Raw genomic sequence first — 57,671 nt, 5'->3', positions numbered from 1 at the left:
CGGGAGCGCGTCGAACGCCGACGGCTCGCCCCACATGACCACGTTGGTATCGCGCACGGCTTCACTCAGGAAGCCCTGAAACGTCTCGGACGCCACGGCAAGTGCGGCATCGGATGCCTGCAGCATGCCGCGCAGCTTCAGCACGAAAGCGTCGTGGCCGCCCAGGTTGACCGCGGACGGCACGGCCACGGGCACCAGGCCCATGTACTGGCAGGCGAAGAAGAAGCGGAGGAAGTCAGCGTTGGTTTCCGCAACGATGGCGACGCGAGCGCCACGCGGCAGCTCCAGCGAAGCCAGGCGCTGCGCAAGGCTGATCGCCTGCGTTCGCAAGGTGGCGTAGGGCAGGGCGGTAACCAGCTTGCCGCCCGTATAAAAGTTCGCACCGGTAGTACCGGTCGCGGCATAGTCCAGCACCTCCGCCAAAGTGGCGAAGTCACCACGGCGCAAAGGCACCGAGTTGATGGTGGGCGTTGCCGCCGATGTGCGAGTAGGAAGGTTTCCGTCAGCGCTCATTTTCTTACCGCTATTTGACGCAGGCTTCGCGTCAGTTGGGGACAGCACCGGATGGTTGCAAGGTCATTACTGAACCTAATGGTACCCTAATTCGCGGCTATGTTAAGAATTTACTCAGATTTTCGTAAGTCCCTATACGCCCATCTTGTAAGTTTTGTGTGAGTTCTTAACCGTTTTGAGGTTATTTTCGGGTGTGGTCCCGGTTCCACTTCGCCATGTTCGCCATCGGCTGTTTCACATAGGGGCTTATGCTAATAAGCCAGAAAATCAACCGGTTAAAGGCAGTTCCCAGCCGATCCGAAGGGCGGTCGATATCGATGAAAAGCACCGCCCGGAGCTCGTCGGTGTCATTGTGAACTTCGTGTTCAAAACTGTCGTCGAAAAGTACGACCTTTCCTTCACGCCAGTGAAGGATCTCGTTGTCGACCCGGATCCAGACATTCTCCCAGTCGGCTGGGACTCGCAGGCCCAGGTGGGCCCGGATCACCGCCTTGGTCGGGCCCTTGTGAGCCTCGATGCGGTAGCGCGGCTTCAGGATCGAGAACATCGCGCTGCGCATGCCCGGGAGCGCATCCAGCGCGGCGGCGGTGCGCGGGCAGATCGCGCAGTTTTCGTCCACGCGTTTGCCGTAAACGTAGAAACCAAAGGTTTTCCAGTTATCGCCCTTGGAAATACGCTTCTGGTCGGGCGAGATCTGGTGGAACGCCGGGATGTCTTCCGGGTGCTCGAGCAAGTGGTCGAGTTCCTGGCGGATATCAGGCCATGCGGCTTCCAGGCGCGGCACCCAGTCGAACGTGTCGTTCGGCAGGACCGGCGTGGTGGCGACCAGTGAGTGCCTGGCCTGGAAACGGCCGCTCCAGCGCAGGAAACGCTTACCGCCACGGATGAGCACGCGACGCCACAGGGGCGCCTGCGCAGCGTTCGAAAGGGTCGTATTCACTTCGCCTCGGCTAGCAGGGCTGGTTCAAAGGGTGGATGGCAGGGAGGGCACGACGGCGGTGACCGCGCGTAACGCCTGTGCCAGTACATCGGGGTAAGGCGCGCGAGTATCCAGACCGAAGGTGGGTGAGCCGTTGTACTGAAGGCGCGCCATGACCGCGATCTTGTCACTCAGCTCGGAGCGGCTATGGTCTGGCTTGCGCGCATAGGCGGTCGCCAGGTCGATATCGAGCTTGATCACCAGTATCGGCCGGTAACGGGCCATGTGCTTGTACAAACGCTGCTCGCGCTGGGCCAGTTTGCGCACCACCCAGCTGTTGCTGCGCTCAAGCCCAAGGCCGGGGCCGTCATAGCGGAAGCCACTGACCTCGGCCTGCGGAAAGCGGTCGGTGATGACGAGCGTGCCACTTTCAGCAAGCCGGCACACCTTGCGCAGGTGCGCTTCACGCCAGATCGAGAGCCCGTACATGATCAACGCGCCCCACATGCCGGGGGCCTTGTTCTTCATGTCCTGCGCATGCGCCGCCTTGGCCGCCAGGCGCTTCTCCAGGCGCGGTCCGATCAGCGGCAAGTCCTTGATCTTGGCCCCGCTCTCGCCGGAAATCAGGCCGAGGTAGCGGCGTACCGTGGGCACGTGTTGGCCGAGGATTCGTGCGAGGTCGTGGGTGAGCGTGGACTTGCCGGTGCCATCGCAACCGACCACGGCGATCAAGCCGGGAATCGGCGGCAGAGGGGTGTCGTCAAAGGCATCGTGGCTCATCGCCGTGTCGACTCCAGGGCGGTTTGCGTGGCGCGCAACGAGGCTTCGAGCACGAAGCCGGGGGCGTCACGGCCATCGAGATCGAGGATGTGCGCCCCGTTGAAGGTCAGCAATGGGATGTTGGCGATCTTGGCGCGCAGCGACGAGAGCTTGTGGTCAGGCTTGCGCGCATGTGCCGTCACCTCATCCACGTTGAGCCGGATCAAGAGGGCGGGAACGCCAGACGCCATCCATGCATAGAGGTCCTGTTCGCGTTTGCGCAGCCAGCGCACCCACCATGAGCCGCCTTCGGTCTTGGCCAGTTCGGGGCCGTCGAACAGAAAGCCGGGGATCTCCGCTTGCGGATAGCGGTCAGTGACGACCAGCGTGCCCGCGCGACAAAGACGCAGCATGCGCCGGTATTTATGGGCTCGCCAGCGCGAAAGCAGGTAGATCGCCAGGGCGGTGACGCCACCCGGGGCCTGCTTGGGACGATCATGTACCCGATCGGATTTCCGGGTCAGGTAGCGGCCAAGCGGCGCCCCGACCACGGGCAGGTCGCGCACCCATTCGCCGATGCGTCCGGAGGACTGGCCAAGGTATAGCGGCTCGACCGGACCCAGCTCACGCAGGCGCGCCACGAGGGATTCGGTGAGTGTGGATTTACCTGATCCATCGCAGCCCGTAAGGGCGATGACCGGCAGGATATGGGGTGGATAATGGCGTTCGGACACGTGTGAGCCCACCAGGAACTCAGCTGCAGACAATACTATTTATGGTATGCCCCGTGGTCACGCCCGTCTACGCAACCTCCATGACAGGCTGGGGAACCGGTGCGCCTGTTATGCTTTTTAGTGCTCCCCTCCTTTGATACGGAAACTGCATGTCCGCCCAGCCTGACGTCATGGCTCCCCTGATCGCCATCATCGGTACCGATGGTTCGGGTAAATCGACCGTGAGCGATCACGTTGCCGAATGGGTGACCCGTTATGGCCCCGCTGGCCGCGCGCACCTGGGTAAGCAGTCGGGCAACATCGCGCGCGCCATGGCGCGTTGGCCGCTCATCGGGCCGCTGCTCGATCGAGCGATCAAGCGCAAGGTCGATGGCGTGAACGATCGGATCAAGGTCGACATGCAGCCGACGCTGCTCCCGGCCCTGGTGATCAGCGCCTTCACCCTGCGCCGCAAGCGTCGCTTCAAGCGCATGCTCGCGCTTCGCCGCGAAGGGCTAATCGTCGTCACCGATCGCTTTCCGCAGATCGAAATTCCCGGCGCGTACGATGGCCCGGGTTTTCCCGAGACGTCGAAGGGTTCGTGGATGGTGGTACGCCTCGCGCGTTACGAACACTCGGCATTCGAATGGATGGCGAGTCACCGTCCGGATCTCGTGCTGCGACTCAACGTGGATCTGGACGTGGCCTGCGCGCGCAAGCCCGATCACAGTCGTGACGCACTCGCTCGCAAGATCGCGGTGACGCCGCTGCTTCGTTACAGCGGCGCGCCTATTGCGGAGATCGATGCCAACCAGCCGCTTGACGCAGTCATTGCCGATGTCGATGCGGCGATCGCGAAGATGATGGCGGAACGCGGGTACGCGCCCACTGCATCGGCGCGCTGAAAGGCGTTGGCCGCAGCGCGGTCAGCCCTTGAAGGGATTCACCACGGTGACACTGTGTTCGACGACCAGGCCATCGTGCATATCCTCTGACCACACCACCGCCGCGCCGCTATCGATAGCGGCAGCGACGATGCTCGCATCATAAAACGAGAGCTGGTTTCTCGCGGCAATGCGGCGCGCAGTGTCGTGGATGCCTTCCGTCATGCTGACGACGGGGCAGAAATGCCGTATGTCCACCAGGAACAGGGCGATCTCCTGCCAGGACATGCCTGCCTTCTTACGGCATACGTTGGTCACTTCGTTCAATACCTGCACGCTGATCGACGGCCGGCGGGCCAACAGCTCTACGGCCTTGCGTTTCTTCGTGGCATCGGGCGAAAGCAGGTAAAGGACGATGTTGCTATCGAGGAACGTCAGCCCTTCCATCAGCGCTAGTTGGCATCGTCACGGTCAAAACGGAAATCGGCGGGCAGCCGGCTGGCCATGGCTTGCAGCCGTTGCAGTACTTCTTCATCGCGTGCGCCGCGTTCGACGGCGAACTCGCGAGCTCCCATGGCGTAAAGCACCACGTCATCTCCTTCTTTCAAGTCCAGTGCTGCCACGACAGCGGCCGGGAGGCGAATACCCAGGCTGTTGCCCCATTTCGATACACGCATCGTACACTCCATGGATATACAGTCAATATAAGTATATCCTCAGGCGCCGCACTCCCCGCAAGCCTCAGGCCGCCCGGCAGTACTCCATGAGCAACGAGGAAGGCAGCCGGCACGCCGGGTGCATGCGGCAGAGCTGCACGATGGAACCGGATACGCCACTCATCAAGCCCGGGGTGAACGCGTCGCGCGCCAGGCCGCCAACGATGCCGTGTTCTTCGATGCTGGAAAGAATCAGCGGAATGCCTGCCGGCGTGCTTGCGGGAACGATGCCTGGGGCGATGCGTGCAGCACGCGCCATGAGTTCCCATGTGCTGAGATCGCCGTGGCACAGGGTATGGCTGTGACCCCAGCCGCCACTGGCAGCGGCGCGCACGGCGCGCCGTAGCGTGTCCAGGTGGCGTGGGTGGTGGGTGCGTTCGTAGAGATCAGCGGCAGCGAAGCCGATGCCGACGCTGCCATGGCACCAGGTATCCGCGAAATCGCGGCTCTCAGGTTTTCGCACATCGGTCCAGTTGCCCGCGTCGCTGAGGAATAGCGATTCCTCGAAATCAAACGCGCGCTCGGCGAGATCCAACCAGCGATGGCGATCCGTGGCATCGCCCGCGTCGCTAAGGCCAAGGCGGGTCAGTGCCCAGCCCGTACCGGTAGCGCCATGCGCGAAGCCGCCGATGGGTTCGTCGAAAATCGATGCCGGCCAGCGTGCGCCTCGGTGGTCGACAATGGCGGTGGTTTCGAGCCGAAGGCCTGCGCGTCGAGCAAGCGTCAACCAGCGGCGTTCGCCGGTGGCTGCCGCCAGGTTAAGCAAAGGGACGATCGCGCCGCCCACGCCTTCGAGGATATCGAGTACGCGTTCGTTCTCGATATCCCACGTTTCCATACGTGCGGCCTGGCGGATCGCATCTTCCAGAAATCCCTCGTCAGGGCGAAGGTGGTCAAGCGTGAGCCACATCTGTACCTGCGAGGCGAGGCCGATAAAGCCACCGATGGCCTCCGGCTCTTCCGTGTCTTCGGCGGTTCGCATGACGCGCAACACGCCTTGCAACGCATTCACGACATCGTCGACCTCATCCACCCGCCCGTGACGCATTTCTTCCGCATAAGCGGCAAGCGCCAGTGCGATGCCACCAAGGCCGACGTAGAGGTTAGGTTGCAGCGTACGCATGGCCCAGCCGCCGCGGCCGAGTATCGGGCTGATCCAGGTCATCGTGCCGTCGTCACCGCGCACCGAGAGCTTTAGCAGTTGCTCTACGGTCTCGCGTGCCATCAAGCGACGGCGTCGATCGACATCGCCGTGGTGCGGGTACTTCGCGGTCAGATCGTAAGGTGATCGCTTATCGTCATTAAGCCGCACGTTCAGGTGGGCGGTGACCAGGGCGCCGCGGATGGTCAACTCTTCGAGATCCATGCGCATGTCGATCCATGCCTGGAATACTTCATCCATCTGGGCCTGGCCAAGCACGTTGACGAACACCGGGATATCACCAAAGCGCATGTCATCGATTTCCGCAGCGATGCTGCGCGAATCCGACGGCGCGATAGGTTGCGCGGCGGCGTTCTTCTCCAGAAGGTCACGAGCGCGGTCGATGGCCGCCGCCTCATCGTGCAGGGACGCCGGGTGCCACAGCATGCGCATGACCTCCACGTAGGCCTGCGTCGGGCGGCGGATGCGGCGGATGCGCGTACCCAGGAAAGGCTGCATCAGCGGGAGCAGGGTGCCCTGGCTAAGGCGGGAGGCCAGCGTGTCGGTCATGCCGCGGAAACCTGCGACGATGTCTTCCCAGAAGCGGGAGATATCGGGATTGGCACAGGGATGATTCTTGCCGATATCGATATCGACGCTGACCAGGCCGACGCGGGCGCGTGTCGTACCGCCGTCGATGATCTCGGGTACGCGGATCTTGGGCTGTTCCCCCTGCAGCGCACCGATCGCGGAGATGTCCACACCATCCAGGCCGAGGACCGGCGCACGGAATGGCACGAGGCCCGTGCGCAGTACGGAAGCCCGAATGAGCGATTGCGCGAGGTCCACCGCCTGGCCCTTGCCGGTGGGTGGCACCGGGACCTCCGTCACGAAGAGGCTCTCGACATCGACCACATAAGGCACGGCGGACGAAGCGATGAGATTCTCGTAGTGGATGTCCGTGCCGCCGAGCAGGCGCATCACAGCCAGCCAGCGGCCGATGTTCTGGTAGAACACACCGAGTTCGATATCGTCGACACAATGGATATGCGCGACATAGCGCGCCCAGCCGTACTCACCGCGGTCAAGAACCGCGGGCACGCGGATGCGGCATGAATCACCCGGCATCAGGGCTTCGAGAAAGTCATCGAGCGCCGCATCGACACGCAGGGAGCGTGGCTTGTACATCAGCGTCGCCCCGGCGAACGTCAGGCGCGCGACAGATTGCCCTCCTTCGTGGACGTCGCCTTCGCCAAGGTCGATCGCGCGCAGGGTGCCGAGATCAACACCGGCGAACGTGCAGAGCGCATCGCGGTCGTGGACAAGACGGGCGAGCAGGGTGGTGATCGCGGTGCATTGCTGGTCGAGCGCCTTGTTGAGCCGCGGTTTGAGCGCAGGGTAACGTTGCGTGATCGCAGCGACGAACGCGGGTGTCGTCGCATGCGCGACGAAGGCCCGGAAGCCCGCTTCTTCATCAGCGGGAAGGTCGCCGGAAAGTCGTGCAGCGTGTAGTTCAAGCAGCAATACCCGGTTGAGTTTGCGCGCGGCGTTCTCGCACAGCGCGTGGTCAGCGGTCGCCGCGATGCGTAAGCGTTCATCCGGGAGCAGGCGCGACTGGTTGGCGATAGCAGTGGCCAGCGCGTCGCGCGCGTCGGCGATCAGGTAGGCAATAACAGGGGCGAAAGCATTCTGCGACGCCGAAGCATCCATGGGCCGATCCTGGAAAGTCCGAGGTGATCCTGAAAGGGAGAGATAGCCGTGGTGGTTAGCCACGGCTATCGCCGCTACTGCGTATTAGCAGCAGAGGCCCGGCCGGGAAGCCGTACACGAGCTGCAGTTGGAGGCGAGCGCCATCTCGGCGTTCGTCATGGCCACCATGGTCTGCGCCTGGCCCTCGGTATAGAGGGAGCCAGCCGGATTGTCATACCCACCTACGCTATCCGCACCACTCAGCCACCCGGCCAGGATCTTGTCGGTCTGCATGGAACACTCCTTGGTGTAACGGGTATGCGCCCGGAGGATGGAGCACGTGTCGCAGCGGGCGCGTCCACGACAACGCTGGCCGATTCTGCGCCGGGCGGCAAGGGATAGCATGCGCGCTGCCGTTTTTGCGCCGCGAACGCATGCGATGCTCATGCGTTGCTCTGGCACGATGCACGGAAGCGGCATCAATGAAACAAGGGGAGTGTGTGTTGATGATCGTGCGGCGCTTTGTCCTTCGCCACCGCGGTCTCGTTCTTGCCGCCATCGCACTTTCTTGCCTTAGTGCCGTGTGCACCATGGCGCTTCTCGCGCACATTAATGGCATGGCCACGGCAGGCCCGGATCATGGCCCTTCTGGTTGGCTGTCGGGTGTGGCGTGGCTTATCGCCGTGTTGCTCGCCGGCGTCGCCTCCCAGGCCATTCTCGCGAGGTTGGGCGGTGATCTTGTCGCCCAGCTGCGCGCGGATCTTTCGCGACGCTTCGTTCGGCTGGAATACGAAGCCCTGGCGAACGATAAACACGCCATCTTCGGTTCCCTGATCGAGGACGTCGCCGCGATCGCCCCGCTCGTGCTGGTTGCGCCCATGCTTGCGTACAACGTGTTGCTGGTGGTTCTGTACACGGCTTACCTGGCCAGCGTTTCCACCGCACTGCTCGGCATCCTGGTCGGCTTCCTTGGTGCAACGGCGATCGCATCGTTCCTTCTGGAGCGCTTTCTTCGCGGTCGGTTTGATGCCTTGCGCGAGGCGAACGAAAAGGTCTTCGAATACTTCCGCTACCTTAGCGAAGGGAAAAAGGAAATGGCACTCAACGCGGCGCGTGCACGCCATGTGGCAGATGCCTTGCTCGGTCCTGCCATCGGCCGTGCGCGCCGCTTGATGACCCAGGTACATACGGGGCTCGGCTTTAATGAGGCCTGGTCGTCAGCGGTGGTTTATGCGTCTGTCTTCGTGATTGTCTACGTCGGCTACACCGCCTTGTCGCTTCCGGCGAGCACGGTGACCCGCTTCGTGATCGGCGCACTTTTCCTCGGCGGGCCCGTCGCTTTCATCACCAGCGCCGCTCGCCAGGTGGGTGTGGGTACGGCAAGCCTTCGCCACCTGCAGAAGGTGGGGCTCGATCTTTCGGGTGATATCGACGATGCGGCGTCCTCTAAAACGCCCTCGACGAGCAGGCCGTGGCAGCGCATGAGCCTGAGCGGCGTGAGTTATGCGTACCCTGCCGACAGTGCGGATCGCGTGGCCCTGGGGCCCGTCGATCTCGATATCCAGCGTGGCGAACTATTATTCATCGTCGGCGGAAACGGCAGTGGCAAATCCACCTTGCTGCTCGTCCTGGCATCGCTGCTGGCCCCTACCGCCGGCGAGGTGCGGGTGGATGGCGCGCCTGTGGCACAGGATCGGGAACGGCATCGTCAGCGCTTCACCGGGGTGTTTGGCGATTTCTTCCTCTTTCCCCATGTATTGGATGATGAAGGGCACGTGCTTGACGACGACCGCATCCGCGCACTTCTGCATGCGTTGGGGCTGGGTGCGCATGTCGATGTTTCGCGTGGTGAACTGTCGAAGCTCACGCTCTCGACCGGCCAGCGCAAGCGTCTGGCGCTGCTGCAGTGCTATGCGGAAGACCGCGAAATCTTTTTCTTCGATGAGTGGGCGGCGGACCAGGACATCCACTTTCGCGACTACTTCTACCGCACGCTTCTTCCCGAGCTGAAGGCGCGTGGGAAAACGGTTGTCGCGATCAGTCACGATGACCGTTACTTCCATCTTGCGGATCGCGTGGTGAAGCTGGATGCGGGGCGCATCGTCTCCGATATGCGTCAGACAAGCATCGTCACCGCATAAGCCATTCACCTGAATTGCGGCAATCTAATACGTGCGGTGTGCCGAATACGCTCATTCCGCAAGGGGTACGTTGCGCACTTTCTGACCAGAACGGGCGTTACGCTAGGGTCTCCAACCACCACAGCAGGAGATTCACCATGCGTATTTTTGCCCGCTCCGCCGTCGCCGCGCTTGTCCTTGCCCTGTCGTTTGCCGCTGGCAGCGCGATGGCCGTGACCACCCACTCCGTGTCCACTGGCTATCGCGCACAGCTTCCGACGCAGCCTGTCAATTGCAAGAACCCGGCGGAGTGCAGCGTCAAATTCAACTGATCGGCAAGGCGATCAGCTTGATGTAGAGGATGTTGTAACGATGATTGCCGTGCTTGCTTGCCTTGCATCACCGGTTCGTGCGAACGGCCGGTGATGCGAGGCGCTTGCGCCGCGCCAGTGCTGGGGCCACCAGCAACGTGCCTGAAATGCCGAGTGAGAGCACCGCCTGGCAGCGGACCATGTCCGGCTCGAGCAGGGTGATGCCGGTCAGCGCCAACGCGATGCTGGCGAGCATGCCGCCCAGTGCCGTGCCGTGCCAGCCGTGGCGCAGCGACACCGCGAACATGGGCAAGAGCAGGGCAAGCCGCGCGGCCTGGCGCAACAGGTCCTGGTCGGTTGCGAGCGCGACCCAGGCGAGGCCTGCGCACATGGGGATCACCCAGCCGACGAGGTCACGCGCCAGGGCGCTCCGCCAGAGCATGGTGAGGCGCGAGCTCGTCACGCCGGCCGCCCGCTCGTGGATCGCGAGGATCGTCGGTGTCAGGGTCAGTGCGCCCAGGTAGGCACCCAGGAGGTAGGCCCAGAAATACATGGACGCGGAAATATCCGGCCAGGCGCCGGGGTTCGACATCAGGGCGGCTTCGAGTTCCATCGTGGTGGCGACGGCCGTGACCGCCGCGCATCCCAGGGTTGCCGTGAGCAATACGCCAACCCGGAGCGTCCCATCGGGAGCGCGTAACGGCCAGCGTTCGCGGAGTGGCCTGACGACGGGGATCCACAGCAACACCATGGGCACGGCGGCCGCCAGCGACCATGCCGCGCCAAACTGCGGCTCATTAAGCAGGGCGGTTTCGAACGAAGGCAGGGCTTCGCCAAGGATCAGGGCGGGCCAGTAACGGACTGGCAGCAGGAAAAGGCAGGCGAGGCGCAGGCCCGCGGTGAGCATCCAGTGCGAAACGGTGAAGTATCGGGCGAGTTCATAGCATGCCGCGTACGCGGCCGCGATCGCGAATTGCTGGGTCCAGGTGGTCTTGTGAGCCGTGCTTCCGTTCACGCCTACTCCCCGTTGAGTGTCGGTGTTCGCTAAGCGTGCCATGAACGAGGCGCAAAATCCTGCTGGTTCGGGAGCCACTTTGCACTTCTGTGAAGGTGTGCCGATTCTGCGCCTAATATGCCGAAACGGTGTGAAACGGCCGCCCGGCCCTCAAGCCGGGCGGCCTTGGCACCTGGGTGGACTACTTCCGTTTCAGATCGTACCGATCCAGTTCCATCACCTTTGCCCATGCGGCGACAAAGTCACTGACGAACTTCTTGCCGGAGTCGTCCTGGGCGTAGACCTCGGCCAGGGCGCGGAGCACGGAGTTAGAGCCGAACACCAGGTCGACCCGGCTGGCGGTCCAGCGCGCGGTGCCGCCACCGCGTTCACTGCCCTCAAAGGTATGCCGGGCCGGCGAAGACGGCTTCCACTCGTACTTCATGTCGAGCAGGTTGCGGAAGAAGTCGGTCGTCAGCTGGCCGGGGCGATCCGTGAGGACGCCCGTTTTGCTGCCGTCGACGTTGGCACCGAGTACGCGCAGGCCGCCGACCAGGGCGGTCATCTCCGGCGCGGTCAGGGTGAGCAGCTGTGCCTTGTCGATCAACAGGGCTTCGGCCGGCACGCTGTAGTGGCCCTTCACATAGTTGCGGAATCCATCGGCGATCGGCTCCATCGACTCGAACGAGGCCACATCGGTCTGCTCCTGCGTGGCGTCGGTGCGACCCGGCGAGAACGGCACGGTCACCTCGTGGCCTGCGTCCTTCGCCGCCTTTTCGACGGCTGCGCCGCCCGCGAGCACGATCAGGTCGGCCAGCGAGATGTTTACCCCGGCTTCCTTGCGAAGGCCCTCGAGCTTGTCGAGCACCTTTGCAAGTTGCGCCGGGTTGTTCGCACGCCATTCCTTCTGTGGGAACAGGCGGACGCGCGCGCCATTGGCGCCGCCCCGCTTATCGCCGCCGCGGAAGCTGGATGCCGATGCCCAGGCCGTCGAGACCAGCTCGGCCACGGATAGACCCGAAGCCAACACCTTCGCCTTGAGCGCCTTTACGTCAGCATCGCCGACCGCCGCGTGGTCGGCCTTAGGCACTGGATCCTGCCAGATCAGCTCTTCCTTGGGTACTTCCGGGCCGAGGTAGCGCGAGAGCGGGCCCATGTCGCGGTGGGTCAGCTTGAACCAGGCGCGGGCGAAGGCGTCGGCGAACTGATCCGGGTTCTCAAGGAAACGGCGCGAGATCTTTTCATAGGCCGGGTCCATGCGCAGCGACAGATCGGTCGTCAGCATGGTGGGCAGCTGCTTCTTGGTCTTGTCGAAGGCCAGCGGGATGGATGCCTCGGCGTTCTTGGCGACCCACTGGTTCGCACCGGCGGGGCTCTTGGTCAGCTCCCACTCGAAACCGAACAGGTTTTCGAAGAACAGGTTGCTCCACTGGGTGGGCGTCTGCGTCCAGGTGACTTCGAGGCCGCTGGTGATCGCATCCGCGCCTACGCCACTGCGCAGGTCGTTGTGCCAGCCAAGGCCTTGCTGTTCGAGGTAGCCCGCTTCGGGCTCGGCCTGGACGTTCTTCGCGTCTCCCGCGCCATGGGTCTTGCCGAACGAGTGACCGCCAGCGATGAGCGCGACCGTCTCTTCATCGTTCATGGCCATGCGCGCGAACGTTTCACGGATGTCGTGCGCGGCTGCGACCGGGTCCGGGTTCCCTTCCGGGCCTTCCGGATTCACGTAGATCAGGCCCATCTGAACCGCGCCCAGGGGGTTCTCGAGGTTGCGGCCGCCTTCGGTGCGGTCCTCCTCCTTGCCGTGCAGGTGCGGGTCGGCCACGAGCACGCCATCGTCCTTCGGGGTGACCTTGCCATAGCGGTTATCGCCACCGAGCCATTCGGTTTCGGTCCCCCAGTACACGTCGTGATCGGGTTCCCAGGTGTCCTCGCGGCCACCGGCGAAGCCGAAGGTCTTGAAGCCCATGCTCTCCAGCGCGACGTTGCCCGCGAGAATGAGCAGGTCGGCCCAGGAGATCTTGTTGCCGTACTTTTGCTTGATCGGCCAGAGCAGGCGGCGCGCCTTGTCGAGGCTGACGTTATCGGGCCAGCTGTTCAGCGGTGCGAAGCGCTGCTGGCCACGGCCACCGCCACCACGGCCATCGCCGATGCGGTAGGTGCCAGCGCTGTGCCAGGCCATGCGGACGAACAGGCCGCCGTAGTGGCCGAAGTCGGCTGGCCACCAAGGCTGGGAATCGGTCATCAGGGCTTCGAGGTCTTTCTTGAGCGCCTGGTAGTCCAGCGACTTGAACGCCTCGGCGTAGTTGAAGCCTTCGCCCAGGGGATTGGATCGTGACGAATGCTGGTTGAGCAGATCGACCCTTAGTCGGTTGGGCCACCAGTCCTGGTTGGTCTGGCCGCCGCCCGCGGCATGGTTAATCGGGCATTTCGATTCATTCGACATCGCGTTTCTCCTCTGGGGTTGGCTTCGGAGACGCACGACGTGCCCGCGTCCCGTGACTAATGCAACAGCTCGATCATAGGCTGCTCGATGAACATTGCAGAAATTGATTGATCTTATGAAGCCAAGAGGCTGCGCCTATCGAATCCGCAAAAAAAACGCCACCGCAAGGGCGGTGGCGAGGGAGATTTGCGTTGCCCTTTCCCTGGGCGAATCGTTACGAACCAGGTCCGGCGCCCCGGGAGAGGGCGCCGGACTAGCGGGGCAGGATCAGAAGTCGTATGTCGCGGTCAGGCGGGCATAACGCGGGTTCTGGAAGAACTGGCCCAGGTCGTAGTTGTTGAGCACGGTCTGCGGCAGGGCTTCATACGTCGCGTAGCTGTTGAGCGGCTTGCGCTCGTTGGTGACGTTGAACACGCTCAGGCCGAAAGCGAGCTTGTTCTCGAAGTACGACGGACGGTACGTGACCGCGAGATCGAGCTGGCGGTACCACGGGTTGCGCTTGTCGCCCGGGTGCGAGGGCTGGCCGTTGCAGTTGTGGTACGACGAGCCGTAACCGATCGGATCGGGATCGGCCTCGCCATCCAGGAAGCCCAGGCACGACTTCGGCGAACCCGAAGCAAGACGCAGGTTGCCGGAGACCAGCCACTGGTCGGTGAGCTGGTAAGCGCCGTAGGCCTTGATCTGGTGCGTGCGATCGTTGGCGAGCAGGCCGTTGGCGTTATCCATCAGCAGAGCCGAATCCCAATCCTGGGTCTTCGAGATGTCGGTCTGGCCGATATCGGACTTGGTCTGGCCTTCCGTGTTGCCGTACGAGCGCGAGAACGTGTAGTCGAGGCGACCCTGCCACTTTCCGTCGAACGGGTGCTCGAGGTACATGTCGAGCGCGTAGTACGAGCGCTTCGCCTTCTGCGCGAAGCCCCAGTCCTGCTGGTTCATCTTCACTTCGGTGCGGCCGGAACCATCGACGTTGGCGAGGCTGAAGGTGTTGGTGTCGCCCGGGTTGAAGATGATGCAACCGGGGATAACGACGGAATCCGGATCCAGGCCTTCACGCGTCATCTTCTCGCCGATCTTGCCGGTGTCGCACACGTCATCGATCGCAGTACGCAGCTTACGCACCGTGACCTTGGCGCCGGTCACCCACTCGGAACCCAGCTGCTTATCGAAGCCGAAGATCGCTTCATCCTGGTACTGCGATTTCAGGTCACGCGCGGCGACCGACTGCGCGTCGATCGGCTGGCCGAACTCGCCATCGGGCGAGACGATGCCCTGGCCCAGCGGGGTGAGGCCGGTCGGACGGCCATTCGCATCGATGCCGGTGTAGTTGAAGTACTCGTAGGTGTACGTCGACGACGAGGCGCCGCGCACGGCCACGTTGTTCGGCAGGGCGAGGTAGTAACGGCCGAGGTTGCCGTAGATCTTCAGGCTCGAATCACCGAAGACGTCCCACGAGGCGCCGAGGCGCGGGGCCCACTGTGCCTGGTTGTTGACGTACGGCTTGTTCTTGTCGTTGAAGTTCTTGAAGCCATCGTTACGCACACCGATGCTGACGAGCACCTTGTCGTTGACCTGCCAGCGATCCTCGAGGTACTGGGCGCGCTGGTCGAGCGACATGTTGGTCACGCTCGAAAAGATGACGCGACGGGTGTAGTAACCATCGCCACCCGGGGCGCCGACGCCCTGGCCCACGCTGATCGGGGTGTCCGGGTTGGCGGAGTGGAAGTAGCGCCAGTAGTAGCCCGGGCCACTCGTCGAGGTGCCCTCGTCGATACCCTTGTAATGCATGTTATCGATACCACCGGCCAGGTGGTGATCGCCGAGCTGCCACTCGAGGTCGAGGCGCAGGCCGTGGGTGCGGGTGCCCGCAGACGGATCCTGGCTCGTCTGCGACGAGTTGAGGTTGGTGATCGGTGTGCCGCCGTTGAGCGCCGGGTTCTGCAGGGCCGGGTTGAAGATGTACGGCTGCTGGTCGATGTTCGGCGTCGAGTTGGTCAGGTAGTCATCCGTCCAGCCCTTGGCATACGTCGCCGACAGCGTGATGTCGTCGGTGATGTACGAGGTGTACTTGGCGATGGCGAACTTGGACGTGATCTTCGACGTATCGGCGAGTGCACCGGTGCGGCCGGAGTCCTCGCGCGTGTCGTAGTTGTATCCGGTGTAGTAACCGCGCTGCTCGTCGGTCGAATGGATACCGGTCAGTTCGAGGATGTTGGAATCGTTGATGTTCCAGTCGATCTTCGCGTAGATCTTCGGCAGGTTGTACTTGTAGTGGTTCGTCGCGACCGGGTTGGCCTCGGCGTTCGACGTGCTGTCGCCTTCCGACTTTTCAGCCTCGGCAGCAAGGAAGAAGAACAGCTTGTCCTTGATCAGCGGGCCGCCGACATAGGCGCTGTAGGTCTGGGTCCACTTGGTGTTGTCATCGCCCGAGCGGTACAGGGCGCCGACCTTGCTCGTATCCTGGTAGCCGTAGCCTGCCGGGAGCTGGCGGTTGCCGTAGTAGACGTTGCCCGGATTGGATGCGGCGAATTTCGGCTCCCAGAGGATCTGCGCACCGAAGTGCCAGTCATTGGTGCCGCGCTTGCCGACCTGCGAAATCACGCCGCCATCCGAGCGGCCATACTTGGCGGAGTAACCGCCCGTATAGACTTCCTGCTGGTCGATCGCGCCGTATGGAAGACCAACGCCGCCGAGAGCCTTGTAAGGATCGGTCGTGTTGTAGCCGTTGACGTAGTACGCGTTTTCAGACGCGCCCGAACCACCGAAGGAGATGGTGCGGACACGGCCGTTGCCGAGCGTGCTGTTACCCGGCACCGCACCGGGAGCGAGCAGGGCGATGGCTTCGGCGTTGCGGCCGAGCGGCAGGCGGGCCAGCGTCTCGGAGGTCACCACCGTGCGCGAGTCGACCTGCGAGGTATCGATCGGCGGGAGCGTGTTGGCGCTGACGGTCACCGAGGCGAGCGACTGCGCGTCGGCGGCGCTGGCGGCCGCTGCGGCGACGAACGAGACGTCGGTGCTACCACCGACCTTGATGGACACGTTCTTGCGGGAATCGACGACGGCACCGTCTTTCTTCGCATTGACCGTGTAGCTGCCGAGCGGCAGGTTGTTGATGTTGTAGTGACCCTGGGCATCGACCGGCACTTCGCGGGTCAGGCCGTTGGTGCCATTCACCTGGACGGTGGTGACGCTGCCAGGCTGGACGGCACCGGCAATGGCACCGGTGGTGGCCTGCGCGTGGACGCCCCCGGTCAGGCCAAGACCCGCCGCCAAGGCGAGCGCGAGCGTCGACCGACGCAGTGTCTGCGCCGATACGTTGTTGCTGAACATCATTTTGTCTCCCCAGATGGCCTTGCGGCCGCAGAATGCGGGCACATAGGCACCCGCAAAAAAACTCAAAATGTTGTGCAAACCTTGCGGTGGAACCGTAAGAAGAGCAGCCCTGCCCGTCAGTACTCCCCGGAAGTTATGATTCCGTACGTAATACTGTCCATCAGACTTTTTCCTATACGCGGCAATTACTGCCATCGCAAGAAAATGCGATTTTTGCCGAAACGGCGCACGCCATAGCGATGGAGCGCGGTGCGACACCTGTGGTTGTCACCGAATTTGCCCTACGATCCGGCGATGACGACGCCTACTCCCATTCCCTCTCGTTCGGGCCGCCTCGCCGTAGTCGGCATGGGCATGACCCTCGGTTCCCACCTCACGCCGATCTCGCGGAGCCATATCGAGCAGGCGAACGTGGTGTTTGCCGCGCTCTCCGACAACCTGGTCGAGGAGTGGCTGAAGCGAATGAACCCGGATGTGCGGAGCCTCCAGGGCAACTACGCCGAAGGTAAGTCGCGCATGCTGACCTACCGCGAATGGCTCGACCTGATCATGGCCGAGGTGCGGGCGGGGAAGGAGGTCTGCGTCGTGTTCTACGGGCACCCCGGGATCTTCGCGTGGACCCCGCACAAGGCGATCGAAGCCGCGCGGGCCGAAGGATTCGAGGCGCATATGGAGGCAGGGGTCTCATCCGAAGATTGCCTGTACGCCGACCTGGGCATCGACCCAGGCCGCTTCGGTTGCCAGCACTTCGAGGCCAGCCAGTTCGTGCTTTATGACCGGCAGCTCGATACGGCGGGCTATGTCATCTTGTGGCAGGTGGCGCTGGTGGGTGACACCACCCTGGCCCGACTCAGCTCCACCGGCCCGGCCTATCGCCAGGTGCTGGTCGACCGCCTCAGCCGGGACTACCCGCTGGATCACGAAATCATCATTTACCGTTGCGCGACGCTGGCTATCGATGCCCCCCGCATCGACCGTGTAAAGTTGCGAGACCTGCCCCAGGTGGAGATGACCGTATCCGAGACGGTCATCCTGCCCCCGGCACGGGAAATGCAGCCGGTTGCCGAGGTCTGGCAGCGGGTGAAGGCGCTCGACCAGCAAGCAGAGATCGTCACGTAACCGTGACATAATCGGCTTGACGCAAGGGGGCGGGGGCCTTCCGCGTTTACAGGGGATTACTGATGTCTGATTCGATCGATTTACTCGAAGCCGTCGGCCGCGATGCGTCTTTGCGTCGCTTGCCGCCGGACGAACTTGCCCGGCGGCTGAAAGAAGCCGGTGCTTCGGATGTGCTAGCAAACGCAGCAGGGCAGCGTGACAGCGCCGTGCTTTGCGAGGAATTTGGCGTCCGTTTCATGGGGGCGCCGAATCACGGCAATGGCAGCTACACCGATGTTCCGCCACCGCTCAGCGTTCCCGCCCCAGGGGATGACGAGGAAGAGGGTGAAGACGACGATGAGCCGCAAAACCTCACCGGTTCTGCGAAGGTCCACTGAGGATACGCATATGACGACGAAGCTCCGGCGGCACGCGATGATCTGGCTGGCCGGAGCCGCGTTCGCGTGTTCCGCAGGGTCTGCGGTATGCACGCCGGCTGGAGTTGACGTCACGGCGCTGCTTGACCAGGCCGATGCCATCCGATCGACGGATCACACGCGCTTCGCCGCCATACTCGCGCAGGTGCATGCCGAGAAGGGGCCGCTGACGTCAGGGCAGCGCTGGCGCCTTCGCATGCTGGACGGGGTCGAGGCACAGTTCCAGGGGAACTACGCTGAGGCCGAAAAGGTCGCGCGTGATGTTCTCGACAATTCGGGCCACCCCGGGCTGAGCGCCAGGGCGATGGGTATGCTGATACAGAATTTCAGCATTAACCATCGCTATGAGGAAGCGTTCACGCTCGCGCGGCGTGCGGTCGCCGTCCTCCCGGGGTTGAAGGATCCTGTCGCTCGCCAATCCCTGCTTTCCAATCTTTCGCAGTCCATGAACGACGCAGGGCATCCCGATCTTGCGATCAAGTATGCGCAGATGATGCGGTCGGACCTCTCGCCGGGCGAGTCACCTTGCATGTCCATGTCGGTCGAAATGGCAGCGCGTTACACCCAGAAGATCTCACCGGAGAGCCCTGAGCTCTCACAGGCCATCGACGAATGCACTCGTGCGGGCGCGACGGTCTGGGCGAACATGAACTGGCTGACCAAGACCGCTCGCTTCATTGAAATCGGAAAGCCTGATACCGCGCTGGCGATCCTTGATCGCATCGCCCCATCGATTGAGAAGATCGGCTATTTCCAGGGCAAGGCGGCGCTGTACAGTCAGCGCGGAAATGCCTATCTCGCGCTGAATAAGGACGCTGATGCGCGCAATGCCGCGCTAGCGACCGTGGCATTGTTCCGTCCAGGTTCCATGGATACCTTCCTGAGAGATGCCTACCATGTGCTATACGAGGTGGAACGACGGGCAAAACGTGATTCCGTCGCGCTAGCGTACTACCAGAAGTATGCGGAGCAGGAGCGGGGCAACCTCGATGATCTGACCGCTCGCACACTTGCATATGAGGCGGTGCAGCAGCGCGCGCTTCTGCAGGGGCTGGAGGCCGAAAAGCTCGCGCACCAGAACAGCGTCCTTCAGCTCGAGCAATCGCTAACGTCGAAGGCCGTGGAAGCAGGCCGGCTTTATATTGCGCTACTGGCGGTGCTCCTCGCGTCGGTCGTGTTCTGGTTGATCCGGACCAAGCGTTCGCAACTACGTTTCAAGCGCATGTCCTGCCAGGATGGCCTCACGGGTGTCGCCAACCACCAGTACTTCATGACCGAGCTTGAGCGAGGGCTGCACGATCTCGAACGCCGTAACGCGCCCGCGTGCCTGGTCTTGCTGGATCTTGACCATTTCAAGCTGGTGAATGACACCTACGGTCACGCTATCGGCGATGCAGTGCTTAAGTGTGCTACCGCGACTTGCCGGCAGCAGCTTCGCCCCGTCGACCTGCTCGGGCGCCTGGGCGGCGAAGAGTTCGGTATCCTCTTGCCCGAGTGTCAGGCTGAGCAGGGTCTGGTCATCGCAAACTGCATTCGCGCGGCCCTGGAAGCCGCACCCCTGGCAGTCGATGGCCACGTCGTCACATACTCCGCCAGCATCGGTGTGGCGTGCACGAGAATCTCCGGTTACGGATTACAGCGGATTCGCCGCGAAGCGGACGCTGCCCTGTACCGGGCGAAGAACATGGGACGTAATCGTGTAATGACCGATTTCCAGGACATGGGGTTCGCCAACGCGTGAAGCTCGCTTTGATGTCCCATTGCGCGCGCGGCTGGCTCATCGGGGGATTTGCCGCGCTGCTGCTCACGGTCGCCGGCGGTACCTCGTCGACTGAGCGCACTGTCGATGCTTTCCTCGCCACGGCCCAGGCGATCCAGCTGAAAGATCACCCGCGGTTCGCCGCCATGCTGGCGCAGTTCCACGCTGATGAGCCGGAGATGACGCCTTCGCAGCGTTGGCGTCTGCGATATCTGGACGCTTGGGAGGCCAGCTTTGCCGGGCGATACCTGGAAGCGGCAGAGACCTACAAGGACATCATGGCGCATTCCGGCGACGCGACGCTGGCTGCTAAATCGATGGGCAAGCTGGTTTCAGCTTACGCCTCCACCGGACACTATGAGGAAGCATTCACGCTCGCAGAGCAGGCGGTTGCGATGCTGGATCATACGCAGGATCCCGAGGCCCGATATGCTCTGCTAGCCAACCTCTCGCAAGGCTTGAATTTCGCTGGGCAACCTGAAATCGCGATTCGCTACGCGGTGATGATGCGTGATGTAGTCCCGAAGGACGAAACCATGTGCCATCCGATCGGCGCCGAAGTGGCCGCTCGCTACAGTACGCATAAGCTGCGGTCTTCTGATCCGCTGTTCAAGCGCGGGATCGATGCGTGCGATGCCATGGGCGACGTGGTTTACGCAAATATGCTATGGCTCACGCATAGCGAAATCCTGGTCGAAGAGCACAAGCCGGCAGAGGCGTTGGCCGTACTGGATCGCATCGCCCCATCGGTCATGCAGACGAACTTCCATGCGGCACTCACCTCCCTGACGACGCAGCGCGCCCAGGCGCTTTCCGCGCTGCGGCGCGATAAAGAGGCAGAGCAGAAGGCGCGCGAGGTCGTTGGCATGTACGGAGAGGCGGACATCGACTTCTGGCTTCGTGACGCATATGAGGTGCTCTATAACGTCGCCAAGCGACGTGGCGATTCGGCCGCGGCTCTCGAGTACTTCCAGAAGTTTTCCGAGCAGGACCATGGCTACCTCGACGATGTGACGGCGCGCACGCTCGCATACCAGGCGGTCCAGCAGCGGACGCTGGTGGAGAAGGTCGAAGCGGAGAACCTTGCTCGACAGAACCGTGTGCTGCGGGCAGAACAGCTCCTGACGACGAAGTCGGTGGAGATCGGTCGTCTCTACATCGTGTTGCTGGCGGTCGTGGTGCTGTCTGTGGTGTTCTGGCTGTTTCGCGTCAGGCGCTCGAAGCGACGCTTCCAGTGGTTATCACAGCACGATGGTCTCACCGGCATTTTTAATCACCAGCACTTCATGGCTGAGCTGGAGAACGCGTTGGCGGACATGCACTGGCGCAAGGTCCCCTGTTGCGTGGTGCTGCTCGACCTGGATCACTTCAAGTCGGTGAATGACCACTATGGTCACGCGATCGGCGATGTCGTCCTGCAACACGTCGTGGACGTGTGCCGCGCACAACTCGGCCCCGGCGATATGGTGGGACGCCTGGGTGGCGAGGAGTTCGGTGTGTTGCTTCCTCAGTGCACACTGGAACGAGGCCTGGCGGTGGCCGAGCAGATCCGCATCGCGCTTGAGGAAAGCCCGGTGACGGTCGATGGCCATACCGTGGCTTGTCTAACCAGCGCGGGCGTGTCATCGACCGACCTGTCGGGATACGAGCTGAAGAAGTTGCGGAATGACGCGGACAACGCGCTTTACGAGGCCAAGCGGGGCGGGCGTAACCGCGTCATGGCGAGCACGCATCCCAAGGGTCTGCTGAGGGCGTGAAGCCATCAGCCTGGGATGACGGCGTCCCCCTTCGGCTGTGTTCGCAGGTAGTCGATCAACGCATCGAAAGCCATCGGCACAGCCCGATGAAACCCCTGCACGCTGTCACACCCCGCAGCCACCAGCCAGTTAAGCTGGGCCTGCGTTTCCACGCCTTCCGCCACCACGGTCATACCCAGCGTGTGTGCCAGGGTGATGATGGCCCGGCAGATCGACGCAGAACGTTCATGCGTGGCGACGTCGCTCACGAATGCCCGGTCGATCTTCAACGAATCGATCGGCAGGTCGCGCAGGTAAGCCATGCTCGAAAAGCCGGTGCCGAAATCATCGAGTGACACGTGTGTGCCCTGGGCACTGAGCCGGTGCATCGCCGCCATGGCGGCGCGCCGGTTGGACATCAGGCTGCTTTCCGTGAGCTCGATCGCCAACGCGCCGCGCGGCAGTTCATAGCGGGCAATGACCGCGGCCACGTCGGCCGCGACATCCGTGCGCTGGAACTGGACCGCCGAGACGTTTACCGCGATGGGGAGGTCGGCATAACCGGCACGGGCGAGCGCGACACGGCACTGTGCCGCGTCGTCGAAGACCCGGTGGCCGATGTCCACGATCAAGCCGGTCTCCTCGCTTAAAGGTATGAAGTCTTCCGGCGGGACAAAGGTGCCATCGGCGGCGGGCCAGCGCAGCAGTGCTTCGAGTTTCTGCACGCGGCCGGTGGATGCATCGAGGATCGGCTGGAAGTGCAGCACGAATTCGTTCTGTTCGGTGGCCTGGCGAATCCGTGAGGCCATGCGCAGGCGTTCGATCGAGCGCTCGGCCATGGAGGGTTCGAAGGGGCGGAGCGAGCCGGGGCCTTCGCCGTGGAAGTGCGCGGCCATGGCTGCGCTGGCAATGATCTGCTCGGCGCTGGTGCCATCGGCGGGATGGGTGGCCACGCCGATTTCCGCGTCCAGCGCATGCCACGTTCCATCGAGCAGCACGGGCTCGCTGACCGCCGCGGTGAGCGCTTCGACGGCACGTTCGTGCTTTTCAGGGTGCATGACGGCCAGCAGGAATCGTTCGCTCGGTCGGTGTGCGGCCATGCCGAAATCCGTGCCCAGCGTGGCGAAGCGTCGGCCCACCTGTTGCAGGACGGTGCGCCCCGCTTCGAGCCCATAGGTGTCCGAAATCAGGTCGAGACCGCGCAGGTGCACGTAGATCACTTCATACCAGCGCCGCGTGCCGAACCGGCGGTCGAGGAAATCGGTCAAGGCTTCGGTATTGGCCAGGCCGGTGAGCATGTCGTGCGTGGCGCGCCATGCGAGGTCGCGTTCGGCACGGCTGCGCTCGGTCACATCCTCGGCCAGCACCAGTCGTGCGTGATGCCCCATGAATTCCAGCGGCGACGTGTGGATGCGTACATCCAGCAGGCTGCCATCCTTGCGCCGATGCACCCAGGTACGGGACATCATGGTCGCCGTGTCCTGAGTCGCGAGGGCTTGTTGTAGTGGCGCGATTTCCGATTCCGGCCGGATATCGATCACCGCCATGCGCAGGAATTCCTTGCGTGAGTAGCCGTAGTTGCGCACGGCGGCCGCGTTGACCTCGAGGAACTCCATGCTGTCGATATCGAACACCCACGTAGGCAGGGGCGTGCGTTCGAACATCAGGCGGAAGCGCTGTTCGGCCTCGGCCAGCTGGCGCTGGGTTTCGATGCGGTCGGTGGCATCGACCACGGTGCCCGTCATGGCCTTTTCGCCATCGGTACCGGTAATGGCACCGGTACCGGAGATCCAGCGCTGGGTGCCATCCGGGCGTAGCCAGCGGAAATCGAGGTTGAGCGTTTCGCCGTTTCTCCAGGCGCGGACGAACGACTCGCGCGCGCGGTCGACGTCATCGGGATGGATGTGGCTGTAGAAGACCGTGTCGTCGACGCCTTCGCCCCGGGCTGACAGGCCCAGCATGGTCTCGACCTGGCTATCCCAGATCAGCCGGTTACGCCGGGCATCCGCGCGCCAGGTGCCTGTGTGACCGAGCTTCTGCGCCTGGTGCCAGCGCTCGGTCGCGTCGGTCAGCTCGGCGACATGTCGGCGTTGCACGATGCCGGCTTCGGTGACGCGGCGGTTGAGGAAGGCAAAGCCCAACCAGTACAGGGTCCACACGGCGATGCTCACCCCCAGGAAGTTGTACCAGGGGCCCATGTAATCGCGGACCGCGATGCCGACGCCCACCCCGATGGAGTACTCCTCCCACGGTGCCGAGGCGACCAGGCGCTGGATGTGATCCAGCTTGCTGATGCCGATATCCGAATCGTTACGCGCCGGCTCCCAGAGCACGTTGGCGGGTTGGCCAATGACACTGGCCTCAGGGCCAGAGCGCGCCACGATGATGCCGTAGCGGTCAGTGATCGCCGTGACCCCATGCCGACCTGCATCGACGTGGTCCACGATATCCTGGAACTGAGCCTGGCGCAGGCGTGCGAATACCCAGCCGCCGTCGGCGACGGGGACGGCGATGGGCATGCTCCACTGGCCGTGGCGGTCGCGAGTAAACGGGCCCATGGCCAGCGCCGCGGGGTCGTCGGCATGGGTCGTGGCCCACTCGGCGATGCGGGGGTCAGGGCTGCCCCGGGTGATGCCGTGGCCACTCGCGTCCAGCAGCATGAGGTCGTTCAGCTCGGTCTTGCGCGAGCTGACCCCATCGATATTCATGGCGATCAGCTCTGCGGCACGTTCGGGCGCGGTCCCGTCGATGTCGCGGGTGTCACGCGCAATGCCCTGCATGGTCAGCTGAAGACCGTGCAGCTGTGCCATCAACAGGCGCTGTGCGCCATGGGCCAGGGCGAGGCCCTGGCTGCGTGCGGCGGCGGTGCGGCGGGTATGGTCGTGCACGAGCACCGTGGCCAGCACGGCGCCCAGCGCGATGCCCACGACAACGCCCGCCGTGCGGATCAGGCGAATGGATTGGCGGGACGCAAAATCTGCCATGAAACCCCTGCTGGAGCGGGTACCCCCTTGGATACGCGAGGGCAACGTGTACCACACCCGTCGTCTTTTCGTGTGCAAAGGACGCTTGTCGCCACGGCATGCAGGGGGTGATGGCGTTATGCTTCAGGGTCGATGGCCTCACTTTCCCCAAGGAGTTCCCGTGGTCGACCGCAATGACATCGCCTGCTGGCTGACGGACATGGACGGCGTGCTCGTCCATGAGAACAAGGCGCTAGCGGGTGCCCCCGAACTGATTCGCCAGTGGCGCGAGCGCGGCACACCCTTCCTTGTGCTCACCAACAACTCGATCTTTACCCCGCGCGACCTAAGCGCCCGCCTGCGCCGCTCGGGCCTGGATGTGCCGGAAGAGCAGCTGTGGACCTCGGCGCTGGCGACGGCGGCCTTCCTTAAAGATCAGTCGCCCGGCGGCTCGGCCTTCGTGATGGGCGAGGCCGGCCTGACCACGGCCATGCACGAGGCGGGTTTCATCATGACCGATACCGCGCCGGACTACGTGGTACTGGGCGAGACGCGCACCTATTCGTTCGCGGCAATCACCAAGGCGATCCGCCTCATCGGTAACGGTGCGCGCTTCATCTGCACGAACCCCGATGCCACCAGCCCCAGCTCGGAAGGGCCGTTGCCGGCCACGGGTGCGGTCGCCGCGCTGATCAGCAAGTGCACCGGCCGCGAACCGTACGTGGTCGGCAAGCCGAACCCGATGATGTTCCGCTCGGCCATGAACAAACTCGGTGCCCACTCGCACAACACCGGCATGATCGGTGACCGCATGGACACCGACGTCGTAGCCGGCATCGAAGCAGGCCTGCACACGGTGCTGGTACTCAGCGGCATCGCCACCCGCGAAGAAGTGGAGCGCTACCCCTTCCGCCCGGCAGAAATCCTCAACTCCGTAGCCGACCTCCTCGAATCTTGAACAGCAACCTGTAGGAGCGCGCTTGCGCGCGATGGGGCTTGCCGCAACGCCCATCGCGCGCAAGCGCGCTCCTACCGGGGTGGTTTTGATACCTTTGGGGGATTGCCTGTCTGGCGTTCCTCGATTCTTATCTGCCGCATGAGCACACCTTTCGATACCGATCTCGCCGACAACCGCCCCTTGGGCCGGGGCGACGTAAAAACACTGGTTCTTGCGGCCCTGGGTGGTGCGCTCGAGTTCTATGACTTCGTGATCTTCGTGTACTTCGCGAAGACCATCGGCCATCTGTTCTTCCCCGCGGGTGCTTCGGATTTCGTCGCGCAGCTGCAGGGCTTCGGTTTGTTCGCGGTGGCATACCTGGCGCGGCCGCTCGGTGGCATTGTCATGGCGCACTTCGGCGATCGCGTCGGTCGCAAGCGTATGTTCACGCTTAGCGTGTTCCTCATGGCCATCCCCACGTTGCTGATTGGCTTGCTGCCGACGTACGCAAGCATCGGTTTGCTGGCTCCGATCCTCCTTACCTTGTTTCGCATCGTGCAAGGGCTTGCCATCGGCGGTGAGATCCCGGGTGCCTGGGTGTTTGTCGCGGAGCATGTGCCGGTGAAGCGTGTTGGCCTCGCCTGCGCAAGCCTTACCTCCGGCCTTACCGCGGGCATCCTGATCGGTTCATTGGTGGCCGCGGGACTCACCGCGCGTCTGGCCCCGGACGACATGCTTTCCTATGGCTGGCGTATCGCGTTCATCCTCGGGGGTATCTTCGGCTTCTTCGCCATGTACCTGCGCCGCTGGCTCAGCGAGACGCCGGTGTTCGCGCGGATGCGCGAGCGCAAGGAGTTGAGTGCGGAACTGCCGGCATGGGTGGCCCTGCGTGATCACCGCGCCGGTACGATCTTGTCGATGCTGGTGACGTGGTTGCTCACCGCCGCCATCGTCGTCGATATCCTCATGACCCCGACGCTTATGCAGACCGCGTTCAAGGTGGAGCAGGCGCGCGCCTTCACTGGCGGCAGCCTCGCCGCGCTGGCGCTGTGCTTCGGTTGTTTCTTCTTCGGCCTGCTGGTCGATCGCATCGGGCGTGGCCTGACCTTGCTGCTCGGTTCGATCGGTCTTGCGGTGGCGACGTACGCGTTGTATTTCGACCTGCACGCGGGCGGTGCGTACCTCATGTGGCTGTACCCGCTGGTCGGCTTTTCGGCGGGCGTGACCGGGGCCATTCCGGCGATCCTGGTAGGCGCGTTCCCGCCGGCGATTCGCTTCTCCGGCATCTCGCTCTCCTACAACGTCGCCTACGCGATCTGCGGTGCGGCGACACCTTTGCTGGTCGGCTTCCTGGCTCGCTCGGCGGGTGGCCTGGGCCCGGCCCACTACGTGGGCGCCGTCTCCCTGGTCGGCGTAGGCTGTGGGCTGTATCTGCTACTCACCCGGCGGCGCTTTTACCTGGGCTGACTGGGCCCGTTTCACCCCCGTTTCATCGGCGTGAGGCCCGCCCGGCGGGTCGTCACGCCGGGGGTGTTGCATTCGGCGCCGGGCGTTCGGCATGCTTCGCAGCGTAACCCGCCGGTACCCCACGGCATTGTCGTTCCCCCACCTACGCGCTCCAGACCCATGACTGATGTCATCACCCTCGGCTGGCGCGAACGGCTCGCACTTCCGTCGCTCGGGGTTTCCCTCCTGAAAGCCAAACTCGATACGGGCGCGCGCTCGTCGTCGCTGCACGTCGAATGGCTGGAGGTGGATGAGCGCGAGGATGGGACGTGGCTGCGTTTCCAGGTCCGCACCACCCGCAAGGGCGGTGTCTCCGCGCCGTGCGAGGCGCGTGCGCTGGGCCGCCGGGCGGTGACGGATTCCGGTGGCCACACGACCCAGCGCTGGTTCATCGAGGCCGAGATTGACCTGGCCGGCCAGCGCTTCATGGCCGAAGTGAACCTGACCGACCGCCGTCATATGCTCTTCCCCCTTTTACTTGGCCGGACGGCGCTCTTCGGGCGCTTCCAGGTCGATCCCTCGCTTTCCTACTCGCAGACGCCGCGCCGAGCCGTCCGGGAACCCCAATGAAGATCGCCATCCTGTCGCGCAACGCGCGGCTGTATTCCACCCAGCGCCTGCTCGAGGCGGCGCGCAAGCGCAAGCACACGGTGAAAGTGATCGACCCGTTGCGTTGCTACATGAGCATCGCGCCGCAGTCCTTCGCCATCCACTTCAAAGGCAAGCCGCTGGGGCCGATCGATTGCGTGATCCCCCGCATCGGCGCTTCCAGCACGTTCTACGGCACGGCCGTGCTGCGCCAGCTGGAGCTGATGGGGGTGATGACGCCGAACCCCTCCGATGCCGTACTGCGCGCCCGCGACAAGCTGCGCTGCCTGCAGCTGCTGGCCGCCCGGGGCATCGACATGCCGTTGACCGCGTTTGGCGACAACCCGGACGACACGAGCGATCTGCTGGCCATGCTCGGCGACCCACCGCACATCATCAAGCTGAACGAGGGTACCCAGGGTGCCGGCGTGGTGCTGGCGGAGAAACGCTCGGCCTCGGCCAGCGTGATCGAGGCCTTCCGCGGCCTCTACGCCAACTTCCTGGTCCAGGAGTTCATTCGCGAGGCGAACGGCAACGACCTGCGCTGCTTCGTCGTGGGTAACGAGGTGGTGGCCTCGATGCAGCGATCCTCCGCCCCGGGCGAGTTCCGCGCCAACCTGCACCGGGGTGGCAGCGCCGCCGCGGTCGAGCTTTCGGATGAGGAGCGCCGGGTGGCTATCGAGGCGGCGTCCGCCCTGGGCCTGGAAGTGGCCGGCGTGGACCTGCTGCGCTCGTCGCGCGGGCCCCTGCTCCTGGAGGTGAATGCCTCTCCGGGTCTGGAGGGCATCGAGGGCAGCACCGGCGTAGACGTGGCCGGGGCCATCATCGCCCATTGCGAAGCCCGCCACGCCGCCCGCCCGGTCGCCCCGAAGGCCCGCCGGGCCAAGGCTGCCAAGGGGTTAACAGCGATTTAAACGGGTACCCCCTATAAAGAACTCACTGTGATTCCGCGAGTTGGAGTGACGGTATCGGGGCAGTAGTTCTTTCGGCCCGGGCGGCTTTCCGCCCGGGCCTTTCTTTTAATGCTGTCCGGTTCACGGAATCCCCGTTAAGCTGGTCGTCGCAATACTTTTGCGACAGCACAACGGAGTGCGGCAATGCGCGTCCTGGTTATCGAAGACAACACCGACATCGCCACCAACATCGGGGATTACCTCGAGGACAGGGGCCATGTCGTCGATTTCGCCGGCGACGGCGTCACCGGCCTGCACCTGGCCGTGGTTCACGATTTTGACGTGATCGTGCTCGACCTTACCCTGCCGGGTATGGATGGGCTCGATGTCGCCAAGAAACTGCGCCACGAAGCCCACAAGCAGACCCCGGTGCTCATGCTCACCGCCCGCGACTCGCTGGAGCACAAGCTCACCGGCTTCGAGTCCGGGGCGGACGACTACATGACCAAGCCCTTCGCGCTGCAGGAGCTGGCTGCCCGCCTTGAGGTGCTCGCGCGCCGTGGCAAGGGCCCCCAGAGCCGCGTGCTGAAAGTGGGCGGGCTCACCTACAACCTGGATACGCTCACGGTCACCCGTGAAGGCAAATCCATCCAGCTCAACCCGATCGGCCTGAAGCTGCTCCAGGCGCTGATGGAGGCCAGCCCGTCCGTCGTGACGCGCCAGGACCTCGAGCAGCGCGTCTGGGGCGAAGAGCTGCCCGATTCGGATTCGCTGCGTGTCCATATCCATGGCCTGCGTGCCGCTATCGACAAACCGTTCGAGAAGCCGTTGATCCACACCCGCCACGGTATCGGGTATCGCATGGTCGACCCGGATGCGGTCCCGACGTAAGCTCCGCTTCCGCCTCATCGTCACGTTTACGCTGTTCGGCTTCAGCCTGAGCGCGCTGTTCGCGTTTGCCGCACTCAACATCCGCACACGCGTCGAAGAGCAACTGATCAACTCGGCCCTGCAGGACGAGGTGGATTCGCTTAACCAGAAGGTGCGGGAAAACCCGAACCAGCCGCCCGCGATCGAGATCGTCAAGGCGGCAACCTTCAGCGACCGGACGATCTACAAGGCGCCGCTGCCGTGGCAGAGCCTGGATACGGGCGTCCACGATATTTTCGAAGACGCAAGTGACGGCCGGCCGCACCACTACAAGGTGGCCGTGCGCCGGCAGGGCGGCATCATCAACTTCCTCGAGTTCGATGTTTCACGCGATGAACTCGGCAAGCGCCAGTTACAGACCAGCGTGATCGCCGCCGTATTCCTGTTCGGCCTGCTTTCGCTGGTGCTGGGTGTGTGGCTGTCGTCGCGTGTCCTGCGCCCGGTCACCGACCTCGCGCGCCGTCTTCGCGATTTCCGCCGTGTGGGCAAGGCCGAAGCCCTGGCGCCGCACTTCGCCGACGATGAAGTGGGTGAGCTGGCTGTGGCGCTCGATGAGTACGCCACGCGTCTTACCGCCGTGGTGGAGCGTGATCGCGAGTTCAACTCCGATGTAAGCCACGAGCTGCGCACGCCGCTCGCCGTCATCGCCAGTACCACCGAGTTGCTGCAAGGTTCGCCGGACCTAACTGACAAGCTGCGCGAGCGCTTGAAGCGAATCGAGCGTGCGTCGCGTCAGGCGACCGAATTGATCGAGGCGCTATTGCTGCTCTCGCGCGCTGAACGGCGTGGCCCGACACGCGGCGAAGTCACGGATGTAGCCAAGGTCGCAAGCGATGTCATCGAGAGCCAGCGCCCGCAGATGGGCGGCAAGCCGATTGAGATCGAACTCATATCGGATGGCTCCGTCGCGGTGAACGCGCCTGCGTCCGTGCTTTCCGTGGCGCTGACCAACCTTATTGGCAATGCGATCAAATACACGATGGAAGGGAAGGTCACCGTGCGCGTCCTGGATGGCCGCATCGAAGTGATCGACACGGGTCCCGGTATCAAGCCGGAAGACGCCGAAAAGCTGTTCCAGCGCGGTATTCGTGGCGAAAGCGCCACGGGTGGCGGTGCTGGCCTGGGCCTCGCGATCGTGCGCCGCCTGTGCGAACTGTATGGCTGGGATGTGTCGCTGCGGCCGCGTCCCGAAATGTCCGGCGCGATCTCTACGATCGATTTTCGCTGAAGAGCATCGCGCGCAAGCGCGCTCCTACAAAAGCCTGCGCAGGTCTTCTGTAGGAGCGCGCTTGCGCGCGATGCTCCACTCTGTGCCCAACCGCACAACACGGCGACTGTAGTCTCGGCTGTCATCAAGATTTCATTTAGCCATCCGACTATCACGGGCTTCCACGGCGTGTGATGGGTCGCCTCAGGGGAGGTCGGCCGCGATGCGCCTGCGTTGAAAGGATGCAGAGCCTTGTTGAAGCAGACTGTCCTGGCCATGGCGCTTGCCCTGGCTCTCTCGCCTGTCGTACACGCGACGGATACCGCCACTACCGACACGACGGATACCGCCACCACGGCGAGCAAACGCGAGAAGGCACAGGACCTCGACGCGGTATCGGTCATTGGCACCGGTGAATCGCGCCAGGTACAACGCTCCCGCCCGCAAGACCAGAAATCGCTCCCGCCTGGCACCAGCCTGCAAAAGGTCCTGAACACGCTGCCGGGTGTGAATGCACAGTCGGTCGATGCGCTTGGCTCAAACGAACAATCGATGACGCTCAGCCTGCGCGGCTTCAGCGGCACGCGCCTGGGCTATACGCTGGATGGCATGCCGCTCGGTGACGGCGCCTACAACAACTACAACGGCCTCTCGATCAACCGTGCACTGATCTCGGAAAACTTCGCTGGCGCCGAGCTTTCCGAAGGTATCGGTAACCTCGGCACGCCCTCGACCAGCAATCTCGGCGGCACCATCGCCTACACGTCGAGCGATCCGCTGAAGACGATGGGCGGCCGCGTCGTGCAGACGTTTGGTAGCGACCAGAACCGCCGCACCTTCGCTCGATTCGATACCGGCGACTACAACGGCTTCTCGATGTACCTCTCGGGTGCGCGCACCGAGTCGGACCTGTGGAACAACCAGTCCGCGTACAACAAGTCGACGACCAAGCAGTTCAACGGCAAGGCCGTGTGGGACTTCGACTGGGCCCGGATCACCGGCTTCGCCGATACCTCGCGTACCACCCAGGCCGACTACTTTTATCTATCAAAGAGCGAGATGGCCCGTGGGCTCGGTTGGGATTGGGGCGGCTATGCGCCGGACTGGAACCGGGCGATCGGCAAGGCCTACTGCAACGCTGGCACCCTGAATGCGAAGCTGTGTGATCGCTCGGGCCCGGATACCGACGCCGACGGCGCCTTCACCGCGGGCCAGATCCTGCGTAACGACGACCTTTACTACCTCGCGGGTGACTTCTTTCCCAGCGACTCGGTGACGATCCACGCCATGGTCTATCACCATGAAGACGCGGGCGAAGGCCACAACTGGAACAGCGGAACGTACTCGTATCCAGGCACGCCCCAGCAGCTGCCGATCATCTTCCGCAACACGCTGTACACCATTAACCGCACCGGTGCGCTCCTGTCCGCGGGTTGGGATATCGACAACCAGCATATCGAAGGCGGCGTCTGGTACGAGCACAATATCTCGTCAGCTTCGCGCTACAGCAGCTATGTCACGGGCCCGCGCGACCTTAGCGCACGGATCGATGCCACGCCAGATCTCGGTGTGTTCGATCAGCGTACCGTGTGGAACACGCGCCAGGCGTTCCTGCAGGACACAATCAACTTCCTCGACAATCGCCTCACGGTGGATGTCGGTGTAAAGAGCCCGCACGTGACCTCAGATGCCATGGCGCTACCGGGCGACGCCGTGAAGCCGATCCCGGCGAACTCGAACAATCAGTTTGCTAGCGGCAAGCTCAGTGCCAGCAAGGCGCTCCTTCCGCAGATGGGCGTCCGTTACAAGCTGGACGACACGCAAGAAGTCTTCGCCAGCTTCGCCAAGAACATTGCCATGTTCCAGGGTGGCTTCAAGCTCGGCCCGCAGGCGGTTAGCCAGGCGACGTGGAACACGCAGGGTTCGCTGAAGCCGGAAAAGTCGCGCAGCCTCGAAGCGGGCTACCGCATCGAGGCGGGTTCGATCGCAGCATCGGCCGCGGCCTATACCGTGCGCTTCGACAACCGCTTGCTGCAGTACAACCCGTGTGATTCACGCAGCCCGGTGGGTCCCACCTGCGGTAACCGCTTCTACAACGTCGGCGGTGTCGATAGCCGCGGTGTCGAGCTGACCTTTGTGTGGACACCGATCGAAAGCCTGCGCTGGTTCAATTCGGCCTCGTACAACCGCTCCACCTATGCCAGCGATTACACCCAGGCCGGCGTCGTACAGCAGACCAAGGGGAAGATCCAGACCGATACGCCGAGCAAGATGTTCTCGACCCAGATCGACTGGAACCAGGGTCCGTGGTTTGCATCGCTGCGCGGCAAGTACACCGGCAAGCGCTATTACACCTACACGAACGACCGCAGCTTCGGCGGCTTCACCGTGTGGGATCTCTCAGGCGGTTACGACTTTGGTTCGGCATGGTTCGCGAAGGACATCCGTCTGTCCGTGAACGTGACCAACCTGGGTGATAAGCGCTACGCCAGCAACTTCGATTCCAGCGTGTTCGCGCCCAGCGATCCGAGCGGCACGATCTACGTGTTCCACGCGTCGGCGCCGCGCCAGTACTTCGCTAACCTGGATGTTCGATTCTGATGCGCCGGTACCTCACAGGACTCGTCGTAGCGTGCCTCACCGGAAGCGCGGCGGCGCAGTCCCTCGAGGTACGCCAGCCGGACATCGCGACCTCGCCGCTGCCGCGCAGCGTCGAGGTCGGCGGTACCACCTACGTGGACCGGGGTCTCGTGGCCGCCGGCTCGCTGCCGGCGGGCACTATCGACTTCCTCGGCGACACGCTGGGCTCGTTTTCATCCCTGATGATCGAGCCCGGCACATGGAAGCGCGAAGGCGACACCTATACGGGCGTGCTCTGGACGCTGCCCGATCGCGGCCGCAACGACCCCGAACACAACCTGTTCTACGACTACGCCGGGCGCCTCCACCGTCATCGCTTCACGATGACCCTGCCCCCCGCAGGCAACACCCCCGTGGCCGACGCATCCCCTGTAGGCGCGCGCTCGCGCGCGACCCCGACGCAGCGCGTCGGCACAGTCACGCTGACGCCGGACAGCGGTACGAAACTCCAGGACTTCACCGGCAAACCCTTCACTGGCGCCGAACCCGCCGGTAGCACGCTCACCCAGCAAGGCATCGTCCTCCCAGCGCCCGCCAGCGGCATCGGTGCCGGCAAGATCTCCCTCGACGCCGAATCCCTGCAGTTCATCCCTGGCGGTGGCTTCTATATCGGGGACGAGTACGCCGCCAACGTCTATCGCTTTGACGCGAAGGGTAAGCTCAGCGGCATCCTCGTTCCGCCAAAGGCCGTGCAACCGGCGGACAAAGCCGGCAAGCCCTACTTCACCTCGCTCAAGCCACCCGTGACCGGGCGCCGGAACAACCAGGGCGTGGAAGGCATGGCGCTTTCGCCTGACGGGACGCACCTGTTCGTCATGCTGCAAAGCGCGTTGCTTCAGGATTCGTCCGGCACCGACGCGGCAGGGCGTGCGCTTACCCGTGTGCTTGTGTACGACGTCGCTCGTAACAAGACGCCCGCCAGGCCGGTGGGCCATTTCGTCGTGCGTCTCCCGGTGTACGACGACCGTGGCGCTGGAGGCGCGCCCAACCGGACCGCCGCCCAGAGTGAGATCCGTATGCTCGATAACCACCGCTTCCTCATGCTCACCCGTGATGGCAGCGGGTGGGGGGCCGATGGCGGCAAGCCGATCGTGTTTAAGAGCATCGTGGTCGTCGATACCGATGGCGCGACGAACCTGGCGGGAACGCCCTACGAGACGAATACGACCTCGGTGCTGGGGCAGGGCGGTGTCCTTCGCAACGATATCCATGCAGCGACCTGGAAGCCGCTGGTGAACCTGCTCGATCCGCAGGACCTGGCCCGCGCGGGCTTGTCGCTCGAACCCGGGCGCGATGGGCTCGCGCAGCTCTCGGAGAAGTGGGAGGCGATGGACCTTCTTCCGGCACTCGATGCCGCGCATCCCGACGACTGGTTCCTCATCGTCGGCAACGACAACGACTTCATCGCGAAGCACTGCGTCATGGAAGGCCAGCCCTGCGATTCGCCGATCGACAACGACAACCGCCTCCTCGTGTACCGGCTGACCTTGCCGGGCATGCGTTCCAGCACCGCTCCCCACCACTGAAAGGGTTTCGCGCATGATGAAACGTAAGCTGTCCTCCCTCCTTGCCGCCGCGCTGCTGTTGGGCACGGCCGCCGCGCACGCCAACTCGCCAGCGTATGTGGATAGCAAGGAGTACAAGGCCCTGATCGATCCGTCGCGTTTTGCGTCCAACCCATCGAGCGCGGCCGCTACGCTGTTGAGCGATGTATCCGCGCGTCTCTCGACGCTGGGCTTCGATAAGACCATCGCGGGTGGTTTCAGTGCCGGCGATCGCGACACGCTTACCTATATCGATACGCCACACACCTGCAAGCTGATGAGCGCTGGTTATTCGGTGCGTACGCGTGCGGGCGACCACAACGACATCCAGTTCAAGTTCCGTCACCCGGACGAAGAGCTTTCCTACTGGACGGATGTGTCGGGCGCGGGCAAGAACAAGGAGACCAAGCTGGAAACCGATGTGACGCCAGGCAACCTGGTGCTTGCGCACTCCACCAAGCAGGATGCGACTACGACGCCCGCGACGGTGGCGGATCTTATCAAGCAGTTTCCCGGCGCCTCCGCGCTTTCGGCGATCTCGGGCAGCGCCTTGTCGAAGGTCGCTGGCGTCTCGGTGACCCAGCAGGAATACGATGGTCCGACGTCGGACCTGGGTCAGTCGATAGCCGAGTTCACGCTTACCCTGTGGTACGTCAACGGGGCGGCGACGCCGACACTCGCCGAACTTTCGTTCCGCGTGGAAGCGGATGCGGACAAGTACTTCACCACGCCGGTGTTGCAGCGCTCACAGGTGTTGAACCAGGCGATCGGCTCGATCGGCAACCACTGGAACATCGCCAACGATGGCGGCAAGACCAGCTGGTTGTACGCGTATAAGTCGTCTGCGTACCCGAACGGGTTCTGCCAGTAAGTGCATCGCGCGCAAGCGCGCTCCCACAAGGGTCCCTGTAGGAGCGCGCTTGCGCGCGATGTTTTTCAACCGTGCGGCGCCGCCTCACTGCACGCAGCACCATGGCACGCGATCTCAATAGGCGTGCTCGTGCCGGGGCAGGCGCTGTAGAAATGCGCGTCGTCGCCATTGACGTCACGCACGCGCAGCAGGCGGTCACACTGGTGCCGTGAAGCAAGGTCCTGCGCGGCATTGAACATCGGCTTGCTCACGCGATCATCGAGCGCCGCGATGCCGCCCGACGCCGGTGGCGCGATCGTGGTGGCGGCAACGTCATCGGCCGCCGACACGGGCGTCGATGCGACGGCCGGAGCCGGAGCAGAAGCCGGGGCCATCGCGGGATCCGCGGCCACGGCGGGCGCAGGCGCCGAGGTCGGCGAAGCGTTCGTCTCGGGCTCAGCCGCAGGCATTGCCGGCGCCGGTGCAGGTGTTGCTGCGGCGCTGTTCATCCGCAACGCGGGTGCGAGAGTTTGCAGCAGTTCGCACTTGCCGACGCCAGCCTGGCCTTCGCTGTTGGGAACGCGGTGCAGCAGGCTGCGCGCCGCCCACATACCCATCTTCACTTCCTGCCACACGTAGTATGCCTTGCCCGCCTCTGCATCGAGATCGAGCGTCGGGTTGGTCTCGGTGTGCGACATGATGGTGTGGTGGCCCGGCGTCACCGCCAGCTGCAGGAACGACTTCGGCCCCGTTTCGCCGACGATGACACCGTCGACGGAGACCGGCATCTTGATGGCGGATCCGAACGTTTCATCGCGGTAGATGTAAAGCACGGCCTTGTTGGCCATGGGCGTGAACGTCTTGGCTTGCTGGCTATCGGCCTCGCTGGCCTTTTGCACGCTGGCACAACCGCTCACGAAAAGCGCCACCGCGATGGCCGCGGCGGCAAAGAAAGAACGCTTCATTGGTTGACTCCCCTGTTAGCCAGTCCTGGTTGGCTTTCCCCTGGCGCACGCATCGTAACGCGGCGCCGGGGGAGGGGCACAAGGGGTCAGACCGGCTCGAGCCAGCCCCAGCGGTCCTGGGTCTTGCCGTTGAACAGGCCGAAGTACAGGTCCTGCAGGCGGCGGGTGATCGGGCCGCCCTTGCCGGTGCCGACCTTCTTGCCATCCACCGAGCGGATCGGGGTGACTTCGGCGGCGGTGCCGCACATCAGGATTTCGTCAGCGAGGTACAGGTATTCGCGCGGCAGGTCGCGCTCGACCACCTCGATGCCTTCCTCGCGGGCCAGCGTCATCAGGGTGTGGCGGGTGATGCCGGTGAGGATCGAGGCGCTGGCCGGCGTGGTGTGCAGGACGCCATCGAACACCAGGAACAGATTCTCGCCCGCGCCTTCGCTGAGCAGGCCGGTCGAGGCCAGTGCGATGCCCTCGCCGAAGCCAAGGCGGCGCGCTTCACGCGCGATCAGCTGGCCGGAAAGGTAATTGCCACCCGCCTTGGCGCCGGCCGGGATGGTGTTCGGTGCGAAACGCTGCCAGCTCGACACGCACGCATCGATGCCGTTCTGCAGCGCCTCGGGCCCGAGGTACGGACCCATCGGCCAGGTCGCGACGGCCACGTCGATCGGGGTCTCCGCGGAGAGGCCGAAGCCGCCCAGGCCACGGTAGGCCACCGGGCGCAGGTAAGACGCGCGCTGGTTGTTCTTCTTGATCACCGCGCGGCAGGCCTCGGCCAGCTCGTCGACGGTGTACGGCAGTTCCATGTCGTAGATCTTGGCCGACAGGAAGAGACGATTCAGGTGGTCGGTGAGGCGGAAGATCGCCGCGCCATCCGGTGTCTCGTAGCTGCGGATGCCTTCGAACACGGAGGAACCGTAGTGAAGGGCGTGGGACATGACGTGGGTCGTGGCTTCAGCCCAGGGCTTGATCTGCCCGTTCTGCCAGATCCATTCGGGGTAGTTCTGCGACATGGGAGCGCTCCGGTGGGGACCGCTCATGATAACGGCTAGCGTCCCCGCCTACATGGCGCGGCGCGCCATGCCAGATCAGGCCGGCGGCCGCAGCCAGAGGCAGCCCGATTCCCGGACCACGCCGAAATGCACGTGGTGAGAGGCCTCGCCGCCACCGGGTACGCGGGTTACTGCATCGATGCCATCGGCCTCGTCGCCCTCCAGCGAGAGCAAGGTCTGCTTGACGGTGGCGTCGAGGCTGCGGATGTTGTTCACCGCGCCGTCGCTGCCGTAGCCGCTCCAGAGGGTCAGCCCGCCGATCCGGTTGGCGTCGCGCCGGTTAAAGGCCTGGGCCACGGCCACCCGTAGTGTCGCCATGTCCTGGGCGCAGAGCAGGCCGGTGGAAGGCGCCGTGCCATCGGGGGCCGCTGTGCTCGATGCTGCCGGCGGGGCAATGGAGCGCGCGCCCAGGTTGGTGCAGGGCTGGTCGGTGAAGACGGGGGTGCCGTCCTTGCCCACGCAGCGGTGGACGTCGGTTTGCGCAGCGGCGGGGCCGGCAGCGAACAGCAGGAGCAGCGAGATGAGCAGGAGGGCGGCGCGGATCACGGGAAGGGTTCGTGGTGGCTCGGGCCGCCATCATCGGCGAGGACAGCTTAGCGCGCGGTGACGGCGCGCACGTTTGCCATCACACGTTCACGCCAGGCGCTCAAGCACCGAGGTCGTCGCCCGGGCACGGTTGATCGTATAGAAGTGCAGCCCGGGGGCGCCGCCGTCGAGCAGCCGGCGGCACAGTTCCGCCACGACATCCGCGCCGAGCTCGCGTACCGCCGCGGCGTCGTCGCCATGGGCCTGCATGCGCTTCACGATCCAGCGGGGGATTTCTGCGCCGCACTGCTCGGAGAACCGGCGCAGCTGGCTGAAGTTGGCGATGGGCATGATCCCGGGGACGATCGGCAGGTTCACGCCGAGCCGGGTCACGTCATCGACGAAGCGGAAATAGGCGTCGGAGTTGAAGAAGTACTGGGTGATGGCGCCATTGGCGCCGGCGTCGCACTTGGCCTTGAAGTGACGCAGGTCGTGCAGCGCGTTTTCCGCCTGGGGGTGGGTTTCCGGGTAGGCCGCGACCTCGATATGGAAGTGGTCGCCACTGTGCTCGCGGATGAAGGCGACCAGCTCCGCGGCGTAGCGGAAATCACCGGGCGTCGCCATGCCGGAAGGAAGGTCGCCGCGGAGCGCGACGATGCGCCGGCAACCACGCTCTTTGTACTCATCCAGCAGCGCACGGATTTCATCCCGGGTGCCGCCCATGCACGAGAGGTGCGGGGCGACGGAAAGACCGTGCTGGGCACGCAGGCGCCTGACCGTGTCGCCGGTGTAGCTCAGCGTCGAACCGCCCGCGCCAAAGGTGACCGAGACATAGTCCGGGGCGTGGCCCTTCAGCCGTTCGACCGCCTTGTCGAGCTGCTCGCGCTGTTCGTCGGTCTTGGGCGGGAAGAATTCGAAGCTGACAGCGGGCATGGTTGGGCACCTGGGATCGATGCCTGGAGTATATATCTTTCCATCCAGATGGAAAGATGGCTAATCGGCCATTCACTCGGTTCAGGCAAGATGATCCGCAACCGTCCCGCCCCGGAGTCCCGCCCATGCCTGCCTTCACGCCCGCCGTCCCGCCGTGTACCGCCGAGATGATCACGCTAAGTACGGATACCGCGGACGGCGATTTCGACGGCATGTCGCATGCCGGTATCTACCTCGTGCTCACGAACAAGAGCGGCAAGGCGTGCACGTTGCCGGGCCAGCCAACCGTTGCGTTGAAAGACGCCAGGGGACTGGCGTTGCCGACGGCACGCAAAGGGCCGGTCGGCATGCACCCGGGGCCCGTGGTGGTGCCAGTGCGGCTTGAGCCCGGCGCGAGCGCACGGGCGTCGCTGCGCTGGGTATCCGGCGACGTCTACGACAACGGCCGCTGCGTGGATGCGTCGAAGGTGGAGCTGCGCTTTGGTGCGCAGGTTGTGACTACTGGGTTCAGCGCGCATTTGTGCGGTGAGAGTGGCAAGCCGGTCGAGTTCGAGCAGTCACCGCTCACGCGTGGAGGCTGATCGCGCGCAAGCGCGCTCCTACAAGATCTGCGCAGGCGCATGTAGGAGCGCGCTTGCGCGCGATACACACCGCGATAACGCGCAAAAAAAGGCGCCCTTGCAGGCGCCTCTCTTCATATCAGCCAACTCACCGCTGCTTAGTAGCGGTAATGATCCGGCTTGTACGGGCCTTCCACCGGCACGCCGATGTAGTCGGCCTGGTCCTTGGTCAGCACGGTGAGCTTCACGCCGATCTGCGCGAGGTGCAGGCGGGCGACTTCTTCGTCCAGCTTCTTCGGCAGGCGGTACACGGTGTTCTCGTACTTGTCCTTGTTCGCCCACAGGTCGAGCTGGGCGAGGGTCTGGTTCGAGAAGCTGTTCGACATGACGAAGCTCGGGTGGCCATGGGCGCAACCGAGGTTCACCAGGCGGCCTTCGGCCAGCATGTAGATGCTGTTACCGGTCGAGGCGAACGTGTAGCGATCGACCTGCGGCTTGATGTTTTCGCGGGTCGCGTCCTTCGACGTGTTCAGGCGATCGATCTGGATCTCGTTATCGAAGTGACCGATGTTGCAGACCAGGGCGTTGTTCTTCATCGCCGCCATGTGTTCCAGCGTGATGATGTCCTTGTTACCCGTGGTGGTCACGTAGATATCGCCGAGGCCGAGGGTCTCTTCGATCGTGGTGACCTGGAAACCTTCCATCGCAGCCTGCAGGGCATTGATCGGATCGATTTCGGTCACGATCACGCGAGCGCCGAAGCCCTTCAGCGAGTGCGCGCAACCCTTGCCCACGTCACCGTAGCCGCAGACCACGGCCACCTTGCCGGCGACCATCAGGTCGGTCGCGCGCTTGATGCCATCGGCCAGCGATTCGCGGCAGCCGTACAGGTTGTCGAACTTCGACTTGGTGACCGAGTCGTTGACGTTGATGGCCGGGACCAGCAGCTTGCCGGCTTCGGCGAGCTGGTACAGGCGGTGCACGCCGGTGGTGGTCTCTTCCGACACACCCTTCCACTCGGCGGCGATCTTCTTGAACCAGCCCGGACGCGCGGCGGCGGTCTTCTTCACCAGGTCCTTGATGACCTGCTCTTCGTGGTTGCCGCTCGGGGTGTTGACCCAGTCGCTGCCATCTTCAAGCTCAACGCCCTTGTGGATGAACAGGGTGGCGTCGCCACCATCGTCCACGATCAGCTGCGGACCGAGCTCGCCCGGGTGGGTCAGCATGTCGAGCGTGCAGTCCCAGTATTCCTCCAGCGACTCGCCCTTCCAGGCGAACACCGGCATGCCGCCGGCAGCCAGGGCGGCGGCGACGTCATCCTGGGTCGAGAAGATGTTGCACGAAGCCCAGCGGACCGAGGCGCCCAGCTCACGCAGGGTCTCCGCCAGCACGGCGGTTTCCTTGGTGACATGCAGCGAGCCGGAGAGGCGCACGCCCTTCAGCGGCTTCTCGGCGACGTAGCGGGCGCGGATCTGCATCAGGCCCGGCATTTCCTCTTCGGCCATGCGGATGCGGCGGCGGCCGAGGTCGGCAAGGGAGTAATCGCGGACCTTGAAGTCCTGCGAGGCGTTGTCTTTGGTGACAGCGTTCATATTGGCGTAGCTCCGGATGGTTACGGGGGCGCCGTTCTACGGGAAGCCGTGCCGAGCCTGGCCCTTGGGGCAAGCCCCTCCGGTCGCAGCGCCCCTCGGCGGGCAAGAACAGTCCCAAAGTATATCTCGGAATCCGGATGATCAGATAAACACATTATTTATGTACTCTGGGGGGGTTCGCCCCCTGCAGAGAGACTGATGGAAGCCGCACGCGATCCCGAATTCCTCCCCCACGACGGCCCCCTGCGCGAGGACGTACGCCGCCTCGGCGCCCTGGTCGGCCAGATGCTGGCCGAACAGGGCGGGCAGGCCTTCTTTGAACGCGTGGAGGCGGTGCGCACCGCGGCCATCCACCGCCGCCGCAGCGGCGCAGCCGTCGATGCGCTGGCCAGCACCCTGACCGGCCTGGGTGCGAGCGATGCCGAGGCGCTGGCCCGGGCCTTCGCCACCTACTTCCAGGCCGTAAACACGGCCGAGCGGGTCCACCGTATCCGCCGGCGGCGAGACTACCAGCGCGAGGGTGGCGGCCTGCAGCCGGAATCGCTGGCCGCCGTGGTGGGCCAGCTCAAGGCCGAGGGCGTCACTCGCGAAGAGTTCACGACCCTGCTTTCCCGGCTCGATGTGGAGCCGGTCTTCACCGCCCACCCGACCGAAGCGGTGCGCCGTTCGCTGCTGGAAAAAGAGCAGGAGATCGTGCGCGCGCTCGTGGACGAGTTCGACCCCACGCGTACGCCGCAGGAACTACGTGATGACGATGCGCGCATCCTGATGGCGCTCTCGGCCGGCTGGCAGACCGCCGAGGCCTCGCCGGTGCGGCCGAGCGTATCGGACGAGTTCGATCACGTCGGTTTCTATATCGCGCACCCGATCTACCGGGTCCTGCCTGCCCTCTACGAAGCCCTCGAACTGGCCGTCGCAGAGCACTATGGCGACGACGTCGCGGTACCGCGTGTCCTGCGTTTCGCCACCTGGGTGGGCGGCGACATGGATGGCAACCCTAACGTCAACGCCGACACCATCGCCGCTACGCTCGCCGCACAGCGTGCGCTCGTACTCGAGCGCTACGTGCACGGCGTACACGAGCTCGGCCGGTTGCTCAGCCAGACGATGGATCGGGTGACCCTGGACGACAAGCTCAGCCGTCGTCTCGATGAGTACCGCGAGCGTCTGCCCGATGCCGCGGCACGTATCCGTCCGCGCCACGCGGATATGCCGTATCGTGGGTTCCTCACCTTCGTGGCCGCGCGCCTCGAGGCGACCTTGCATGAAGGCGACGATGCGTACGCGTCAGCCAGCGAGTTCATTGACGATATCGCGCTGGTGCAGAAGAGCCTGGTCACCCACGGCGGTCGCCACGCCGGTGCCTATGCCGTAGGCCGCTTGCTTTGGCGCGCGCGTACGTTTGGTTTCCACCTGGCACGACTGGATGTGCGCCAGGATGCGCGCGTGCATGACGAAGCGCTCGGTGCCTTGCTCGACGACGCAGGCTGGGCGGATCGCGATGCCGACGCACGGGTAAAGACGTTGCGTCCGTACGCCGCGGGTGAGCGCAGCTTCGTGGCGGGCGACGACCACGATGCCGCAGGTATGTTGCGCGCGGTATTCGCCACGCTGGCGGATGGACGCAAGCGCTACGGTAGTGAGGCCACGGGCCTGTACATCATCAGCATGGCGGAGACCGCCGCCGACGTGCTCGCGGTGCTGGCGCTGGCCCGCCGTGGCGGCTTGCTCGAAGACGGACGGGTGCCGCTCGACGTGGCTCCGCTGTTCGAAACGATCGACGATCTGAAGGGTGGTCCGGCCACCTTGCAGGCACTGCTCGATGATCCGGTGTATCGCGCCCATTTGAAGGCGCGCGGTGACCGGCAGTGGGTGATGCTGGGTTACTCCGATAGCGGCAAGGATGGCGGCACCGTCGCCTCCAAGTGGAGCCTGCAACGCGCCCAGGTGGAATTGCTCGAGGTGGCGGCGAAGGCCGGCATCCGCGTGGCTTTCTTCCATGGCCGCGGTGGTTCGGCCAGCCGTGGTGGTTCGCGGATCACGCCTGCCCTCATGGCGTCGCCGCGCGGTTCGGTTGGCGGCGTGCTACGCGTTACCGAGCAGGGCGAGGTGATCCACCGCAAGTACGGCATTCGCGCGCTCGCCGTGCGCAACCTCGAGCAGACGCTTGGCGCGGTGATGCGCGCTTCACTGCGTCCGCGCGTGGCCGAGGTGCGCGAATCAGGTTGGAAGGACGTGATGGTTCGCCTCTCCGACGAGAGTCGCAAGGCGTACCGTGCATTCGTCGACATGGATGGCTTCGTCGACTATTTCCGCGGCGCCACGCCGATCGACGTGATCGAACGCATGACCCTGGGTTCGCGGCCGGCGCGCCGGCGCAGCATGAAGGGCGTGGAAGACCTGCGCGCGATTCCGTGGGTGTTCTCATGGACGCAGTGCCGTGCGGTGCTTACCGGCTGGTATGGCCTGGGTAGTGCGCTGGAGACGGTGGCGAAGGATTGCGGCGAGGAGGTACTGGTGCGCATGGCCCACGAGTGGCCGTTCTTCTCCACCATGCTCGATGACGTGGAGATGGTCCTGGCCAAGGCCGATATCGATATCGCCGAGGCCTTCTCGGAGCTGGCCGGGCCGCTGCACGAGCGCTTTTTCCCGAAGATCCGTGAGGAGTTCGAGCGCACGGTGCGGTGGGTGCTGAAGTTGAAGGGAGCTGAGGATCTGTTGCAACGCGAGCCCCGGCTGGCCAATTCGATCCGCCTGCGTAATCCGTACGTTGACCCGATGAGCCTGCTCCAGGTCGATTTGCTTAAGCGCTGGCGCGCCACCGGGGGCAAGGACGATGCGCTGCTCAATGCGTTGGTGGCCTGTGTGAACGGGGTTTCCCAAGGCCTGCAAAACACGGGTTGATGGATGATCATCGCGCGCAAGCGCGCTCCTACAGGGGCACCGCGTCGTGTATGGCGCGCTCCCGCCCCTGCAGGAGCGCGCTTGCGCGCGATCAGCGTCTCACGCCCCTCTGCGCCTAAAGCTAACTCGAGCCTTGCCGAAAACGGTGTTACATGGCCTGCGTTCTGCGGGCCTGAACGCCTTCATCCGCAGGTTCACCATGAAAGACACTCTCCGTCGCGCCCGCTGGCGCGGCCTCAGCGTGGGCGCCCGGCTCACGCTGCTGGTCGTGGCCATCGTCTCCCTCGGCATTGCACTGCTGACCGTGCTCGTCACGACCGTGGTCTCACGCGAGCTGGAGACACGCTCGCGCGCCGACCTCGCCCGCGGCAACCACGCCATCATCGCCATGGTGAACACCTTCAGTGGTGCGTTGCTGGCCGAATCGGACCGCTTCCTGGCGGTATTCGAGACGTACTTCCCGGCCGACAAGCTTGGTACGGATACGATGCACCGCGTGAAGATGGGGGACCGCACGGTGCCGACCATGTTGCTCGGCGGCAAGCCGATCAACGGCGACTTCACCGTCGTGGACGAGTTCTCCGACCGCGCCCACGTCGTGGCGACCATGTTCGTGCGCGATGGCCAGGACTTTATCCGCGTTACGACCTCGCTGAAAAAGCAGGATGGCTCTCGCGCGGTCGGCACGTCGATCGACCACGCCCATCCGGCATTCCCGTTGTTGCTCGCTGGCAAAGGCTACAGTGGCCCTGCGGTGTTGTTCGATAAGCCGTACATCACCCGGTACGAACCCATTCGCGACACGACGGGCAACGTCATCGGCGTCTGGTTCGTGGGCGTGGAAATCAGCAAGGAAATGGACCAGTTGCGCGAGCAGATCTCGTCCATCCGCATCGGTGAGACCGGACACTACTCAGTGATCGACGCCAGTGCGGGCAAGCGTTACGGCTCGTACATCGTCGATCCGGCGCTGGCGGATCCGGCGGCGAAGGCGGATGGCGCGGCCCTGAAGATGCTCGGCGTGGATGGTCAGCCGGTGTATGCCCCGATGCTGAAGGCCGGTACGGGCGAATCGCGTTATCGCGTCTCGGTGAATGACCATGACCTGGAGCGCCTCGCGGTATTCGCGACCGACCCGGCGTGGCACTGGATGGTGGCGGGCACCGTGGATACCGATGAGCTGTACGCACCGGTCCGCCACCTGCGTAACGTGGCGATCGTCGCGAGCCTCGTCATCATCGGCGTACTTTGTGTCCTGCTCTTCATCGCGATCCGTGCGCGCATTACCCGGCCGTTGTCGTCCGCGGTGCAGGCGGCTAGCCGCCTGGCTGAAGGTGACCTCACGGCACGCCTGGCATCGACGCGTGGCGATGAAATCGGCCAGCTGATGAATGCGATCGACGGCATTGGCGATGGCCTCGGCACGATCGCCCAATCCGTGCGCCGCGCCACCGGCAGCATGACGAGCAGCACCTCGGAAATCGCGGCGGGCAATACCGATCTGTCGATGCGCACCGAGCGGCAGGCAGCCGAACTGCAGATGACCGCGGCGAGCCTGGACCTGTTGACCCGCACGGTTCGCGATAACGCCGGCAATGCGGCGCGTGCGAGCGCCCTGGCCGAAGGTGCGAGCGTGGCCGTGCAGCAGGAAGCCGGCGCGATGGCGGAAGCCGTTGCCTCGATGAATGGAATCCAGGCATCGGCGCAGCGCATCGCCGATGTCATCGGCATCATCAACGGCATCGCCTTCCAGACCAATATCCTGGCGTTGAACGCCGCCGTGGAAGCGGCGCGTGCTGGCGAGCAGGGTAAGGGCTTCGCGGTGGTGGCTGAGGAGGTGCGTAACCTTGCCCAGCGCAGTGCGACGGCCGCAAAGGAAATTGCCGCGCTGATCACGGAGTCGGTCACGCAGGTGGATGCCGGCCATGGCCTGGTGACCGAAGCGGGCCACAACATGCAGGCCGTGATCGGTCGCATTCGTGACGTCGCGAACCTGATGGGCGACATCAGCCGTGCATCCGCCGAACAATCCGAGCAGATCGGCCAGATCAACCACGCCGTATCGCGCATGGATGACTCCACCCAGCAGAATTCGGCCCTGGTGGAAGAGGCCGCCGCGGCGGCGAAGAGCCTCGAAGACCAGGCCGCCGAGCTGGCGCGGGTGGTGGAAGTGTTTCGCCTGTAAGCGGCGGTGAGGCGGACCCATCGCGCGCAAGCGCGCTCCTACAAAGTTATCGCAACCTTGTAGGAGCGCGCTTGCGCGCGATCGAGGTTATCGCAGCCTTATGGTAGGAGCGCGCTTGCGCGCGATCAGCCTTCCAGTGCTTCCCACCGCGCAAACGCGGCATCGAGCTCGGTCTGCAGCTTGGCCAGCTCATCGTTGCCGCGGGTGATCGTGGCCGCGTCCTGCTGGTAATACTTCGGATCGTGCATCGCCTCGGTGCGTTTCGCGATCGCGGTTTCCAGCTCTTCGAGCTTCGCGGGCAGCATTTCGAGCTCGCGCTGTTCCTTGAACGAGAGCTTCTTCTTCGCCGGGGCGGCAGCCACGGGGGCCACCACCGGGGCGCTCACGGCCGCCGGCTTGGCGGTAGCGGCGGCCGCGGCCTTTGCAGCGGCGACGATCGGCTTCTGCCTCAGCCAGTCACTGTAACCACCAATGTAGTCACCGATTTCGCCATCGCCTTCCAGCACCAGGGTGCTGGTGACGACGTTGTCGATGAAGTCACGATCGTGCGAGACCAGCAGCAACGTACCGCTGTATTCGCCGAGGAGTTCTTCGAGCAGTTCCAGCGTCTCGACATCGAGATCGTTGGTCGGCTCGTCCATCACCAGCAGGTTGGAGGGTTGGGCGAACAGCTTGGCCAGCAGCAGGCGGTTACGTTCACCGCCGGAAAGGCGCGTGATCGGTGCGCGGGCACGCTCAGGCGAGAACAGGAAATCCTGCAGGTAGCCGATGATGTGCTTGCGCTGCCCGTTCAGCTCGATGTATTCGCGGCCTTCGGCCACGTTATCCAGCGCGTTCAGACGATCATCCAGCGCGATGCGGTGCTGGTCGAAGTAAGCGATCTCCAGGCCGGTGCCAAGCACCACGGTGCCTTCCTGCGGGGCCAGCTGGCCGAGCATGATCTTGAGCAGCGTGGATTTGCCGGCGCCGTTCGGGCCCATGATGCCCACGCGGTCGCCGCGCATGATCGTCGTGGAGAAGTCGCCGATCAGCGTGCGGCCGTCGTAGGCCTGGGTCACGTGCTTGGTATCGATGACCTTGCGACCAGAGGCCTGCGCGTTGGCCATGGTCATCTTCGCGTTACCCGTGCCCTCGCGGCGCTCGGAACGCTCGTTACGCATCGCCTTCAGTGCGCGAACGCGGCCTTCGTTACGGGTGCGGCGCGCCTTGATGCCCTGGCGGATCCAGACTTCTTCCTGGGCCAGCTTGCGGTCGAAATGCGCATTGGCCAGCGATTCCGCATGCAGGCGCTCTTCGCGGCGACGCAGGTAATTGTCGTAATCGCCCGGCCAGCTCGACACCTGGCCACGGTCGATCTCGACGATGCGGGTCGCCAGCGCACGCAGGAAGCTGCGATCGTGGGTGATGAAGACGATGGCGCCGGTGAAGCTCTTCAGGAAGCCTTCGAGCCACGCGATCGCCTCGATATCGAGGTGGTTGGTGGGTTCGTCGAGCAGCAGCAGGTTCGGGTCGCGCACGAGGGCCTGGCCCAGCAGCACACGGCGCTTCATGCCGCCGGAAAGGTCGGCGAAATCGGTATGCCCGGGCAACTCCAGCCGCTCGATGATGTTTTCCACGCGGGCATCGAGGTCCCACGCGTTGTGCGCCTCGATCTGCGACTGCACCTCGCCCAGGCCATCCATGTCACCTTCATCGAGCAGGTGATGGTAGCGGGCCAGCAGGTGGCCTAGCTCGCCAAGGCCTTCGGCGACGACGTCGAACACGGTGCCGGCGGTGTCCTGCGGCACTTCCTGGGTAAGCCGCGCCACGCGCGTGCCGCCCTGCAGGCGGATTTCGCCGTCATCCGGCTTGAGCTCGCCGGCGATGAGCTTCATCAAGGTGGATTTGCCGGCGCCGTTGCGGCCGACGATACAGACGCGCTCGCCCAGGTCGAGTGAGAGATCGACCTGTTCAAGCAGGAGGGGGCCGCCGACGCTGTAGTCGAGGCCAAGGATCTGGATAAGAGACATCCCCCTATTTTAGCAAACCCTTGTAGGAACGCGCTTGCGCGCGATGGGGGGCTCGCCGCAAGCCCCAAATCGCGCGCAAGCGCGCTCCTACAGGGTATCCAGGCGGTAGCGGGTGGTTTGGTGGTAGGTGGTGCCGGGCCTCAGGATCGCGCCTTCGGCCTCGGGCATGTTGACCTGGTCGGGGAAGGCTTCGGCCTCCAGGGCGAAGCCGGCGAAGGCGCCGTACGGGTGTCCCTCGCGATTGGCCTGCCCAGCCAGCTTCTGGCCGCTGTAGAACTGCAGCCCGGGCCGGTCCGTCTCCACGGTGAGACGCCGCCCGCTCGAGGGTTCCGTTACCACGGCTACGACGCGGGGCGTGCCACCCACCGGCCCATGCGGCAGGTAGCAGTGATCAAAGCCCCCGGCCAGGCGCAATTGCGGATCCGGCCAGTGCAGGCGCGAGCCGATCGGTGCGGCCTCACGGAAATCGAATGCAGTCCCCGATACATGCTGGCGGCCGGTGGGGATGGCCTCGGCGTCCGCGGCGAAGAACTCATCTGCATCGATACGGATCACATGGTCGCGAATGTCCGGCCGGCGATCATTAAGATTGAAATAGGGATGTGCGGTCAGGCTGAGCGGGGTGGGCGCATCGGTCGTCGCCTCGTAGCGAAGATTGAGGGTCCCGTCGTCGCTCAGCGCCACGCGCAGCTGCACGCGCACCTCGCCAGGGAAGCCGCCATCGCCTTCGGGGGACACCAGGTTTAACAGCAGCGCATCGCCATCCCGGTCGACGCCCCAGCGGCGGGCGTGGAAACCATCGTGGCCACCATGCAGGTGGTTACCCCCATCGTTGCGATCCACCTTGTATGCAATGCCGTCGAGCGTGAAGCGGCCGCGGCGGATACGGTTGGCCCAGCGTCCCACGATGCCGCCCATGAACGCGTTGGCCGCAAGGTAATGCGCCGCATCCGGGTGGCCGAGCAGCACCTCGCCCATCACGCCCTGGCGATCGTGCGCCTGCCACGAAAGCAGGGTGGCGCCGAGGTCACTGATATCGATGCGGGCACCCCGCGCATTGCGTAGTGTCCAGCGATGGAGGGGGCGTCCGTCGGGCAGTTGGCCCCAGGCGGTGGGTTCGGAGATAGGCATCTAAGGGGACGTTCCGTGCCAGCCGTGATCAGGTCTCGGCGGTTTTTCGGTGGGTTTCGAGGTACTGACGCGGCGTGCAGTCGTATTCACGACGGAAGACCGCATACATGTATTGAAGCGAGGTGAAGCCGCAACGGATCGCGATGTCCGCAAGCGTGGTATCGCCATGCACGATAAGGTCGCACGCGGTGTCGAGCTTATGCTTCAGGATGGCCTGGTGCACGGTCTGCTTCAGCTCGCGCTTGAAGTGCTCTTCGAGCACGGTGCGCGATACGCCGACATAATCCGCCACCTGCTCGGTCTTGATGCCCAGGCAGCCGTACTGGCGGATGTAATGGCTGGCGCGCATGACGTGCGGGCTGCGCATGGGCTGGAAACGGCTGGAGACCTGTACGTTGATGCCGACGGGCGGCACGATCACACGGGTGCTCGAGCAGTCCATGCCGCGCAGCATCTGATGCAACACGTGCGCCGCGGTGCGGCCCATTTCTTCCGCGCCCTGGATCACCGACGTAAGCGGGATGCGATTGAGCAACTGGGCCATCGGATCGTTATCGATACCCACGATCGCCACCTGTTCGGGCACGGCGATGCCACCGATCACGCAGGCCTGCAGCAACTGGCGGGCACGGGCATCGGTCACGGCAATGATGCCGATGGGTTTGGGCAGCCCTGCCAGCCATTCCACCAGATGCTCCACGGCCTCGCCCCAGCCACCCGCGCTGGTGGGCGAGCCCTCGTACACGATGCCTTCCACGTTCTCCGTGGTCACGATGCTGCGGAACGCGTGTTCGCGTTCCTGCGCCCAACGGCTTCCCGCGGTCGTGGGAATGGCATAAAGGGCAAAGCGCGACAGGCCCTGCTCGATGAGGTGGTCGTAGGCAAGACGGACCAGACGGGCGTTGTCGGTGGCGATATAAGGCACGCCAGCGGGGTAGTCCGCCGGGTCGTGGTACGAACCGCCGACCGCCACGACAGGAATATGCAATTCGCGCAGCGCCTCCTCGGCCTCAGGATCGTCAAAATCGGCGATGACGCCATCCCCCTTGAACTGGTGGATGTCACGCATGCGGCTGCGGAAATCCTCTTCGAGGAAGAGATCCCACTCGACGCGGGTGCTGTTGAGGTAATGCCCAATGCCGGCGATGACCTGACGGTCGTACACCTTGTTGGCGTTGAACAGCAGTGCGATGCGATGCGGTGCCATGACCAAGAAAAGTAGCAGGGAACGCGGCGTTAGGCCATGACGCAACGCGGCAGGAAAAAGGCTGGGTGGGGCGCTGGAAATCGCAATTGCGTCAAAGCGCGCCGATGGCGAGCATCGGTAGGATTCGTCCCTATGTTTGTCAAGGAATTGTTATGTCGTACTTCTCCAACATCCCGAACATTGCCTTCGAGGGCACGGGGTCCGACAACCCGCTGGCGTTCCACCACTACGACGCGAACCGCAAGTTGCTGGGCAAGACCATGGCCGAACACCTTCGCCTGGCCGTTTGCTACTGGCATACCTTCGTGTGGCCGGGTTCGGATGTGTTCGGCGCGGGCACGTTCGAGCGTCCGTGGCAGCAGCCGGGCGATCCGATGGCCAGGGCGCGTGAGAAGGCTGATGCGGCGTTCGATTTCTTCACCCGGCTGGGCACGCCGTACTACACGTTCCACGACACTGACGTGGCGCCGGAAGGCAACAGCCTGGCCGATTACCGGAATAACTTCGCCGCCATGGTCGACGTGCTCGAGCAGAAGCAGGCCGAGACCGGCGTGAAGCTGCTCTGGGGTACGGCCAACGTATTCAGCAACCCCCGCTACGCCGCGGGTGCGGCAACCAATCCCCAGCCGGAAGTCTTCGCGTACGCGGCCACGCAGGTGCGCCACGCTATGGAAGCGACCCACCGCCTGGGCGGCGCGAATTACGTGCTGTGGGGCGGCCGCGAGGGCTACGACACCTTGCTCAACACGGATCTGAAGCGCGAACGGGAACAGTTGGGTCGCTTCTTCCAGATGGTGGTTGAGCACAAGCACAAGCTCGGATTCAAGGGCACGATCCTGATCGAGCCCAAGCCGCAGGAGCCGACCAAGCACCAGTACGACTACGACTCGGCCACGGTCTACAGCTTCCTCAAGGCGTACGGTCTTGAGAATGAAGTGAAGACCAATCTTGAGGCTAACCACGCGACCCTGGCCGGCCATTCCTTCCAGCACGAAGTAGCCACCTCGATCGCCCTGGGCGTGTTCGGTTCCATCGATGCCAACCGCGGCGATCCGCAGAACGGCTGGGATACCGACCAGTTCCCGAACAGCGTGGAAGAAATGACCCTGGTCACTTACGAGATCCTCAAGGCGGGCGGTTTCACCACGGGCGGCTTCAACTTCGATACCAAGGTGCGCCGCCAGAGTCATGACGCCGCCGATCTGTTCCATGGCCATATTGGCGCCATTGATACCCTGGCGCTGAGCCTCGAGCGCGCGGTGAAGATGATCGAGAAGGACACCCTCGCCGAGCTGAAGGCGAAGCGTTACGCCGGGTGGGATGCCGACTTTGGTACGAAGATCCTCAATGGCGGCTTCACGCTCGCCTCGCTGAGTGACGAAGCGCTCAAGCGCGACCTGCACCCAAAGCACGTCTCAGGGCAGCAGGAGTTGCTCGAAAATATCGTTAACCGTTATATCTACGGGTGATATGAACCACGACATGGAAGCAAGCGCACGCCTGTACCTCGGCATTGACCTTGGCACGTCCTCGGTCAAAGCCGTCCTGATCGACGAGACGGGCGCTGTATGCGCCAGCGCGTCCAGCCCGCTGACCGTTTCGCACCCGAAGCCGCGCTGGTCCGAGCAGGATCCTGCGACCTGGTGGTCCGCGACGGAAGCGGCCGTAGGCGAGGTGCTGCAAGGCACGGATGGCCGCCGTGTCGCGGCCATCGGGCTCTCCGGCCAGATGCACGGCGCTACGCTGCTCGATAAGTCGGATCAGATCCTGCGGCCGGCCATCCTCTGGAACGACGGCCGTTCGGATATCGAATGCGCCGAGCTGGAAAAGGTCCCGGGCTTTCGCGAGGTCACCGGCAACCTGGCCATGCCGGGCTTCACCGCGCCCAAGCTGGCCTGGGTCCGCAAGCATGAACCGGAGATCTTCGCCCGTGTGGCGAAGGTGCTCCTGCCCAAGGATTACCTCCGGCTGAAGCTCACCGGCGAGTACATGACCGATGCGTCCGACGCGGCGGGCACGCTGTGGCTCGATGTGCGCAAGCGACAGTGGAGCGATGCGATGCTGGCCGCGACCGGCCTGGATCGCTCGCATATGCCCCAGGTGTTCGAAGGCAGCCAGCCGGCGGGGCGTTTGCGCAAGGAACTGGCCGAGCGTTGGGGCATGCATACGGTGCCCGTGGCCGCGGGCGGCGGCGACAACGCCGCTGGCGCCGTCGGTGTCGGCATCGTGCGTCACGGCCAGGCCATGCTCTCGCTGGGTACGTCGGGCGTGTACTTCGCGGTTTCCGATGGTTTCCGGGCCAGCCCCGAGACGGCGGTACACAGCTTTTGCCATGCGCTGCCAGATACCTGGCACCTCATGTCGGTGATGCTGAACGCGGCGAGTTGCCTTGATTTCACCGCCCGCCTCACCGGCTATCCCGATGTGGCTGCTCTGCTGGCCGATGCGGAATATGCCGGTTGGAAGAAAGATGGCCCGTTATTCCTGCCGTACCTCACGGGCGAGCGGACGCCGCACAACAATCCCCATGCGCGTGGTTCGTTCACCCATCTGGGGCCGGATACCGAGCGCACCGATCTTGCCCATGCCACGCTCGAGGGCGTAGGGCTCGGCCTGCTCGATGGCCTGCTCGCGGTGGAGGGCACCGGTCTGGTGTCAGAGGACATCACCGTGATTGGCGGCGGTTCGCGTAGCCATTACTGGACCCAGATGCTGGCCGATATCCTCGGCAAGCCACTCGTGCTGCGTGCCGGCGGCGAGGTGGGCCCAGCGCTGGGCGCGGCGCGGCTGGCCCGCCTGGCGGTGGAACCGGGTGCCTCGTTGGACGAGGTTTGCCCCATGCCGCCTGAAACTGCCGTACGCGAGCCCGATGCAGCGCGTCATGCTTATTTCCTGCAAACGCGCCACCCTTTGTTCCGCCGCTCGTACGAGCAACTGAAACCGCTTTATACCGACGCCGCCCGCGGCGACGCTTTTCGCCCGTCCTGAAAGGGCGATTCCATAAAAAGATGGAGAACAGCATGAAGCAGAAGGCCCTACACACGTTGTTGGCCGTATCGATGGTGGCGGCCGGCGTCTTTGCCCCGCAGGCACACGCAAGCAAGGACAAGCCCGTCATCGGCTTCTCCATCGACGATTTGCGCGTCGAACGCTGGACCCGCGACCGTGATTACTTCAAGGCGGCGGTCGAGGCCAAGGGTGGCACCGTTTCGGTGCAATCCGCCGATGCGAACGAGCAGAAGCAGATCCAGCAGATTGAGAACCTGATTTCGCGCAAGGTCGATGTGATCGTCATTGTGCCGTTCAACGCCAAGACCCTCACCACGGTGGTGGCCGAAGCGAAGAAAGCGGGTATCAAGGTCATCTCGTACGACCGATTGATCCTCAACGCCGATGTCGATGCCTATATCTCGTTCGATAACGAAAAGGTCGGCGAGATGCAGGCGAAGGGTGTGGTCGATGCCACCGGTGGCAAGGGTAATTTCTTCCTGCTTGGCGGTGCACCCACCGATAACAATGCCAAGATCCTGCGCGAAGGCCAGATGAAGGTGCTGGATCCACTGGTGAAGAGTGGTGCCATCAAGATTGTTGGCCAGCAGTGGACCAACGAGTGGCTGGCCTCGAATGCGCAGTCCATCATCGAGAACGCGCTGACCGCCAACAAGAACAACATCCAGGGCATCGTCGCCTCGAACGACGGTACCGCGGGTGGCGCCATCGCCGCGTTGAACGGCCAGAAGCTCGCCGGCAAGGTCGCCGTGTCGGGCCAGGATGCCGATCTCGCCGCCGTCAAGCGCATCAAGGCCGGCACGCAGGCCATGACGGTGTACAAGCCGATCAAGACCATCGCCACCGACGCCGCCAACCTGGCCGTACAGTTCGCCAAGGGTCAGGCGCCCACGTTCACTTCGAAGCTGAACAACGGCAAGAAGGATGTCGATACCATCCTGCTCACCCCGACCCTGCTCACCAAGCAGAACGTCGACCTGGTGGTGAAGGATGGCTTCTACACGCAGGCGCAGGTGGGTAACTAAGCGTTCGGTATCCTTGTGGGGGCATGCTTCGTGCCATCGCGCGCAAGCGCGCTCCTACAAGGGTCTGCCCCGGTCTTCTGTAGGAGCGCGCTTGCGCGCGATGGCGCGCAAGCGCGCCCACCGTGCCTCAGTTGAAGAAGGTTCCAAGGTGAGCGAATACCTGTTCGAGATGCGCAACATCGTCAAGGAGTTCTCTGGCGTGCGCGCGCTCAATGGCATCAACCTGGCCGTGCGGCCAGGTGAATGCGTGGGCCTGTGTGGCGAAAATGGTGCCGGCAAGTCCACGCTCATGAAAGTCCTTTCCGGTGTCTACCCCTACGGCACCTGGGAAGGGGAAATCGAATTCGACGGCAAGCCACTGAAGGCGCACTCGGTGCGTGACAGCGAAGACGCCGGCATCGTCATCATCCACCAGGAGTTGATGCTGGTACCGCAACTCTCCGTGGCTGAGAACATCTTCCTCGGCAACGAGATCCGCAAGTTCGGCGGGCTCATGGATTACGACGCCATGTACGCCAAGGCTGATGCGCTTCTGGCCCGGCTGAAACTCAAGGATGTGAACGTCGCGGCCCCGGTCATGAACTATGGTGGCGGCTACCAGCAGCTGTTCGAGATCGCGAAGGCGTTGGTAAAGAACGCACGCCTGCTGATTCTCGACGAACCTTCGTCATCGCTGACCTCGTCCGAGACCGATACGCTGCTGTCCATCATCGAAGACCTCAAACGCGATGGCGTGGCCTGCGTCTATATCTCGCACAAGCTCGATGAAGTCGCTCGCGTATGCGATACCGTTACCGTGATTCGTGATGGCAAACACATCGTCACCAAGCCGATGAGCGAGATGACGACGCACAGCATCATCACCGCCATGGTGGGTCGCGAGATCGAGAACCTCTTCCCGAAGATGGACCACGAGATCGGTGAGGTCATCTTCGAGGCGAGGCACGTCACCTGTTGGGACGTGGCTAATCCGAACCGTAAGCGCGTGGACGATATTTCGTTCCAGGTGCGCCGTGGTGAGATCGTCGGTATCGCGGGCCTCGTGGGCGCGGGTCGCACCGAGCTGGTTTCCGCCATCTTTGGCGCATACCCCGGCCGCTCGGAGGCAGAGCTGTTCCTCGAGGGAAAACCGATCAAGGTGAAGAACCCTGAGCAGGCGATCAAGGCAGGACTCTCACTGGTCCCGGAAGATCGCAAGCGCCAGGGCATCGTGCCGCTGCTCGGGGTGGGTGACAACATCACGCTCGCCACGCTGTCGCACTACGCCCATGCAGGGCAGATCGACCGCCAGGCCGAGATGGCCGTGGTCGATACCGAGATCAAGCGCCTTCGCGTGAAAACCGCTAGCCCGGAACTCGCCATCCAGGGTTTGTCCGGCGGAAACCAGCAGAAGGCAGTGCTCACCAAGATGCTGCTGCCGAACCCCAAGGTGCTGATCCTCGACGAGCCGACGCGCGGCGTTGACGTCGGCTCCAAGTACGACATCTACACGCTGATGTTCGAGCTCGCCGCCAAGGGTGTGGCCATCATCATGGTCTCCTCGGAAATGCCCGAGGTGCTGGGCGTGAGTGACCGCGTCCTCGTTGTCGGCGAGGGTAAGCTGCGCGGCGATTTCAAGAACGTCGGCCTGACCCAGGAGCAGGTCCTTGCCGCGGCGATTTCCCATGCCGCCGAGGGGCCCGCGCACGCGGCCTGATCCAAACCCTTATTCACGCGTTACCAGGGAAGCCTTTCCATGCAGTCCCAGAAAGTCCAGCAACTGTTCGTCCGTTACAAGATCCTGGCGTTGCTCATCGCCGTCGCCGTGATCTGGGTGTTCTTCCATGTGAAGACCGACCAGGCCTTTATTACCCCGAACAACCTTTCCAATCTGTTCCGGCAGATGGCCATCACCGGCATGCTTGCCTGTGGCATGGTGTTCATCATCATCGCCGGCGAGATCGATCTGTCGATTGGCTCGCAGCTCGGCTTGCTGGGCGGCGTCGTCGCCATCCTCACCGTGAACATGGGCTGGGGCACATGGCCATCGATCGGCGCGGTGCTGGTACTCGGTATGCTGATCGGCGCGTTCAACGGCTTCGTGGTCACCAAGATGCGCGTGCCCTCGTTCATCGTGGGCCTGGGTGGCATGCTCGCGTTCCGCGGCATCGTCCTTTACGTCACGGGTAGCTCCACCATTGCGCCGGCGCCGGATGACCTGATCCAGTTGGGCCAGGGCTTCGTGCCGGTCGGGCTTTCGCAGTGGGTAGGTGGCGTCATCTTCCTCGCCATGGTCGGGATTACCGTCCGTCGGCGCATGCGCCGCGCGAAGCTCGGCTTGCAGCAGGCCGCCTTGTGGATCGACATCGTGCGGGTGGTGGTCATCGGTGCCGCCATCTTCGGCTTCATCCGCATGTTGAACGACGCCAATGGCATTCCCATTCCGGTGATGATCCTGCTGGCGCTGTTGGCCGTATTCACTTACGTCTCTACCCAGACCGTGTTCGGCCGCCACATCTATGCGGTTGGTGGCAACATGGAGGCGACCCGCCTTTCGGGTGTGAACGTCAACCGGGTAAAGCTGGTCGTGTTCGCGATCATGGGGCTGATGTGTGCATTCGCCGGCATCATCACGGTGGCGCGTACCGGTTCGGGTTCGCCCTCCGCCGGCACGGGCGGCGAGCTGGACGCCATCTCCGCGTGTTTCATCGGTGGCACCTCCATGCGCGGCGGCTCCGGCACGGTCTACGGCGCGCTGATCGGTGCCCTTGTCATGGCCAGCCTCGATAGCGGCATGCAGCTGATGGATGTCGACAACTCGTGGCAGATGATCATCAAGGGCGTGATCCTGGTGCTTGCCGTGTGGGTCGACGTTCTCTCCGGCAGCAACCGCAACGGTTGATGTCGGGGGCGCTACCGCGCCCTTGTAGGAGCGCGCTTGCGCGCGATGGGGTCTTGCCGCGGGCACCCATCGCGCGCAAGCG

General features: G+C 63.9%; 44 protein-coding genes and 1 riboswitch (1 of these 45 running past the window's edge). Of the genes, 24 read left to right on the top strand and 20 right to left on the bottom strand.

Annotated elements, in window-relative coordinates:
- The 4 genes from VGN46_RS11440 to VGN46_RS11425 all read right to left on the bottom strand — a co-directional run.
- Positions 1-513, bottom strand: the 5' portion of a protein-coding gene (locus tag VGN46_RS11440; protein ID WP_331643810.1) for a fatty acyl-AMP ligase. Its footprint begins 1,251 nt before the window's first position; 513 of the gene's 1,764 nt are visible here — the first part of the coding sequence; the start codon lies at positions 511-513; the stop codon falls past the left edge of the window.
- A gap of 181 nt (positions 514-694) precedes the next feature.
- Positions 695-1,453, bottom strand: coding sequence for an aspartyl/asparaginyl beta-hydroxylase domain-containing protein (locus tag VGN46_RS11435; RefSeq protein ID WP_331643809.1), 759 nt, complete (start codon positions 1,451-1,453; stop codon positions 695-697).
- Between the two features lie 24 nt (positions 1,454-1,477).
- On the bottom strand, positions 1,478-2,212 hold the full coding sequence (locus VGN46_RS11430) for a hypothetical protein (protein WP_331643807.1): 735 nt from the start codon (positions 2,210-2,212) through the stop codon (positions 1,478-1,480).
- Positions 2,209-2,925 carry a hypothetical protein gene (locus tag VGN46_RS11425; protein ID WP_331643806.1) on the bottom strand — a complete coding sequence of 239 codons (717 nt, stop codon included), beginning with the start codon at positions 2,923-2,925 and terminating at the stop codon, positions 2,209-2,211. The genes VGN46_RS11430 and VGN46_RS11425 overlap by 4 nt, the downstream gene beginning before the upstream one ends.
- 149 nt (positions 2,926-3,074) lie before the next feature.
- Here VGN46_RS11425 and VGN46_RS11420 point away from each other — a divergent pair, with 149 nt between their 5' ends.
- A complete protein-coding gene (locus VGN46_RS11420; RefSeq protein WP_331643805.1) occupies positions 3,075-3,809 on the top strand; it encodes a hypothetical protein in 735 nt (244 codons plus the stop codon).
- A gap of 21 nt (positions 3,810-3,830) precedes the next feature.
- Here VGN46_RS11420 and VGN46_RS11415 read toward each other — a convergent pair whose 3' ends face one another.
- From VGN46_RS11415 to VGN46_RS11400, 4 genes are all read right to left on the bottom strand, one after another.
- The gene (locus tag VGN46_RS11415; protein WP_331643804.1) at positions 3,831-4,235 is read right to left on the bottom strand and encodes a PIN domain-containing protein; all 405 of its coding nucleotides are present in this window, start codon (positions 4,233-4,235) and stop codon (positions 3,831-3,833) included.
- Positions 4,236-4,240: 5 nt separating this feature from the next.
- On the bottom strand, positions 4,241-4,465 hold the full coding sequence (locus VGN46_RS11410) for an AbrB/MazE/SpoVT family DNA-binding domain-containing protein (protein WP_331643803.1): 225 nt from the start codon (positions 4,463-4,465) through the stop codon (positions 4,241-4,243).
- Between the two features lie 64 nt (positions 4,466-4,529).
- A complete protein-coding gene (locus VGN46_RS11405) occupies positions 4,530-7,355 on the bottom strand; it encodes a type 2 lanthipeptide synthetase LanM family protein (RefSeq protein ID WP_331643801.1) in 2,826 nt (941 codons plus the stop codon).
- 84 nt (positions 7,356-7,439) lie between these two features.
- Positions 7,440-7,628, bottom strand: coding sequence for a DUF6229 family protein (locus VGN46_RS11400; RefSeq protein WP_247332377.1), 189 nt, complete (start codon positions 7,626-7,628; stop codon positions 7,440-7,442).
- A 140-nt stretch (positions 7,629-7,768) separates the two neighbouring features.
- Between VGN46_RS11400 and VGN46_RS11395 the strand changes: the two genes are divergently transcribed.
- A complete protein-coding gene (locus tag VGN46_RS11395) occupies positions 7,769-9,475 on the top strand; it encodes a cyclic peptide export ABC transporter (protein WP_331643800.1) in 1,707 nt (568 codons plus the stop codon).
- A 137-nt stretch (positions 9,476-9,612) separates the two neighbouring features.
- Positions 9,613-9,786 (top strand): hypothetical protein, encoded by a 174-nt coding sequence (locus tag VGN46_RS11390; protein ID WP_331643799.1) that lies wholly within the window; start codon positions 9,613-9,615, stop codon positions 9,784-9,786.
- 67 nt (positions 9,787-9,853) lie between these two features.
- Here VGN46_RS11390 and VGN46_RS11385 read toward each other — a convergent pair whose 3' ends face one another.
- The 3 genes from VGN46_RS11385 to VGN46_RS11375 all read right to left on the bottom strand — a co-directional run bounded on the left by VGN46_RS11385 (position 9,854) and on the right by VGN46_RS11375 (position 16,532).
- Complete coding sequence (locus VGN46_RS11385) at positions 9,854-10,780, bottom strand: MASE1 domain-containing protein (protein WP_331643798.1); 927 nt, start codon at positions 10,778-10,780, stop codon at positions 9,854-9,856.
- A 181-nt stretch (positions 10,781-10,961) separates the two neighbouring features.
- On the bottom strand, positions 10,962-13,202 hold the full coding sequence (gene katG / locus VGN46_RS11380; protein ID WP_331643797.1) for a catalase/peroxidase HPI: 2,241 nt from the start codon (positions 13,200-13,202) through the stop codon (positions 10,962-10,964).
- A 267-nt stretch (positions 13,203-13,469) separates the two neighbouring features.
- Positions 13,470-16,532 (bottom strand): TonB-dependent receptor, encoded by a 3,063-nt coding sequence (locus tag VGN46_RS11375; protein WP_331643796.1) that lies wholly within the window; start codon positions 16,530-16,532, stop codon positions 13,470-13,472.
- Positions 16,533-16,826: 294 nt separating this feature from the next.
- Between VGN46_RS11375 and VGN46_RS11370 the strand changes: the two genes are divergently transcribed.
- The 4 genes from VGN46_RS11370 to VGN46_RS11355 all read left to right on the top strand — a co-directional run bounded on the left by VGN46_RS11370 (position 16,827) and on the right by VGN46_RS11355 (position 21,583).
- Positions 16,827-17,651, top strand: a complete 825-nt coding sequence (locus VGN46_RS11370; RefSeq protein ID WP_331643795.1) for an SAM-dependent methyltransferase — start codon at positions 16,827-16,829, stop codon at positions 17,649-17,651.
- A gap of 62 nt (positions 17,652-17,713) precedes the next feature.
- The gene (locus VGN46_RS11365; RefSeq protein ID WP_331643794.1) at positions 17,714-18,028 is read left to right on the top strand and encodes a hypothetical protein; all 315 of its coding nucleotides are present in this window, start codon (positions 17,714-17,716) and stop codon (positions 18,026-18,028) included.
- Between the two features lie 10 nt (positions 18,029-18,038).
- Positions 18,039-19,808, top strand: a complete 1,770-nt coding sequence (locus VGN46_RS11360; RefSeq protein ID WP_331643793.1) for a GGDEF domain-containing protein — start codon at positions 18,039-18,041, stop codon at positions 19,806-19,808.
- Positions 19,805-21,583, top strand: a complete 1,779-nt coding sequence (locus tag VGN46_RS11355) for a diguanylate cyclase (protein ID WP_331643791.1) — start codon at positions 19,805-19,807, stop codon at positions 21,581-21,583. Before VGN46_RS11360 ends, VGN46_RS11355 begins: the two co-directional genes overlap by 4 nt.
- Positions 21,584-21,588: 5 nt before the next feature.
- Here the strand turns inward: VGN46_RS11355 and VGN46_RS11350 are convergent, their stop codons facing one another.
- Positions 21,589-24,546: a bifunctional diguanylate cyclase/phosphodiesterase gene (locus tag VGN46_RS11350; RefSeq protein WP_331643790.1), complete on the bottom strand. Its 2,958-nt coding sequence runs from the start codon at positions 24,544-24,546 to the stop codon at positions 21,589-21,591.
- A 160-nt stretch (positions 24,547-24,706) separates the two neighbouring features.
- Between VGN46_RS11350 and VGN46_RS11345 the strand changes: the two genes are divergently transcribed.
- The 9 genes from VGN46_RS11345 (at position 24,707) to VGN46_RS11305 (ending at position 35,641) form a co-directional block, all read left to right on the top strand.
- On the top strand, positions 24,707-25,483 hold the full coding sequence (locus VGN46_RS11345) for an HAD-IIA family hydrolase (RefSeq protein WP_331643789.1): 777 nt from the start codon (positions 24,707-24,709) through the stop codon (positions 25,481-25,483).
- Positions 25,484-25,621: 138 nt separating this feature from the next.
- Positions 25,622-26,929: an MFS transporter gene (locus VGN46_RS11340; RefSeq protein ID WP_331643788.1), complete on the top strand. Its 1,308-nt coding sequence runs from the start codon at positions 25,622-25,624 to the stop codon at positions 26,927-26,929.
- Positions 26,930-27,088: 159 nt separating this feature from the next.
- Positions 27,089-27,538, top strand: a complete 450-nt coding sequence (locus VGN46_RS11335) for an ATP-dependent zinc protease (protein ID WP_331643787.1) — start codon at positions 27,089-27,091, stop codon at positions 27,536-27,538.
- Entirely contained in the window at positions 27,535-28,470 is a 936-nt protein-coding gene (gene rimK / locus VGN46_RS11330) for a 30S ribosomal protein S6--L-glutamate ligase (RefSeq protein ID WP_331643786.1), read from the top strand. The genes VGN46_RS11335 and rimK overlap by 4 nt, the downstream gene beginning before the upstream one ends.
- Positions 28,471-28,653: 183 nt before the next feature.
- Complete coding sequence (locus VGN46_RS11325; RefSeq protein WP_089975032.1) at positions 28,654-29,340, top strand: response regulator transcription factor; 687 nt, start codon at positions 28,654-28,656, stop codon at positions 29,338-29,340.
- Positions 29,324-30,607 carry a HAMP domain-containing sensor histidine kinase gene (locus tag VGN46_RS11320; protein ID WP_331643783.1) on the top strand — a complete coding sequence of 428 codons (1,284 nt, stop codon included), beginning with the start codon at positions 29,324-29,326 and terminating at the stop codon, positions 30,605-30,607. The genes VGN46_RS11325 and VGN46_RS11320 overlap by 17 nt, the downstream gene beginning before the upstream one ends.
- A gap of 255 nt (positions 30,608-30,862) precedes the next feature.
- A complete protein-coding gene (locus VGN46_RS11315) occupies positions 30,863-33,187 on the top strand; it encodes a TonB-dependent receptor (RefSeq protein WP_331643903.1) in 2,325 nt (774 codons plus the stop codon).
- Positions 33,187-34,752, top strand: a complete 1,566-nt coding sequence (locus tag VGN46_RS11310; RefSeq protein WP_331643782.1) for an esterase-like activity of phytase family protein — start codon at positions 33,187-33,189, stop codon at positions 34,750-34,752. Before VGN46_RS11315 ends, VGN46_RS11310 begins: the two co-directional genes overlap by 1 nt.
- 13 nt (positions 34,753-34,765) lie before the next feature.
- Positions 34,766-35,641, top strand: coding sequence for a hypothetical protein (locus VGN46_RS11305; protein WP_331643781.1), 876 nt, complete (start codon positions 34,766-34,768; stop codon positions 35,639-35,641).
- Between the two features lie 65 nt (positions 35,642-35,706).
- On the opposite strand, the gene VGN46_RS11300 is transcribed toward VGN46_RS11305, so the two are convergent.
- The 4 genes from VGN46_RS11300 to metF form a co-directional block, all read right to left on the bottom strand.
- The gene (locus VGN46_RS11300) at positions 35,707-36,585 is read right to left on the bottom strand and encodes a DUF2846 domain-containing protein (RefSeq protein ID WP_331643780.1); all 879 of its coding nucleotides are present in this window, start codon (positions 36,583-36,585) and stop codon (positions 35,707-35,709) included.
- Positions 36,586-36,671: 86 nt separating this feature from the next.
- Positions 36,672-37,589, bottom strand: a complete 918-nt coding sequence (locus tag VGN46_RS11295) for a branched-chain amino acid transaminase (RefSeq protein WP_331643779.1) — start codon at positions 37,587-37,589, stop codon at positions 36,672-36,674.
- A 75-nt stretch (positions 37,590-37,664) separates the two neighbouring features.
- Positions 37,665-38,174 (bottom strand): DUF4124 domain-containing protein, encoded by a 510-nt coding sequence (locus tag VGN46_RS11290; protein WP_331643778.1) that lies wholly within the window; start codon positions 38,172-38,174, stop codon positions 37,665-37,667.
- Between the two features lie 87 nt (positions 38,175-38,261).
- Positions 38,262-39,086, bottom strand: coding sequence for a methylenetetrahydrofolate reductase [NAD(P)H] (gene metF / locus VGN46_RS11285; protein ID WP_331643777.1), 825 nt, complete (start codon positions 39,084-39,086; stop codon positions 38,262-38,264).
- A gap of 125 nt (positions 39,087-39,211) precedes the next feature.
- Between metF and VGN46_RS11280 the strand changes: the two genes are divergently transcribed.
- On the top strand, positions 39,212-39,667 hold the full coding sequence (locus tag VGN46_RS11280) for a DUF4232 domain-containing protein (protein ID WP_331643776.1): 456 nt from the start codon (positions 39,212-39,214) through the stop codon (positions 39,665-39,667).
- A gap of 137 nt (positions 39,668-39,804) precedes the next feature.
- On the opposite strand, the gene ahcY is transcribed toward VGN46_RS11280, so the two are convergent.
- A complete protein-coding gene (ahcY, locus tag VGN46_RS11275) occupies positions 39,805-41,238 on the bottom strand; it encodes an adenosylhomocysteinase (RefSeq protein WP_331643775.1) in 1,434 nt (477 codons plus the stop codon).
- Positions 41,239-41,257: 19 nt separating this feature from the next.
- A riboswitch (S-adenosyl-L-homocysteine riboswitch) is annotated at positions 41,258-41,341 on the bottom strand.
- A gap of 95 nt (positions 41,342-41,436) precedes the next feature.
- Here ahcY and ppc point away from each other — a divergent pair.
- Together ppc and VGN46_RS11265 are read left to right on the top strand one after the other, a co-directional pair.
- Positions 41,437-44,142, top strand: a complete 2,706-nt coding sequence (gene ppc, locus VGN46_RS11270; RefSeq protein ID WP_331643774.1) for a phosphoenolpyruvate carboxylase — start codon at positions 41,437-41,439, stop codon at positions 44,140-44,142.
- 199 nt (positions 44,143-44,341) lie between these two features.
- Entirely contained in the window at positions 44,342-46,327 is a 1,986-nt protein-coding gene (locus tag VGN46_RS11265; RefSeq protein WP_331643773.1) for a methyl-accepting chemotaxis protein, read from the top strand.
- A gap of 125 nt (positions 46,328-46,452) precedes the next feature.
- Here the strand turns inward: VGN46_RS11265 and VGN46_RS11260 are convergent, their stop codons facing one another.
- From VGN46_RS11260 to VGN46_RS11250, 3 genes are all read right to left on the bottom strand, one after another.
- The gene (locus tag VGN46_RS11260; RefSeq protein ID WP_331643772.1) at positions 46,453-48,336 is read right to left on the bottom strand and encodes an ATP-binding cassette domain-containing protein; all 1,884 of its coding nucleotides are present in this window, start codon (positions 48,334-48,336) and stop codon (positions 46,453-46,455) included.
- A gap of 87 nt (positions 48,337-48,423) precedes the next feature.
- On the bottom strand, positions 48,424-49,467 hold the full coding sequence (locus VGN46_RS11255) for an aldose epimerase family protein (protein ID WP_331643771.1): 1,044 nt from the start codon (positions 49,465-49,467) through the stop codon (positions 48,424-48,426).
- A gap of 28 nt (positions 49,468-49,495) precedes the next feature.
- Positions 49,496-50,674, bottom strand: coding sequence for a DNA-binding transcriptional regulator (locus tag VGN46_RS11250; protein WP_331643770.1), 1,179 nt, complete (start codon positions 50,672-50,674; stop codon positions 49,496-49,498).
- 152 nt (positions 50,675-50,826) lie between these two features.
- Between VGN46_RS11250 and xylA the strand changes: the two genes are divergently transcribed.
- The 5 genes from xylA to VGN46_RS11225 all read left to right on the top strand — a co-directional run bounded on the left by xylA (position 50,827) and on the right by VGN46_RS11225 (position 57,589).
- Complete coding sequence (xylA, locus tag VGN46_RS11245; RefSeq protein WP_331643769.1) at positions 50,827-52,143, top strand: xylose isomerase; 1,317 nt, start codon at positions 50,827-50,829, stop codon at positions 52,141-52,143.
- Between the two features lie 13 nt (positions 52,144-52,156).
- On the top strand, positions 52,157-53,662 hold the full coding sequence (gene xylB / locus VGN46_RS11240; protein WP_345786189.1) for a xylulokinase: 1,506 nt from the start codon (positions 52,157-52,159) through the stop codon (positions 53,660-53,662).
- A gap of 32 nt (positions 53,663-53,694) precedes the next feature.
- Positions 53,695-54,708, top strand: a complete 1,014-nt coding sequence (xylF, locus tag VGN46_RS11235; protein ID WP_331643767.1) for a D-xylose ABC transporter substrate-binding protein — start codon at positions 53,695-53,697, stop codon at positions 54,706-54,708.
- A 148-nt stretch (positions 54,709-54,856) separates the two neighbouring features.
- On the top strand, positions 54,857-56,404 hold the full coding sequence (locus VGN46_RS11230; protein WP_331643766.1) for a xylose ABC transporter ATP-binding protein: 1,548 nt from the start codon (positions 54,857-54,859) through the stop codon (positions 56,402-56,404).
- A gap of 39 nt (positions 56,405-56,443) precedes the next feature.
- Positions 56,444-57,589, top strand: coding sequence for a sugar ABC transporter permease (locus tag VGN46_RS11225; protein ID WP_331643765.1), 1,146 nt, complete (start codon positions 56,444-56,446; stop codon positions 57,587-57,589).
- The last annotated feature ends 82 nt before the right edge of the window (positions 57,590-57,671 follow it).

Origin of the sequence: Luteibacter sp. (assembly GCF_036500425.1) — a bacterium.
GTDB lineage: Bacteria > Pseudomonadota > Gammaproteobacteria > Xanthomonadales > Rhodanobacteraceae > Luteibacter.
This window is presented reverse-complemented; position numbering and strand designations above follow the sequence as displayed.

What these genes read in the sequence shown, in the direction of transcription:
- VGN46_RS11430 (WP_331643807.1), bottom strand. Translation starts at nt 2,212, where the DNA reads ATGAGCCACGATGCCTTTGACGACACCCCTCTGCCGCCGATTCCCGGC.
- VGN46_RS11420 (WP_331643805.1), top strand. Translation starts at nt 3,075, where the DNA reads ATGTCCGCCCAGCCTGACGTCATGGCTCCCCTGATCGCCATCATCGGT.
- VGN46_RS11415 (WP_331643804.1), bottom strand. Translation starts at nt 4,235, where the DNA reads ATGGAAGGGCTGACGTTCCTCGATAGCAACATCGTCCTTTACCTGCTT.
- VGN46_RS11410 (WP_331643803.1), bottom strand. Translation starts at nt 4,465, where the DNA reads ATGCGTGTATCGAAATGGGGCAACAGCCTGGGTATTCGCCTCCCGGCC.
- VGN46_RS11405 (WP_331643801.1), bottom strand. Translation starts at nt 7,355, where the DNA reads ATGGATGCTTCGGCGTCGCAGAATGCTTTCGCCCCTGTTATTGCCTAC.
- VGN46_RS11400 (WP_247332377.1), bottom strand. Translation starts at nt 7,628, where the DNA reads ATGCAGACCGACAAGATCCTGGCCGGGTGGCTGAGTGGTGCGGATAGC.
- VGN46_RS11395 (WP_331643800.1), top strand. Translation starts at nt 7,769, where the DNA reads ATGCGATGCTCATGCGTTGCTCTGGCACGATGCACGGAAGCGGCATCA.
- VGN46_RS11390 (WP_331643799.1), top strand. Translation starts at nt 9,613, where the DNA reads ATGCGTATTTTTGCCCGCTCCGCCGTCGCCGCGCTTGTCCTTGCCCTG.
- katG (WP_331643797.1), bottom strand. Translation starts at nt 13,202, where the DNA reads ATGTCGAATGAATCGAAATGCCCGATTAACCATGCCGCGGGCGGCGGC.
- VGN46_RS11375 (WP_331643796.1), bottom strand. Translation starts at nt 16,532, where the DNA reads ATGATGTTCAGCAACAACGTATCGGCGCAGACACTGCGTCGGTCGACG.
- VGN46_RS11370 (WP_331643795.1), top strand. Translation starts at nt 16,827, where the DNA reads ATGACGACGCCTACTCCCATTCCCTCTCGTTCGGGCCGCCTCGCCGTA.
- VGN46_RS11365 (WP_331643794.1), top strand. Translation starts at nt 17,714, where the DNA reads ATGTCTGATTCGATCGATTTACTCGAAGCCGTCGGCCGCGATGCGTCT.
- VGN46_RS11360 (WP_331643793.1), top strand. Translation starts at nt 18,039, where the DNA reads ATGACGACGAAGCTCCGGCGGCACGCGATGATCTGGCTGGCCGGAGCC.
- VGN46_RS11350 (WP_331643790.1), bottom strand. Translation starts at nt 24,546, where the DNA reads ATGGCAGATTTTGCGTCCCGCCAATCCATTCGCCTGATCCGCACGGCG.
- VGN46_RS11340 (WP_331643788.1), top strand. Translation starts at nt 25,622, where the DNA reads ATGAGCACACCTTTCGATACCGATCTCGCCGACAACCGCCCCTTGGGC.
- VGN46_RS11335 (WP_331643787.1), top strand. Translation starts at nt 27,089, where the DNA reads ATGACTGATGTCATCACCCTCGGCTGGCGCGAACGGCTCGCACTTCCG.
- rimK (WP_331643786.1), top strand. Translation starts at nt 27,535, where the DNA reads ATGAAGATCGCCATCCTGTCGCGCAACGCGCGGCTGTATTCCACCCAG.
- VGN46_RS11325 (WP_089975032.1), top strand. Translation starts at nt 28,654, where the DNA reads ATGCGCGTCCTGGTTATCGAAGACAACACCGACATCGCCACCAACATC.
- VGN46_RS11320 (WP_331643783.1), top strand. Translation starts at nt 29,324, where the DNA reads ATGCGGTCCCGACGTAAGCTCCGCTTCCGCCTCATCGTCACGTTTACG.
- VGN46_RS11315 (WP_331643903.1), top strand. Translation starts at nt 30,863, where the DNA reads ATGGCGCTTGCCCTGGCTCTCTCGCCTGTCGTACACGCGACGGATACC.
- VGN46_RS11310 (WP_331643782.1), top strand. Translation starts at nt 33,187, where the DNA reads ATGCGCCGGTACCTCACAGGACTCGTCGTAGCGTGCCTCACCGGAAGC.
- VGN46_RS11305 (WP_331643781.1), top strand. Translation starts at nt 34,766, where the DNA reads ATGATGAAACGTAAGCTGTCCTCCCTCCTTGCCGCCGCGCTGCTGTTG.
- VGN46_RS11300 (WP_331643780.1), bottom strand. Translation starts at nt 36,585, where the DNA reads ATGAAGCGTTCTTTCTTTGCCGCCGCGGCCATCGCGGTGGCGCTTTTC.
- VGN46_RS11295 (WP_331643779.1), bottom strand. Translation starts at nt 37,589, where the DNA reads ATGTCGCAGAACTACCCCGAATGGATCTGGCAGAACGGGCAGATCAAG.
- metF (WP_331643777.1), bottom strand. Translation starts at nt 39,086, where the DNA reads ATGCCCGCTGTCAGCTTCGAATTCTTCCCGCCCAAGACCGACGAACAG.
- VGN46_RS11280 (WP_331643776.1), top strand. Translation starts at nt 39,212, where the DNA reads ATGCCTGCCTTCACGCCCGCCGTCCCGCCGTGTACCGCCGAGATGATC.
- ahcY (WP_331643775.1), bottom strand. Translation starts at nt 41,238, where the DNA reads ATGAACGCTGTCACCAAAGACAACGCCTCGCAGGACTTCAAGGTCCGC.
- ppc (WP_331643774.1), top strand. Translation starts at nt 41,437, where the DNA reads ATGGAAGCCGCACGCGATCCCGAATTCCTCCCCCACGACGGCCCCCTG.
- VGN46_RS11265 (WP_331643773.1), top strand. Translation starts at nt 44,342, where the DNA reads ATGAAAGACACTCTCCGTCGCGCCCGCTGGCGCGGCCTCAGCGTGGGC.
- VGN46_RS11260 (WP_331643772.1), bottom strand. Translation starts at nt 48,336, where the DNA reads ATGTCTCTTATCCAGATCCTTGGCCTCGACTACAGCGTCGGCGGCCCC.
- VGN46_RS11255 (WP_331643771.1), bottom strand. Translation starts at nt 49,467, where the DNA reads ATGCCTATCTCCGAACCCACCGCCTGGGGCCAACTGCCCGACGGACGC.
- VGN46_RS11250 (WP_331643770.1), bottom strand. Translation starts at nt 50,674, where the DNA reads ATGGCACCGCATCGCATCGCACTGCTGTTCAACGCCAACAAGGTGTAC.
- xylA (WP_331643769.1), top strand. Translation starts at nt 50,827, where the DNA reads ATGTCGTACTTCTCCAACATCCCGAACATTGCCTTCGAGGGCACGGGG.
- xylB (WP_345786189.1), top strand. Translation starts at nt 52,157, where the DNA reads ATGGAAGCAAGCGCACGCCTGTACCTCGGCATTGACCTTGGCACGTCC.
- xylF (WP_331643767.1), top strand. Translation starts at nt 53,695, where the DNA reads ATGAAGCAGAAGGCCCTACACACGTTGTTGGCCGTATCGATGGTGGCG.
- VGN46_RS11225 (WP_331643765.1), top strand. Translation starts at nt 56,444, where the DNA reads ATGCAGTCCCAGAAAGTCCAGCAACTGTTCGTCCGTTACAAGATCCTG.